Annotated in this window: 55 protein-coding genes (1 of these 55 running past the window's edge); 30 read left to right on the top strand and 25 right to left on the bottom strand. The window is 35.1% G+C overall.

What is annotated here, in order from left to right; all coding sequences use genetic code 11:
* The 5 genes in view from ribD to ACLHG9_RS11595 are tightly spaced (at most 41 nt apart) and all read left to right on the top strand, a layout consistent with a single transcriptional unit that may run on beyond the window.
* A protein-coding gene (gene ribD, locus ACLHG9_RS11575) for a bifunctional diaminohydroxyphosphoribosylaminopyrimidine deaminase/5-amino-6-(5-phosphoribosylamino)uracil reductase RibD (RefSeq protein ID WP_410221645.1) crosses the window boundary here: on the top strand, positions 1-177 show its end. It extends 876 nt beyond the left edge of the window; only the last 177 of its 1,053 coding nucleotides appear in the window; its start codon lies beyond the left edge, outside the window; it ends in the stop codon at positions 175-177.
* Positions 174-1,040 (top strand): EamA/RhaT family transporter, encoded by an 867-nt coding sequence (locus tag ACLHG9_RS11580; RefSeq protein ID WP_410221646.1) that lies wholly within the window; start codon positions 174-176, stop codon positions 1,038-1,040. Before ribD ends, ACLHG9_RS11580 begins: the two co-directional genes overlap by 4 nt.
* On the top strand, positions 1,030-1,644 hold the full coding sequence (locus ACLHG9_RS11585) for a YigZ family protein (protein ID WP_410221647.1): 615 nt from the start codon (positions 1,030-1,032) through the stop codon (positions 1,642-1,644). The genes ACLHG9_RS11580 and ACLHG9_RS11585 overlap by 11 nt, the downstream gene beginning before the upstream one ends.
* Positions 1,645-1,685: 41 nt before the next feature.
* A complete protein-coding gene (locus tag ACLHG9_RS11590; protein ID WP_410221648.1) occupies positions 1,686-2,549 on the top strand; it encodes a nucleoside phosphorylase in 864 nt (287 codons plus the stop codon).
* Positions 2,550-2,558: 9 nt separating this feature from the next.
* Positions 2,559-3,050 carry a GtrA family protein gene (locus ACLHG9_RS11595; RefSeq protein ID WP_410221649.1) on the top strand — a complete coding sequence of 164 codons (492 nt, stop codon included), beginning with the start codon at positions 2,559-2,561 and terminating at the stop codon, positions 3,048-3,050.
* Here the strand turns inward: ACLHG9_RS11595 and ACLHG9_RS11600 are convergent.
* The 4 genes from ACLHG9_RS11600 to ACLHG9_RS11615 are packed head-to-tail and all read right to left on the bottom strand — an operon-like array spanning position 3,043 to position 7,001.
* Complete coding sequence (locus tag ACLHG9_RS11600) at positions 3,043-3,819, bottom strand: polysaccharide deacetylase family protein (RefSeq protein WP_410221650.1); 777 nt, start codon at positions 3,817-3,819, stop codon at positions 3,043-3,045. The genes ACLHG9_RS11595 and ACLHG9_RS11600 overlap by 8 nt on opposite strands.
* Before the next feature lie 3 nt (positions 3,820-3,822).
* Positions 3,823-4,746 (bottom strand): glycosyltransferase family 2 protein, encoded by a 924-nt coding sequence (locus ACLHG9_RS11605; RefSeq protein WP_410221651.1) that lies wholly within the window; start codon positions 4,744-4,746, stop codon positions 3,823-3,825.
* Complete coding sequence (locus ACLHG9_RS11610) at positions 4,739-5,929, bottom strand: glycosyltransferase family 87 protein (protein WP_410221652.1); 1,191 nt, start codon at positions 5,927-5,929, stop codon at positions 4,739-4,741. Before ACLHG9_RS11610 ends, ACLHG9_RS11605 begins: the two co-directional genes overlap by 8 nt.
* 25 nt (positions 5,930-5,954) lie before the next feature.
* Positions 5,955-7,001, bottom strand: a complete 1,047-nt coding sequence (locus ACLHG9_RS11615) for an aldose epimerase family protein (protein ID WP_410221653.1) — start codon at positions 6,999-7,001, stop codon at positions 5,955-5,957.
* 62 nt (positions 7,002-7,063) lie between these two features.
* Here ACLHG9_RS11615 and ACLHG9_RS11620 point away from each other — a divergent pair, with 62 nt between their 5' ends.
* Genes ACLHG9_RS11620 through ACLHG9_RS11635 form a run of 4 tightly spaced genes read left to right on the top strand, consistent with a single transcriptional unit; the run spans position 7,064 to position 9,420 of the window.
* Positions 7,064-8,221 carry a galactokinase gene (locus ACLHG9_RS11620; protein WP_410221654.1) on the top strand — a complete coding sequence of 386 codons (1,158 nt, stop codon included), beginning with the start codon at positions 7,064-7,066 and terminating at the stop codon, positions 8,219-8,221.
* Between the two features lie 6 nt (positions 8,222-8,227).
* On the top strand, positions 8,228-8,758 hold the full coding sequence (locus ACLHG9_RS11625) for an RNA methyltransferase (protein ID WP_410221655.1): 531 nt from the start codon (positions 8,228-8,230) through the stop codon (positions 8,756-8,758).
* Between the two features lie 4 nt (positions 8,759-8,762).
* Positions 8,763-9,164: a hypothetical protein gene (locus ACLHG9_RS11630; RefSeq protein WP_410221656.1), complete on the top strand. Its 402-nt coding sequence runs from the start codon at positions 8,763-8,765 to the stop codon at positions 9,162-9,164.
* Positions 9,157-9,420, top strand: a complete 264-nt coding sequence (locus ACLHG9_RS11635; RefSeq protein WP_410221657.1) for a YdeI/OmpD-associated family protein — start codon at positions 9,157-9,159, stop codon at positions 9,418-9,420. The genes ACLHG9_RS11630 and ACLHG9_RS11635 overlap by 8 nt, the downstream gene beginning before the upstream one ends.
* Before the next feature lie 8 nt (positions 9,421-9,428).
* On the opposite strand, the gene ACLHG9_RS11640 is transcribed toward ACLHG9_RS11635, so the two are convergent.
* The gene (locus ACLHG9_RS11640) at positions 9,429-10,253 is read right to left on the bottom strand and encodes a cysteine peptidase family C39 domain-containing protein (protein WP_410221658.1); all 825 of its coding nucleotides are present in this window, start codon (positions 10,251-10,253) and stop codon (positions 9,429-9,431) included.
* A 134-nt stretch (positions 10,254-10,387) separates the two neighbouring features.
* Here ACLHG9_RS11640 and ACLHG9_RS11645 point away from each other — a divergent pair, with 134 nt between their 5' ends.
* Positions 10,388-10,672, top strand: a complete 285-nt coding sequence (locus tag ACLHG9_RS11645; protein ID WP_243362337.1) for a helix-turn-helix domain-containing protein — start codon at positions 10,388-10,390, stop codon at positions 10,670-10,672.
* A gap of 24 nt (positions 10,673-10,696) precedes the next feature.
* Here the strand turns inward: ACLHG9_RS11645 and ACLHG9_RS11650 are convergent, their stop codons facing one another.
* On the bottom strand, positions 10,697-11,215 hold the full coding sequence (locus tag ACLHG9_RS11650; protein ID WP_410221659.1) for a glutathione peroxidase: 519 nt from the start codon (positions 11,213-11,215) through the stop codon (positions 10,697-10,699).
* 200 nt (positions 11,216-11,415) lie between these two features.
* On the opposite strand from ACLHG9_RS11650, the gene ACLHG9_RS11655 reads away from it, so the two are divergent.
* The 5 genes from ACLHG9_RS11655 (at position 11,416) to ACLHG9_RS11675 (ending at position 18,088) form a co-directional block, all read left to right on the top strand.
* A complete protein-coding gene (locus ACLHG9_RS11655; RefSeq protein ID WP_410221660.1) occupies positions 11,416-12,033 on the top strand; it encodes a PAS domain S-box protein in 618 nt (205 codons plus the stop codon).
* Between the two features lie 19 nt (positions 12,034-12,052).
* A complete protein-coding gene (locus ACLHG9_RS11660; RefSeq protein ID WP_410221661.1) occupies positions 12,053-12,739 on the top strand; it encodes a hypothetical protein in 687 nt (228 codons plus the stop codon).
* A gap of 76 nt (positions 12,740-12,815) precedes the next feature.
* On the top strand, positions 12,816-15,359 hold the full coding sequence (gene topA, locus ACLHG9_RS11665; RefSeq protein ID WP_410221662.1) for a type I DNA topoisomerase: 2,544 nt from the start codon (positions 12,816-12,818) through the stop codon (positions 15,357-15,359).
* Between the two features lie 48 nt (positions 15,360-15,407).
* Positions 15,408-15,812, top strand: a complete 405-nt coding sequence (locus ACLHG9_RS11670) for a hypothetical protein (RefSeq protein ID WP_410221663.1) — start codon at positions 15,408-15,410, stop codon at positions 15,810-15,812.
* A gap of 101 nt (positions 15,813-15,913) precedes the next feature.
* Positions 15,914-18,088 (top strand): TonB-dependent receptor domain-containing protein, encoded by a 2,175-nt coding sequence (locus ACLHG9_RS11675; protein WP_410221664.1) that lies wholly within the window; start codon positions 15,914-15,916, stop codon positions 18,086-18,088.
* A gap of 148 nt (positions 18,089-18,236) precedes the next feature.
* Here the strand turns inward: ACLHG9_RS11675 and ACLHG9_RS11680 are convergent, their stop codons facing one another.
* The 3 genes from ACLHG9_RS11680 to ACLHG9_RS11690 form a co-directional block, all read right to left on the bottom strand.
* A complete protein-coding gene (locus ACLHG9_RS11680) occupies positions 18,237-18,647 on the bottom strand; it encodes a PepSY-like domain-containing protein (protein ID WP_410221665.1) in 411 nt (136 codons plus the stop codon).
* A gap of 61 nt (positions 18,648-18,708) precedes the next feature.
* Positions 18,709-19,965: a sensor histidine kinase gene (locus ACLHG9_RS11685; RefSeq protein ID WP_410221666.1), complete on the bottom strand. Its 1,257-nt coding sequence runs from the start codon at positions 19,963-19,965 to the stop codon at positions 18,709-18,711.
* Positions 19,962-20,639: a response regulator transcription factor gene (locus tag ACLHG9_RS11690; protein WP_410221667.1), complete on the bottom strand. Its 678-nt coding sequence runs from the start codon at positions 20,637-20,639 to the stop codon at positions 19,962-19,964. Before ACLHG9_RS11690 ends, ACLHG9_RS11685 begins: the two co-directional genes overlap by 4 nt.
* Positions 20,640-20,770: 131 nt before the next feature.
* Here ACLHG9_RS11690 and lepA point away from each other — a divergent pair, with 131 nt between their 5' ends.
* The 4 genes from lepA (at position 20,771) to ACLHG9_RS11710 (ending at position 24,317) form a co-directional block, all read left to right on the top strand.
* Positions 20,771-22,558, top strand: a complete 1,788-nt coding sequence (gene lepA, locus ACLHG9_RS11695) for a translation elongation factor 4 (RefSeq protein ID WP_410221668.1) — start codon at positions 20,771-20,773, stop codon at positions 22,556-22,558.
* 48 nt (positions 22,559-22,606) lie between these two features.
* The gene (locus tag ACLHG9_RS11700; RefSeq protein ID WP_410221669.1) at positions 22,607-23,485 is read left to right on the top strand and encodes a bifunctional 5,10-methylenetetrahydrofolate dehydrogenase/5,10-methenyltetrahydrofolate cyclohydrolase; all 879 of its coding nucleotides are present in this window, start codon (positions 22,607-22,609) and stop codon (positions 23,483-23,485) included.
* 146 nt (positions 23,486-23,631) lie between these two features.
* Positions 23,632-23,898 (top strand): DUF6364 family protein, encoded by a 267-nt coding sequence (locus ACLHG9_RS11705; RefSeq protein WP_410221670.1) that lies wholly within the window; start codon positions 23,632-23,634, stop codon positions 23,896-23,898.
* Complete coding sequence (locus tag ACLHG9_RS11710) at positions 23,898-24,317, top strand: type II toxin-antitoxin system VapC family toxin (RefSeq protein WP_410221671.1); 420 nt, start codon at positions 23,898-23,900, stop codon at positions 24,315-24,317. The genes ACLHG9_RS11705 and ACLHG9_RS11710 overlap by 1 nt, the downstream gene beginning before the upstream one ends.
* On the opposite strand, the gene ACLHG9_RS11715 is transcribed toward ACLHG9_RS11710, so the two are convergent.
* The gene (locus tag ACLHG9_RS11715) at positions 24,310-24,645 is read right to left on the bottom strand and encodes a Rieske (2Fe-2S) protein (protein WP_410221672.1); all 336 of its coding nucleotides are present in this window, start codon (positions 24,643-24,645) and stop codon (positions 24,310-24,312) included. The genes ACLHG9_RS11710 and ACLHG9_RS11715 overlap by 8 nt on opposite strands.
* 46 nt (positions 24,646-24,691) lie before the next feature.
* Here ACLHG9_RS11715 and ACLHG9_RS11720 point away from each other — a divergent pair, with 46 nt between their 5' ends.
* Positions 24,692-25,315: a 7-carboxy-7-deazaguanine synthase QueE gene (locus ACLHG9_RS11720; RefSeq protein WP_410221673.1), complete on the top strand. Its 624-nt coding sequence runs from the start codon at positions 24,692-24,694 to the stop codon at positions 25,313-25,315.
* Positions 25,316-25,350: 35 nt separating this feature from the next.
* A complete protein-coding gene (locus ACLHG9_RS11725; RefSeq protein ID WP_410221674.1) occupies positions 25,351-27,237 on the top strand; it encodes an OmpA family protein in 1,887 nt (628 codons plus the stop codon).
* A gap of 38 nt (positions 27,238-27,275) precedes the next feature.
* On the opposite strand, the gene kdsA is transcribed toward ACLHG9_RS11725, so the two are convergent.
* Together kdsA and recQ are read right to left on the bottom strand one after the other, a co-directional pair.
* The gene (gene kdsA, locus ACLHG9_RS11730; RefSeq protein WP_410221711.1) at positions 27,276-28,085 is read right to left on the bottom strand and encodes a 3-deoxy-8-phosphooctulonate synthase; all 810 of its coding nucleotides are present in this window, start codon (positions 28,083-28,085) and stop codon (positions 27,276-27,278) included.
* A gap of 29 nt (positions 28,086-28,114) precedes the next feature.
* On the bottom strand, positions 28,115-30,304 hold the full coding sequence (gene recQ, locus ACLHG9_RS11735) for a DNA helicase RecQ (protein WP_410221675.1): 2,190 nt from the start codon (positions 30,302-30,304) through the stop codon (positions 28,115-28,117).
* An 87-nt stretch (positions 30,305-30,391) separates the two neighbouring features.
* On the opposite strand from recQ, the gene ACLHG9_RS11740 reads away from it, so the two are divergent.
* Entirely contained in the window at positions 30,392-31,357 is a 966-nt protein-coding gene (locus ACLHG9_RS11740) for an SIS domain-containing protein (protein WP_410221676.1), read from the top strand.
* A gap of 22 nt (positions 31,358-31,379) precedes the next feature.
* Complete coding sequence (locus tag ACLHG9_RS11745; protein ID WP_410221677.1) at positions 31,380-32,471, top strand: mannose-1-phosphate guanylyltransferase; 1,092 nt, start codon at positions 31,380-31,382, stop codon at positions 32,469-32,471.
* A gap of 3 nt (positions 32,472-32,474) precedes the next feature.
* Here the strand turns inward: ACLHG9_RS11745 and rlmB are convergent, their stop codons facing one another.
* Positions 32,475-33,242, bottom strand: coding sequence for a 23S rRNA (guanosine(2251)-2'-O)-methyltransferase RlmB (gene rlmB / locus ACLHG9_RS11750; RefSeq protein ID WP_410221678.1), 768 nt, complete (start codon positions 33,240-33,242; stop codon positions 32,475-32,477).
* A 191-nt stretch (positions 33,243-33,433) separates the two neighbouring features.
* Here rlmB and dnaB point away from each other — a divergent pair, with 191 nt between their 5' ends.
* Positions 33,434-34,984 carry a replicative DNA helicase gene (gene dnaB, locus ACLHG9_RS11755; RefSeq protein WP_410221679.1) on the top strand — a complete coding sequence of 517 codons (1,551 nt, stop codon included), beginning with the start codon at positions 33,434-33,436 and terminating at the stop codon, positions 34,982-34,984.
* Between the two features lie 4 nt (positions 34,985-34,988).
* Here dnaB and ACLHG9_RS11760 read toward each other — a convergent pair whose 3' ends face one another.
* The 3 genes from ACLHG9_RS11760 to ACLHG9_RS11770 are packed head-to-tail and all read right to left on the bottom strand — an operon-like array spanning position 34,989 to position 37,295.
* Positions 34,989-35,735, bottom strand: a complete 747-nt coding sequence (locus ACLHG9_RS11760; protein ID WP_410221680.1) for a TIGR00730 family Rossman fold protein — start codon at positions 35,733-35,735, stop codon at positions 34,989-34,991.
* Positions 35,736-35,737: 2 nt separating this feature from the next.
* Positions 35,738-36,937, bottom strand: coding sequence for a chromate efflux transporter (chrA, locus tag ACLHG9_RS11765; RefSeq protein ID WP_410221681.1), 1,200 nt, complete (start codon positions 36,935-36,937; stop codon positions 35,738-35,740).
* Between the two features lie 22 nt (positions 36,938-36,959).
* Entirely contained in the window at positions 36,960-37,295 is a 336-nt protein-coding gene (locus tag ACLHG9_RS11770) for a tetratricopeptide repeat protein (protein WP_410221682.1), read from the bottom strand.
* Between the two features lie 106 nt (positions 37,296-37,401).
* Between ACLHG9_RS11770 and ACLHG9_RS11775 the strand changes: the two genes are divergently transcribed.
* From ACLHG9_RS11775 to ACLHG9_RS11795, 5 genes are all read left to right on the top strand, one after another.
* Entirely contained in the window at positions 37,402-38,139 is a 738-nt protein-coding gene (locus ACLHG9_RS11775) for an electron transfer flavoprotein subunit beta/FixA family protein (protein ID WP_410221683.1), read from the top strand.
* 68 nt (positions 38,140-38,207) lie between these two features.
* The gene (locus ACLHG9_RS11780; protein WP_410221684.1) at positions 38,208-39,176 is read left to right on the top strand and encodes an electron transfer flavoprotein subunit alpha/FixB family protein; all 969 of its coding nucleotides are present in this window, start codon (positions 38,208-38,210) and stop codon (positions 39,174-39,176) included.
* Between the two features lie 61 nt (positions 39,177-39,237).
* Positions 39,238-39,855 carry a bifunctional nuclease family protein gene (locus tag ACLHG9_RS11785; protein ID WP_410221685.1) on the top strand — a complete coding sequence of 206 codons (618 nt, stop codon included), beginning with the start codon at positions 39,238-39,240 and terminating at the stop codon, positions 39,853-39,855.
* 106 nt (positions 39,856-39,961) lie between these two features.
* Complete coding sequence (locus ACLHG9_RS11790; protein WP_410221686.1) at positions 39,962-41,347, top strand: nucleoside permease; 1,386 nt, start codon at positions 39,962-39,964, stop codon at positions 41,345-41,347.
* A 21-nt stretch (positions 41,348-41,368) separates the two neighbouring features.
* Positions 41,369-42,451, top strand: coding sequence for a DUF3667 domain-containing protein (locus ACLHG9_RS11795; RefSeq protein WP_410221687.1), 1,083 nt, complete (start codon positions 41,369-41,371; stop codon positions 42,449-42,451).
* Between the two features lie 70 nt (positions 42,452-42,521).
* Here the strand turns inward: ACLHG9_RS11795 and ACLHG9_RS11800 are convergent, their stop codons facing one another.
* The 7 genes from ACLHG9_RS11800 to ACLHG9_RS11830 form a co-directional block, all read right to left on the bottom strand.
* Positions 42,522-43,796 carry a citrate synthase gene (locus tag ACLHG9_RS11800; protein WP_410221688.1) on the bottom strand — a complete coding sequence of 425 codons (1,275 nt, stop codon included), beginning with the start codon at positions 43,794-43,796 and terminating at the stop codon, positions 42,522-42,524.
* A 72-nt stretch (positions 43,797-43,868) separates the two neighbouring features.
* Positions 43,869-44,393, bottom strand: coding sequence for a DUF3347 domain-containing protein (locus ACLHG9_RS11805; RefSeq protein ID WP_410221689.1), 525 nt, complete (start codon positions 44,391-44,393; stop codon positions 43,869-43,871).
* A gap of 161 nt (positions 44,394-44,554) precedes the next feature.
* Complete coding sequence (locus ACLHG9_RS11810; RefSeq protein ID WP_410221690.1) at positions 44,555-45,067, bottom strand: hypothetical protein; 513 nt, start codon at positions 45,065-45,067, stop codon at positions 44,555-44,557.
* Positions 45,068-45,259: 192 nt separating this feature from the next.
* Complete coding sequence (locus ACLHG9_RS11815; protein ID WP_410221691.1) at positions 45,260-45,874, bottom strand: hypothetical protein; 615 nt, start codon at positions 45,872-45,874, stop codon at positions 45,260-45,262.
* Positions 45,875-45,878: 4 nt separating this feature from the next.
* Positions 45,879-47,006: a DNA adenine methylase gene (locus tag ACLHG9_RS11820; RefSeq protein WP_410221692.1), complete on the bottom strand. Its 1,128-nt coding sequence runs from the start codon at positions 47,004-47,006 to the stop codon at positions 45,879-45,881.
* Positions 47,003-47,947 (bottom strand): tRNA (adenosine(37)-N6)-dimethylallyltransferase MiaA, encoded by a 945-nt coding sequence (gene miaA, locus ACLHG9_RS11825; protein WP_410221693.1) that lies wholly within the window; start codon positions 47,945-47,947, stop codon positions 47,003-47,005. The genes ACLHG9_RS11820 and miaA overlap by 4 nt, the downstream gene beginning before the upstream one ends.
* Positions 47,940-48,788, bottom strand: a complete 849-nt coding sequence (locus ACLHG9_RS11830) for a hypothetical protein (protein WP_410221694.1) — start codon at positions 48,786-48,788, stop codon at positions 47,940-47,942. Before ACLHG9_RS11830 ends, miaA begins: the two co-directional genes overlap by 8 nt.
* Before the next feature lie 158 nt (positions 48,789-48,946).
* Here ACLHG9_RS11830 and ACLHG9_RS11835 point away from each other — a divergent pair, with 158 nt between their 5' ends.
* A complete protein-coding gene (locus ACLHG9_RS11835; RefSeq protein WP_410221695.1) occupies positions 48,947-50,326 on the top strand; it encodes an MBL fold metallo-hydrolase in 1,380 nt (459 codons plus the stop codon).
* Here the strand turns inward: ACLHG9_RS11835 and ACLHG9_RS11840 are convergent, their stop codons facing one another.
* Entirely contained in the window at positions 50,327-51,307 is a 981-nt protein-coding gene (locus ACLHG9_RS11840; RefSeq protein WP_410221696.1) for a type IX secretion system membrane protein PorP/SprF, read from the bottom strand. It lies immediately after the preceding gene.
* Between the two features lie 4 nt (positions 51,308-51,311).
* The coding region (locus tag ACLHG9_RS11845; protein WP_410221697.1) for a gliding motility-associated C-terminal domain-containing protein at positions 51,312-55,281 on the bottom strand (3,970 nt) is incomplete at its 5' end.

Here is a 55,281-nt window from a genome sequence, read left to right on the forward strand (position 1 = left end):
GGTGTTAACTTACTGAACCAGTTTATTACAGCCGGATTATGGGATGAGGCCCGTATTTTTACAGGAAACCAGATTTGGCATGAAGGAATTGAAGCACCGCAGATCAAAGGTACTTTGCTTGAAAGACTACAATTAGAACATGATGAACTTACTATCCTAAGACCTAACCGTATATGATCTATCTCTTTACCAGTATAACATGTAGCGTAATCGTAGGAGTTTTGCTAAAACTGGCAAAACGATATGAAATCAGTATCACTCAGGCCGTAACCTGGAATTATCTGTTTGCCATTTTCTTAAGCCTTTTCTTTTTTAAACCAGATGTAAGTAGTTTTAACATTGCCCAGATTAGCCCTGTTTACATTGCTTTGGGCTTTTTACTACCCGGTATCTTCATTATTTTAGGCTTATCTGTAAAAACAGCCGGACTGGCCCGTACAGATATTGCTCAACGTTTATCCTTAATCATTTCGCTATCTGCAGCTTATTTCTTATTTAATGAAAAGTTCGATACTTTTAAGGAAATTGGATTAATATTTGGTTTTATAGCCATTTTTTTAATTCTGTACCGTAAAAACGAACAAGCTGCTAACATAAAAAGCTGGCTCTATTTGTTGTTAGTCTTTGGTGGTTTTGGCGTAATAGACATACTGTTTAAAATGGTAAGCCAAATTACCGCCATACTCTACACCACTTCTCTGTTTTACATCTATAGCTTAGCTTTTGTTCTATCGCTCATTTATACTTTATATTTAGCTGCGAAAAAACAGGAAAAACTACAGTTGGTTAATTTTATTTGCGGCTGTATTTTGGGCTTCTTCAATTTTGGGAATATTTTGTTTTATCTCAAAGCGCACAAAGCCATGGCCGGTAATCCTTCTACTGTGTTTGCTGCTATGAACTTTGGGGTAATCATTGCCGGAACTCTTGTAGGCGTTATCATTTTTAAAGAAAAATTAAGCAAGATCAATTACTTAGGTCTTATTGCTGCACTTATCGCTATTTTGCTGATCACTTTATCTAAAATTTATGCTGTTTAACGATACCTATCAAACCATTAGCCACATAAGCGAAGGCATTTTCAGAGATAAAGGCAGCAAATTTATAGGTTATGCCTATCCCATTAAAAGCGAGAATGAAATCAAAGAAATTATTAGCAAATTAAAAATTGAACATCCCAAAGCCCGACATCATTGCTGGGCAATTAGATTAACGCCCGATCGAAGTGTTTTTAAAGTCAATGACGATGGAGAACCTTCGGGCACAGCCGGGCGGCCAATATTAAATACCTTATTATCTGCAGACGTAACCAATATTCTAGTGGTAGTAGTGAGGTATTTTGGTGGTACCTTATTGGGCGTGCCCGGACTAATCAATGCTTATAAGAATGCTACACAAGAAGCGCTTAACAACAATGAAATCGTAACACGCACCGTAAATGATGTTTACAAGATTGAATTTGATTACCTGGATATGAATGCCGTAATGCGCATTGTTAAAGAAGAGGATTTAAGTGTTTTAAATCAGCATTTCGACATACAATGTGTTTTGGAATTCGAAGTAAGAAAGACTAATCTAAATAGTGTGATTGGTAAATTTGAGAAGATTGATCAGATTAAAATATCTTATCTCAGGACAGTTTAATCCTCTTTTTTTGATAAGTTTGTTATTCTAATTTTAAATCTATGCAAAAATTATCAGAAGCCGACTTGGTTATTAACCCAGATGGAAGCATTTATCATCTGAATCTTCTGCCTGAAGATATAGCCGATACTGTTATTACAGTAGGTGATTTAGATCGTGTACCCGAGGTCAGCAAATATTTCGATAAAATTGAGGTAAAGAAAGGTAAGCGCGAGTTTATTACACATACAGGTTATTTAGGTAAAAAACGCATTAGCGTAATTTCTACCGGTATTGGTACAGACAATATTGATATTGTTTTTAATGAATTAGATGCTTTGGTAAATATTGATTTTGGAACTCGCACCGTTAAACCAGCACTAAAATCATTAGACATTATCAGGATTGGAACTTCAGGTGCTGTGCAGGGAGATATACCAATGGGTACTATTTTAGCTTCTACTTATGGTTTAGGTTTAGATGCTTTAATGCATTATTATAAACAAAATAACAGCGCAGAAGAAAAAAATCTGCTAATACAAATTAATAATCATTTTAGCAGAATTGAGGGCATAAGTCCTTACCTTACTGCTGCCAGCAATAAGTTATTAGAAAACATAGCTTATGATATGGCCAAAGGAATCACGGTTACTGCACCAGGCTTTTATGCACCACAAGGCAGGCAGGTTAGAGCAAAAAATGCTGTAAATAATTTCATCGAACAAATAAACAGTTTTAAATACGGAAATAACCGAATTACCAATCTCGAAATGGAAACCGCTGGTATTTATGCTTTAGCCAAAACATTAGGGCATAACGCACTTTCTGTTAATGCTATTTTAGCCAGCAGAGTAAAGTTTGAATTTAGCAGCAATCCTAACCAGATTGTAGAAAAAGCGATTAAAACTGTTTTAGAGCGATTATAATACCTTATAATGGGATTTGCGCAAACACTACGAAGCATTCTGCTGCCTGCAATAGATTTCTTTTATCCTCCTTTTAAAAGGGTGATGAATTTGCAAACTTTCAGGTATGCGGTTTGTGGAGGTAGCAATGCTTTATTGAACTTGATTATTTTCTTCTTGGCTTATAATTTTATTTTTAAGCAGGAGTTTATCCATATTGCAGGTTTTGAGGTTACCCGTTACATTGCTGCATATATTATAGCTTTATCTATCAGTTTCCCTATTGGTTTTATTCTCAATAAATTTATAGTCTTTCAACAATCTAATCTAGAAAGTCGTATACAGCTTTTCAGGTACGGTTTTGTAACGGCAACCAGTATATTATTCGATTACCTCCTTTTGCACCTATTAGTAGGTTATTTTCAGTTCTGGGCCACTCCTTCTCAGGCTTTCATCATTGTAATATTGTCTTTATACAGCTATTTGTGCCAGACCTATTTTACGTTTAAGACCATTAAGTAAGGGTTTTGACAAACTTTGATATTGTAGTTGTGGGATAGCCTTTCTTACTGATCCAACTCATAAGCGTATCCATTCTTTCTTTCATTCTAATTCCCGAATTTCTGCTTACATAGAATGGAAAACCATATTTTTCTTTCTGTTTCAGGTCCGTAAATTCCCATGGATGAAAATAAATATTCACATATCCATCTTTTTGATAAGCTAAATGAAACAGATGTTTATAATACCATAAAGGAAAATTATGGAAAGACAACCAAAATAAAGGTATTCTGAATTTAGGGCTTACTGTAGCCGGCAACTGCCATACTTTTCCCTGCTTAAAATAAGTACGTGGAATATGCAGATTGTTGTATCTTCCTGGTAAATATGTAGGGTTTAAGGAACTGTTATAAACATAACCTGCTTTTTCTATTTCTTCATCGCTTACAGGCATCATCCTGGGCATTCTGAAACCTTCTACTTTCATCCCTGAAAGTTCTTCTAGCACCTGCTTAGATTTGAGCAGATCTTCATTCTCGAACTTAGAATGGTAATAAGTATGCGAGGCCAGTTCATGCCCCTCATTTTTTATACGTTCTATAATTTCGGGAGCATTTAAGGCAAAAACAGCAGTAGAGAAAAACGTGGCCTTAAATTGGTATTTCGCCAATAAATCGAGTATAATTTCGCAACCTTTAATAGATAAGCTAATCTGATCTTCAAAGGCTATGCTCTTATTATATTCAAAGGGCATATCGAATTCTTCGATATCAAAACTCAATAATACCATAGCTTATTTAATATTTGTAGATCGGATAATATAGGTTGGCCTGTTTTTACTTTGCATGAACATCTTACCAATGTAAATTCCCAAAATCCCTAAAATAATGAGTTGCAAACCTCCAAAAAAAGCAATGGTTACAATAAGCGATGCCCAACCGCTTACATGTGTATGAAAATATGCATAGATTGCATATGGCAGATACAACAAAGACAAACCCGATATGAGGAACCCAAGATATACAGCCATATGCAAAGGTTTTACGCTTAAAGAAGTTACACCCTGCATGGCCAATTTACGCATCCTCTTAATGTTATATTTACTGGACCCGGCAAAGCGTGCGTTTGGAATATAGTCTATAGCATATTGTTTAAAACCCAACCATTTAACCATTCCACGTACAAAGAGGTCATTCTCTTTAAAATCTTTGAATACATTGATCACACTTCTGTCCATTAACCTAAAATCGGCAGTTCCAGGTTCCAGTTCCACATCAGATAAACTGTTCATTAATTTATAAAACAAACGTGAGGTTTTTCTTTTCTTATAAGGAAGATTTTTATCTTCTTGTCTGCGAGTATAAACAACATCATAACCCTCCTCCCATTTTTCTAACATCTCTACAAGTAACCGTGGCGGATGTTGCAAATCGGCATCTAAGGAAATTACACAATCTCCTTTTGCACTATCTAAACCCGCTTTTAATGCCGGTTGGTGTCCAAAGTTTCGAGACAATTCTATATAAAAAACCCTGCTATCTTTCTGTGCTGCTTCTTTTACTAAATCTAAAGTGCGGTCTGCACAACCATCGTCAACGATGATGAGTTCATAATCATAGTTTAACTTTTTAAAAACATCTTCTATATGGTCTATAACCACCAAGATATTTTCTTCTTCGTTATATGCCGGTATTACAACCGAAACCAGTTTACTCATGAATAAGGTTTTCTTTATTAAATTTCTTAAATAAAAGCTGGTATATAATTACCAGCCAGATGATTATACACGGCAATGCTTTTAATGAATAAGGTTGTACATAGGTTTCACGTACAAATCTCGGAAATAAATCTGATGGAGAAAAACTGGTTAACAGCAAAGCAAAGATAAAAAGTGTAATACTCCAGCCGGAAACGGGTTTTTCTTGAACTAAAAACCACAGAGCTACACCAACAAAAGCAATAATATAAGTAGGTGATTCTGATGAATTACTGAAAATAACCGCAAAAATTAATGTTGAAGCCAAATAAAGCAATCTAAAGTTAATGGACTTATATTGTTTGATACGTAGGTAAGGCAAGAAGAATAATACAACACCCACAGCTAAAAATGGAAGATTAGGGATATGAATATTACCCGTTATACGTCTCACCATCCCCATTACAGAAATATCCTGCATTGAGGTTAAGCTCGCATTTAACGCCTGCTTTTCTGAAAGTGAAACGTACCAATCATGGTAACATTGCAATATGTATGATGCTCCAAAAAACAACATAGGCAGCACTAAGAATATTACCGCACAAATAATGCAACTTATAACAAATTGCATTTTATTGCGCACAAAAAAGAAAAAGGCTAAGCCCATAATTCCATATAATTTTACAAAAGTGCCTAACATGATCAAAAAAGCTGCCCAAAAATTCTTTTGCTTTTCAATCATGACAAAGGTTAAAATAATAATGGCTGCTATTGAAATGTTAAATTGGAAACTGAACAAAGCCGTCAGCATTTCATGTGCAACAATCCAATAAACTGCATTTACCTTACGATAAGTAAGCGGTAACTGGCTTACGGCAAAATACAGAAATAAAACATTGGCTAATTGCCAAAACATAGTACCTAAATAATCGGGAAGTATGGCAAAAGGTGCTATCAAGAGGGAAAAAAATGGTCCGTAATGATTGGTATCTAAATACTGCTGAGGATATGCAACATATAAATTCAGCTTATCCAAGGCATGTACATAAACATGCTTAAAAATGAGATAATTGTTGTACGACCCCTTATGGTATTGCTTGTAACCAGCTATTAAAGCCAGTAATACCCAGATTAGCAGTATAAATTTCCGGTTGTTAACCAAGTTGAGCAGTTTACTGGTTAAGTTTGTTTGGTTAGATTTCAAAATAGTTGTTTGTATTTTTAATTCGTTATGAAGTTATAACAATTTTGTATATGGTTATCTGGTTATATGGGTAACTGGGATATAAAATTGTATTCGGAAAATCAGGAATATTAACCGCGTTTGGATGATGCTGTGTTTCTATGCAAAAAGCGCTAAATTCATCATAATCCTTATTATTTTTACCTTTTTTTACATCTAGGTATTTAGCGGTGTATAAATGAACAACTGGCTCTGTAGTATATACTTGTAACTTTAAACCACTGGTTTCGCAAGTGGTTTCGGTTGCTAAAGTTAAATCTCCATAATTTTTATCTAAAATATAGCTTTGATCGTAACCTAAATCCCTGTCCCAGTTTTCAGAAAAATATTTCCCCTGTCTAAAATCATGTCTAGTTCTTTCAACTGATCTCAAATTACCAGTAACCACATAATTGCTGTCTTGTTCTAGCCAATTTGAGGCATACATTTGATGAAAGTGTTTTTTAATATCATTACCATCTGCACATAAGTTAAAATAACTATGATGGGTTAAGTTTACCGGAGTAGCTTTATCAGTAAGAGCATGATAACTTAAAATAAGCTCATTATCATCTGTAAGTCTGAATTCCAGTTGTATAACCAAATTACCCGGAAAACCTTCTTCTCCATCTATGCTCTTATATTGAAAAGTTACAGCATTCTTTTCTTCATTTACAGATAGTATATCCCACGCTTTTTTATCAAAACCTTCCTTCCCCCCATGCAAGGTATCTTCTCCTTTGTTCTGGGTTACCTGAAAGAATTGTCCATCTATCTTAAATCTGCCCGCTTTTATGCGATTGGCATAACGACCAATTATAGCGCCTAAATAAGGATAACTGTCTAAATATTGCTTGCTTATATATCCCTCAAAATCATCAAAACCTAAAACAATATCCTGACTTTCTCCATGTTTATTAAATACAATAAATTTGTTAATGATCAGACCATAATTAAATAATGTAACAGCTGTACCTTTAGTATTGGTTAATAGAATGGACATAACGTCTTTTCCATCAACCATAAAACCTGTTCTATGCTGCTTTATTTTCATTAATTGTATCTTAGTAGCTAAACTGTAAAAATACATTTTTAACATTACACCTGTCTTAAAAAATGATTAATGATTTAAAGAGAGCATTTTTTAATATTTTTCAACAGGAACCAGAAGCCTGTTACTTTGCACCTGGAAGAGTAAACTTAATTGGCGAACATATTGATTACAACGGAGGTTGGGTTATGCCCTGTGCAATCCATGCCGGAACATGGTTACTTATTCGGTTCAATAACGAATCTCTGATACGCTTACACAGCCATAATTTTTCAGCAAATGCAGCTGTTCCCATCAATAATAATTATTCAAAAAATGGGAATGAATGGTTCTATTATTCATTAGGTGTAATTAAAGCTTTACAGCAAGAATTTAACTTAAACATAAGTGGATTAGATCTTTATTACTTTGGCAATATTCCCATAGGTGCCGGCTTATCTTCTTCTGCTTCAATAGAAGTTCTAACTGCTTATGCCATCAGTGATCTTTACAAATTAGATATTCCACCTTTAGATATGGTTAAAATGACACAGCGTGTAGAGAATTTATATATAGGTGTCCAATCTGGCATAATGGACCAATTTGCAGTTACCTATGGTCAAAAAAATAAAGCTATGCTACTAAATTGTTCTTCTCTCTATCATCAAGAAATAGATTGTAATTTAGGAGATTATAACTTGGTTATCATTAATACCAATAAAACTAGAAAGCTGGAAGATTCAAAATATAATGAAAGGGTACAAGAATGTAATTCTGTTCTTAAAATCCTGCAAACCCAAATCAATATTCAATATCTTTGCGATCTTAGCTTTACAGAATGGTTACAATATCAGCATTTAGTTAAAGACAAAACTTTACAGAAAAGGGCTAGCCATGTAATCACAGAAAATGAGAGGGTTAAAAATGCTGCGGAAGCGTTAAAAAAAGCAGATTTAAATTATTTTGGAGAACTGATGTTCCAATCGCATTTATCTCTGAAAGAATATTATGAAGTTACAGGGGTAGAACTGGATACCATCGTTGATTTTTGTAGTAATTATTATGATGTAATTGGCGCGCGTATGACTGGGGCTGGCTTTGGGGGTTGCGCTATAGCGCTATTAAAAAAAGGAAAAGAAAAAGACTTTACCCAAAAACTCGTCAGCTTTTACAAAGAAAAAATAGGCTACCATCCTGATGTTTATATACAGGAAATTGGAGGCGGCCCAACAAAGATATTTTAAATCAGTATGAAGAAACTAAAATTAAATGAGCTTAATCGAGTTAATATTGAGGAATTCAAAAAACAGGATAAATTACCTATCGTTGTTATTTTGGACAATGTGCGTAGTATGCACAATGTAGGCTCTATATTTAGAACGGCTGATGGATTTTCTATAGAAAAAGTAATCTTATGTGGAATTACAGCTCAACCTCCGCATAGAGAAATTGAAAAAACTGCATTAGGTGCTACACAATCTATGGATTGGCAGCATTATGAGAATACATTAGATGCTATTAATGATCTTCGTAAAGAGGGTTATGAAATTATAGCCGTTGAGCAGGCACAAAATAGTATAATGCTCAATACTTTTAGGCCAGATCATGCCCGTAAATACGCCCTGATATTTGGCAACGAGGTAAACGGCGTAGCGGATGAAGTAATGCAACAGATTGACGGGTGTATAGAAATTCCTCAATTTGGCACCAAGCATTCTTTTAATATTGTAATATCTGCAGGGATTGTATTATGGGACTTTTTTGCGAAAATAAAATTATAGGCTAATGGAAAATAAACTACTGAAAAAATTACAGATCAAACCAGGGTTTTGTGTTTCTGTTATTAACGAACAACATTCTGTAAACTTTGGAGTGGTTCCAACAGATATAAGTTTTAAAAATCAATTTATTTCATCAGCAGATGCTTTCTTTATTTTTGCCAAAAACCGCAAAGAGCTCTATTTGCAATTGGAAAAAGTTGCTTCTTCTATTAATGATAAGACCATTTGCTGGCTAATCTATCCTAAAAGTAAGGGTAGTATTCCTACAGATTTGAATTTAATGCAAAATTTGGAAGACTTAAAAAATTATAAAGTTGAACCCTGTGCTTCTGCCGCAATTGATGAAACCTGGACTGCACTACGCATAAAAAAAAGAAGGGCAAAGCAAAAAATCGGGTTTGGCTAATGAGGATATCCAGAAAAGTGAATATGGCGATTATATTGATATTGCCAACAGGACTGTAAAACTACCTCCTTACCTCACGGAGGTTCTAAAACTGCATCCTATGGCTATTTCATTTTTTGAAAGCTTATCTTATAGCAATAAAAAAGAATACGTGCTTTGGGTTTTAAGCGCCAAGCAGGAAAAAACAAGGAATGAAAGAGTAAGTAAAACAGTAGAAAAACTACTTTCAGGTAAGAAAAATCCCAGTGAAAAGTAAAAATTCAGCTACTTCGCATGAAGCAGCTTTTGTTTTGAATATGACTCTTCTAAAGTTGAAAATCTATAGGGCATTAATGAAGGATTAAAATATAAAGCCAGAAATGATCCCATAAAATAAAAGAAACCTACCTCACTCCAGCTCAACCATTCGTTTATTTTGGCTGCATCAGATTTTAGTATAGCATTACAATTATTTTTACTACCTAAACCACAAAGATTTCTAACAAATGGATTATTCGCATCAATACTATGTGCAAGCAATAAAACACATATGCCAACTCCTAATAGTTTTACCAATAACAGGATATAATACCCTGGAACTAAAATTTGTAAATTTAATCCAAGAAATAAGGTAGATAAGAGCGTTAAGATGAACAGGGGTTTACCAAGCGTTTTTAAATTAGCGAGAAATTGTTTTTCATAATATCTTGTCTCACCACTATTAGGAGTTACTCTGGCATATAAGGCAATTCCAGACCATTGCTGTATAAAATCCTTTTCAGGTATAATTGATTTTTTCGATTTTTCGTTACTAAATGTCACTTTCCCATCGTTAATATGATGTACCAACATAAATACTCCTCCTTTGCTGTTCACATGTGCAATAAAAGGGAAAAGCATATCTTCCGCTTTATACTCTTCTTTTTTAATCTGGTAGGCTTCATTATGGATATGATATTCATTCAAAACATCACTAATGGCTAATAAACTAGGGTATTCAGGATGGTCGTATAAAGCTTTCTTTAAAGAATCATAACTAATCTTGGCATCTATATTCTTTAGAAGAAGTTGCGTTACCGCCAAAGCGTTTTCTTTAGGACGTAGTAACATAAATTTAAGTTTGGTTAGTTAGGTATAACCTAAACTATAAATTAAGTTATGACAAACAAAGATTTGTGATTTTTTTTCACAATTTTGGTTTTTTCAATATATTTAATATATTAAAGCAGCTAAATTAACTCATCATGGATATAGGAAAAACGTTAAGAATATTCAGAAACATCAAGAAAGTCTCTCAAAGTAATGTAGCTAAAGCACTTAACATGGAACGTTCAACCTACGCAAAACTTGAACAGAACTTAACTATGTTACGAATGGATGTGGCTCAACAGATCGCAGAATTCTATGGAATGGAACTATACTATTTCGCACGTTGTTTGGAATACGAACGTTTTATTTCCGATCCTACAACCTCTCGGTTAATACTCATCAGAAAAGATCAAGAAGAAAAAGAGTTGAAAATTATTTAGAATTCTCAACTCTCTATCATAACTTTAAAAGTTCTTCGTAATCTGCTCATCTAAAGGTTTTACAGCAGATCGGTATCTGTGAATAAGCTGCCCTTTTTCATCTATTAAAAATTTTTCAAAATTCCATTTAATATCTCCTGTAAAATCAGGATTAGACTGGGTAGTTAAATATTGAAACAAAGGAGAAATACGTTCGCCCTTTACCTCGCCTTTTTCTGCTATCAAGAACGTAGTATTATACTTTCCTGTACAAAACTCTTTAATTTCTGCATTAGTACCTAACTCCTGACCTCCAAAATCAGCAGAAGGGAAACCGATCAGCACCACCTTATTACCATATTGTTTATGTAGTTTTTCAAGATCTTCATATTGTGGAGTGTAACCACATTTAGAAGCCGTATTTACGATCAGTATCTTTTTTCCTTTAAACTTTGAAAGTTTGATCTCTTTTCCATCTAATGTTTTGAAAGAAAAGTCATAAATACTTTTAGGTGGATTAGGATTAAGCATTAATCCTAATAAGATTAACAATGTGTTTATCATAATGCATCTTTTTAATTATATATAAAGATAAACGTTTTATATGTTTTTTAGTTCATCATTTTTTTTACAAAAAAAGAATCTTGATTCGACACTGAATATCAATACATTATACAAAAATTGGTTTTTCTTTAAATAGAAGATCTCTTCTTTGCTAACGCAGTAACAAAGCTTTCCTTATTTTTAACCTCGAAATGCTAAGTGTGAAAAATTTAGAACTGCTATTAGACAGATCAACAGACGATACTGGAGACCAAAATGTTATTTGTTCAATAACAGATTTAAAAGGTATCATTACTTATGCGAATAAGAAATTTTGTGAAATATCTGGTTATCATGAAAATGAGTTAATCGGCTCTAATCACAATATTATTAATTCTTCTTACCATAACCGCGATTTTTTTAAGCACATGTGGCGCACTATCGGTAATGGTAAAATATGGCAAGGGGAAGTAAGAAATAAAAGTAAAGATGGCACTTATTACTGGGTAGATACCATTATTATCCCCATTATCAATGATAAGGGAAAAACTCATCACTACTTTTCTATAAGAACACTTATTAATGAAAAGAAAGAAGCTGAGGCTAAAAAAGAAAGACAGGCACAAGAATTAAGCCTATTGTTACATCAAGTATCACATCAATTAAGGCAACCCATTACGCAAATATTAAGTATTACCAATTTATTACACGAAAAACCAGCTAACAAAGAAGATTTTGAAAAGTTAATTACCTACCTGAAATCTTCTGCTAGTCTTTTGGATAATTACAGTAGAATTTTAACCCGAGATTTAGAAATTATAAAAAATAATTATAACTAATTAGTTTATATTTGAAATAATGACTGTTCAAAAGCCATTTTTTAAATATATCTGTTTATATGCTTTAGCTGTTGCAATACTTTTATCATGTAACAAGCATGAAAATGCACCGGCTTTAGATATGGATTTACAGTACTATCCCTTAAAAGAAAATAGTGTAAATATTTATAATGTAGACTCAACGGTATATAATGACTTTAACAATTCCATCACTAAATATCAGTTTTTAATAAAAGATACAGTTACCAATAAATACATTGATGCAACTGGTAATACGGCTTATCGTATTGAACGGTATAAAAAATCAGGAACTACAGACTGGTCTTTCCAAAAAGTTATTTCCCGTAAAGTAACGAGTAACAGAGCTGAAGAATTTTTAGATAACCGAAGATATATAAGATTGGTCTTCCCCCCTGTTTTAAATTTAAAATGGAACGGAAATTTATATAATGATCTTGAACATTGGGATTATACTATTACGCAATTAGATGAAAAACAGTCTGTGAATTCCTTAAATTTTAACCATACCCTTACGGTTGAACAAATTAATGAGGTAAACTTTATACGTGAAGATATTTATATAGAAAAGTACGCTAAGGAAGTAGGCCTGATCTCCAAAGAAGTTAGAGCTATTGATAAAGAGATTTCTTCAGGTAAAATAAAAAAGGGTTTTATTTATAAAATGCAATTAAATACTTATAAATAACTTTTTTCAGCAAAAATGCAGGTTCAGTTTTTGAATTTGGTCTATTTTATCCTTTATTTGCAGAAAAAGTTCTTGAATGGCAAAAAATTTACTAATTGTTGAGTCTCCGGCGAAAGCCAAAACCATAGAAGGTTATTTAGGTAAAGATTTCTTAGTTAAATCGAGCTATGGCCACATACGTGATTTGGTTAAAGATGACATGGGGATTGATATTGATAATAATTTTGCCCAAACCTATGAAGTTCCGGCCGATAAAAAACAAGTGGTTGCCGAACTTAAGAAATTAGCTAAAACTGCCGAAACAGTTTGGTTAGCATCCGATGAAGACCGTGAAGGAGAAGCTATTTCATGGCACTTATTCGAAACTTTAGGCTTAAAAGAACAAAATACAAAACGTATTGTATTTCATGAGATTACCAAACCGGCTATACTCAAAGCAATAGAAACACCCCGTAATATAGACTATAATTTAGTTTACGCACAACAAGCACGTAGGGTATTAGATCGTTTAGTAGGTTTTGAGCTTTCTCCTGTACTATGGAAAAAGGTAAAACCTTCTTTATCTGCCGGACGCGTACAATCTGTTGCCGTGCGTTTAATTGTAGACAGAGAACGTGAAATCAATCATTTCAAATCTACTGCCGATTTTAAGGTAACCGCACAGTTTAGCACTGAAAAAGGTAAAGAACTGATAAAAGCTGAATTACCTCAGCGTTTTGCCAAAGCCGAGGATGCAGAAAAATTCCTCAACGATTGTATTCATGCTGTCTTTAACGTAACCAGTCTTGAGGTAAAACCGGCAAAACGTAACCCTGCTGCTCCCTTCACTACTTCAACTTTACAACAGGAAGCATCCCGAAAATTAGGTTTTTCGGTAGCACGTACCATGCAAATTGCTCAGCGTTTGTATGAAAACGGTAAGATTACTTATATGCGTACCGATTCAGTAAACTTATCTGAAACGGCAATTGCAGCAGCAGCAGCAGAAATCAAGTCATCATACGGTGAAAAATATCACCAGCCACGTGTATATAAAACCAAAACAGCAGGTGCGCAAGAAGCCCATGAAGCCATTCGGCCTACCTATTTTGATCAGCATACCATTAATGGAGATAATGCTGAAAAACGCCTCTACGAGCTGATCTGGAAACGAGCGATTGCTTCTCAAATGAGCGAAGCAATTTTTGAAAAAACAAGCATAAATATAGGTGTAAACACACGAAAAGAAGAATTTGTAGCTGAAGGAGAAGTGTTAAAATTTGAGGGTTTCCTTAAAGTTTACCTGGAATCTACTGACGATGAGGATGAGGATAATGAAAATAACAATCTTTTACCCCCATTAGCTAAGAACCAGCCTTTAATGTTAAACGAAATGGCTGCTACAGAGCGTTTCTCTCGTCCACCGGCACGTTATACAGAGGCCAGCTTAGTAAAAAAATTAGAAGAACTAGGCATTGGTCGTCCATCAACCTACGCACCTACCATATCTACCATTCAAAATCGTGGATATGTGGTTAAGGAAGACAGGGAAGGTAAAAAAAGAGATTATACTGCATTTATTTTAAGTAAAAATCAGGTTAGCAAACATAAAAAATCTGAAATCACAGGTGCAGAAAAAGCTAAACTATTTCCTACAGACATAGGAGAAGTAGTAAATGACTTTCTTGTAGAGCACTTTAAAGGAATTGTTGATTTCAACTTTACTGCTAAAGTTGAAAAACAATTTGATGAAATAGCTCAGGGATTACAAAATTGGACCAAGATGCTACATGCTTTTTATGGTCCTTTTCATGATGAAGTTGAAAATACCATTGAAAATGCTGACAGGGCTACCGGCGAGCGTTTATTGGGTATAGACCCCGAAACCGGTAAAAACGTATACACTAAAGTAGGACGTTTTGGTCCCCTTGTACAGATTGGGGAAATAAGCGATAATGAAAACGATAAACCTCGTTATGCAAGTTTAACTAAAACACAATCAATTGGTACAATAACACTTGAAGAAGCTTTAGACTTATTTAAGTTACCTTTTCAACTAGAAGATTACCAAGGCAAAGAAGTTTCAGTTGGAATAGGGCGATTTGGACCTTATGTAAAATGGGGCGATACTTTTATCTCAGCTCCAAAAAACATTGATCCTTTAAGTATTGATAATGAAAAAGCAAGAGCAATTATCAATGAAAAAATTGATGCTGATGCACCTATTGGCTCTTATCAAAATATGCCTGTAACAAAAGGCACAGGTCGCTTCGGACCGTTTATTAAATGGAACGATTTGTTTATCAATGTACCTAAAGCTTATAATTTCAACAATCTCTCTCAAAATGAGATAGAAGAGCTGATCAGCAAAAAAATAGAAAAAGAAAACAACAGGTTCATTCAGCAATGGCCAAGTGACAAAATCGCATTAGAAAATGGCCGTTGGGGACCTTTCATTCGTTTTGGCAAGGAAATGCTAAAATTAGGAAATAATCCTGTTACTAAACAGAAGTTTACCGCTGAAGAACTTTCATCTATCTCTCTGGAAGAGGTAAAAAAACTTATTATTGCACAAAAACCCGATGCTTTTGAACCGAAAAAGAAAGCAACGGCCAAAAAAACTGCTGCAAAGAAAAAATAAATTAAATCGTCATGTTAACACAAATCCAGCATGACGAATAAATATAAAATGAAAAAAGATTTACCTGAGAATATTGTTGAAGACGTTGCCATAGCCATTGTATTGATGGAAGAAAGCCCTGAAGTAAAAAACTGGACAGTTTATCTCCTTAATTTAAAAAATGAGCCTATAGCTAATGTTCTGATCAGTTCCAAAGGATATGGAGAAAAAGATGGCAGACAGGTAAAAACCTCTACCCTACGCCATTTCATTGGCGATGTGAATGCTAAAAGCTATGCTGGTGTTGAGGCCATCGATACCGCTGTTTTTGGATTAACAAATGAATACTGGTTAAGTTATTACATTAACGGTACCATCTATGATAAAAAATTTATTTTCCTACCGGAAAGCATCGTAGATACCAATTTAATTCGTATCCCTTTGATTAACAAACCAGGTGTAATGATCAAATAGAAAATAATAGTTCTTACTAGAATTTCTAACCTCAGTTCTTTATTCAGCTACAGAATTCAACCAGATTCTTGTGATTTATTTGCGTTATAAATTTCAAGAAAATGAAAAGAATAGCCTTACTGATTTATTTTTCCATTATTTCAATTTCAGTTTTTGCGCAAAGCAGGACTAAAATTGTAGTTAAAGATGCCGAAAATAGTACTCCTATAGTTGGCGCTACTATAGTTAGTAGAATCAATCGTCAAAATGCCGTACAAACCGATAAAAATGGCTTAGCAGTTTTCAACACCAAAATCTCTACAGACACATTAGAAATTAGTTATATAGGTTATCAAAATCAGCTGCTGTTCATTAAACAAGCCGATACAAGTACACATACAGTTTTACTAAAAATAGATCACACAATCTTAAATGAGGTAACCATTGTTTCTTCTACCAGAAGTAACGAACGCATTGAAAACGCTACTACAAAAGTTGAGGTACTGGGTTCAGAAGAGATGAATGAGGAAAGCAGTGTTAAGCCAGCAAATGTAGCCAGTATATTAGGCGATATTAGTGGTGTCCAAATTCAACAATCGTCAGCTACATCGGGCAATGTTAATATCAGGATATTGGGTTTAGATGGAAAGTATACACAAATGCTTAGAGATGGAATGCCTTTATTTGATGGCTTTTCAGGTGGGTTTGGGGTATTATCTATTCCTCCTCTCGATTTGAAACAACTAGAATTGATTAAAGGATCTTCTTCTACTCTATATGGCGGCGGCGCAATTGGTGGTTTGGTAAATTTTATTTCTAAAAAGCCCAGTTTTAAACCGGATGCCTCATTCGTTTTAAATGGTTCTACCCTCAAAGAGTTCAATTTAAACGCTTATTATGGTCAACGTTGGAAAAATATGGGTTTAACTCTATTTGCAGGACAAACTTTACAACATGAAGTTGATGTAGATAAAGATGGTTTAAGTGACGTACCAAAGCTAAAAAGTACTTTAATACATCCGGTATTGTTTTTCTATCCATCAGAACAAAGTAGCATTTCTTTAGGTTGGTCTGGTAATTTTGAAAAACGTTTTGGCGGAGACATGATTGCAATTAAACACCAGGGCAATGCTGACCACCCTTATTTTGAAGAGAACAAGCTTTCAAGAAACACTTTTACTTTAATGGCCGATGACCGATTGGGTACAAACCTAACGGCCAACGTCAAAGCTTCTTTAAGCAATTTTAATCGTAACATCTATACCAACATTTATAGTTTTAACGGGTCTCAACTTGATTATTATGCCGAAGCATCTCTTTCCGCTGCACTGGGTAAACATTTTCTAATTGTTGGCATAAATGCCGTTGGCAATAATTTTAAACCTTCTGTAAATACGCCTGTACCTATTGGAAATTTCAAAAACAATACCATAGGTATTTTTGCGCAAGACAACTGGAGAATATTAGAGAGTACTAAACTGGAAACTGGTTTAAGGTTAGATCATAATGATTATGGTACTTACCTATTACCAAGGATTGCTTTATTTCATCAACTAAATAAATTATGGGGATTTAGGGCAGGTTTAGGTACAGGTTACAAAACACCAAACCCGCTTACGCCACAGAATAAAGATTTTGACATCATCAATATCGATGCACTTAATGCCAATGCTGGAACAGAGAAATCATTAGGCGCAAATATTGAAGGCAATTTTAAATTAGAATGGGATAATGAGCATAGCCTCTTTATTAACCAGGCATTCTTTATCACCAGCATCAGGCATCCTTTTATTGGTTATGAACAGCTTAATGGTAATTTAGGTTTTTTCAATGCAACAAAACCTATAGTTACCAAAGGATTTGATACCTATGTACAGTTTAAATTAGAAGATTGGGAAATCTATTTCGGTTACACCTTTACAGATGCCAAGCGTACTTATTTAAGCTCGAATCGGTTTATGCCTTACACTCCTAAAAACAGGGCTGCGACTACACTAGTTTATGAAGTAGAAAATGAATGGAGATTTGGAATAGAAGCATCGTACAATGGAATTCAATACCGAGATGATTATAGCAAAACACATGATTATGTTTTTATGGCCGGAATGATAGAAAGAAAATTCGGTCCTAAATTCAGTGTTGTTTTAAATGGAGAGAATTTATTGGATAAACGTCAGAGCAAATATGAACCCGTTTATACTGGAAATATTAAAAATCCTGATTATAAAGTATTATGGGCACCTATTGACGGAAGAGTAATCAATTTAGCCCTTAAATTTACTCCTTTTGCTAAGTAACGGGCAACAAAAAAGGCCTATCTCAAAAAGGGATCGCCACCCTGAATTTATCTTAGAGCATCTTTGCAGTATCTCTGCAAAATATTTAATATTCTGAAACAAGTTCAGAATGACGATTCTTAAGAATTTGAGATAGGCCCCTTTTAGGTTAAGGTTTTATTAGATTGCCTTTTTCATCAAAAAGCAAATCTTTACCTTTTACTTCTGCTTCAAATACCACTTGTCCGTTAGCTTTGGTAATCTTTGCTGTTTCAGTTACTTTTAAACCTTTTAATTTGGCTCTTACCGCTTCGGGTAGATCATTAAACCTTAAGGCTACTTCTGTTTCCTGAAGCTGACCTTTAGCATTGTAAACTTCAGAAGTTTTAACATCATTTGCTGTAAAGGCTGCCTCATAATTATCTTTTTCCATTTCCCATTTTACCCCTGTTACACCTGGATGAGCTTTCTGAAATGCAGATTTAACATTTGCAGGAACTTTACTTTCATTTACTTTTTGTGCATTTGCACCTATAGCCATAATTCCTAAGGCTAACATTAATTGAATTCCTTTTTTCATAATTTAATTTCTAAACTTTATCCTAAGTTAATCCACAATTATGAAGCAATTCTGTAGCTACTTATTTTTTAAAAAAGATGTTGAATTGATGTTGTTTTTCTTCAAAACTATAGCTAAAATCAAAATGGTAGAGGTTACAGATTTGAAAAACAATGGCTAATCCTAGCCCTGTTCCAGTTGAATTGGAAGATTTCTCAAATCGTTTGAAATACCTGGTGTCCAACGCACCTTCAGCTGCAGTATTCATTAAGGAAAAACCATGAGCTTGTAATACTACAAAAATATCTCCGCCCATAGGGCTATATTTAATGGCATTTACCAATAAGTTATTTAACAGTATTTCTGCCAGATACTTACTCATCATAACTTTACAGGAAGCTTGCTGCATATAAAAACGAAGACCTGCTTTCAATATCAATTCGCTAAATTGTTTCGATTTCTCAACAAACAATTCTTCAATATCTATTTCTTGAACATCTGGTAAAAGGTTATGCTCTATTTGGGTTAATAATAATAATGATTGATTCAATTTGGTTAAACGCGCTATAGCATCATAAATATCAGTTATGATGAGTACGTGCTGTTCTGTCAATTTTTCTGTTTGTAATAAACTATCTAATTTCGAGTTAACAATAGCAAGAGGAGTCATCATTTCATGTGATGCATTGTCTGTAAAGTTTTTGAGTTCTTTATAATCCTGATTTACCTGATTTGCCATCATTATGGCTGAACGATTTAACTCGTTGAATTCATTTATATTGGTTTCTATATAATTGATCTCAGCATTTTGTTTAATGCTAAAGGCTTTCATCTGGTTTAATACACCATAGAACGGTTGCCACAACCTGTTCAACAAAAAACGATGAATAATCCACAATGCCAGTAATAATAAACCTGTAATGCAAACTGTAACCAAAAGAATTAGCCTCACCAAATCTTCTGCTTCTACCCTTGATTTTATAATTGTAACCTCGTAAAAAGTATCATTTACCGGTATAATCGTAGTCAAGCTTCTTCCAGGTTCGGTTTCTTTTTCCCGTTTATCATAAAATATCGTATTTCTGAATACTCTTTCTGTTGAAGGTGGCAGCGTTGTAATTTTATACAAAACCTCCTGATCTATAAAACTGGTTAGCAAGGGTAAGCTATGATAATTAGCTACATATTGTCGTATCTCATCTTCTTCTGTCATAAGGTCTCTATCCAGTTTTTTAGTTAAAATAAAGTGTATAAGAAGATAATATACAATGCCCGTTAAGAGCAATATAAGTATAGAAACCAATAAATTAACCTTATTATATTGATTGGCCAGTTTCATATAACGCCAAATTTGTAACCTATACCATAAACCGATTTTAAATAGTCTTTTGAGCCTGCTTCCAAAAGTTTTTTGCGTAGATTCTTAATATGTGTGTAGATAAAATCAAAATCATCTGCAATATCTATTTCATCTCCCCATAAATGTTCTGCTATGGCATTTTTAGAAACGACTTTAGCCTTATTGGCAAGAAAATAAACTAATAGATCAAATTCCTTTTTAGTTAAAGCTACCTGTGTTTCATTTACCAGAACATTAAATGAAGAAAGGTCAACCTCAATCTCGTTAAAGTGAATAATCTTGTTGCCGTTAAAATTCTTACGTCTTACAATAGCAGCTACTCTGGCTTTCAGCTCTGAAAGATGGAAAGGTTTAACCAAATAATCATCTGCACCTATTTCTAAGCCAATCAACCTATCATCCAAAGAATTCTTTGCAGAAATAATCAGTACTCCATCAGGCTTGCTTTGCCGTTTGATTTCTTTTAAAAGACTTAACCCATCACCGTCTGGTAAACCTAAATCAAGTATGATACAGTCGTAATCGTATAAAGCTATTTTTTCAGATGCAGATAAAAAATCAGCTGCTGTTTCACATAAAGTACCATCATCGGTAAAATAAGTTAAAATACTATCTAACAATGCTTTTTCATCTTCAATGATTAAAACTTTCATCTTTATAAAACTACGTTCTCTATAACAGTACCAATTTACAGTTTCCTTTTTAAATCTCTTCAAGGATTTTTTGCTTCGCAAGATAGATTGAAGCATAATTATTAAGCTAAAAAAATTATCTTTGCACAAAGATGAAAAATATACGTAATTTCTGCATTATAGCACATATAGACCATGGTAAAAGTACCTTGGCCGACCGTTTATTAGAATTTACAAACACCATAAGTCAGCGGGAAGCGCAAGCTCAATTATTAGATAATATGGATCTTGAGCGTGAGCGTGGTATAACTATAAAAAGCCATGCCATACAAATGAACTATAAACTTAATGGTGAAGAGTACATTTTTAATTTAATTGATACTCCCGGTCACGTAGATTTTTCTTATGAAGTTTCACGTTCTATCGCAGCTTGTGAGGGTGCATTATTGATTGTTGATGCATCTCAAGGTATTCAAGCTCAAACCATTTCCAATTTATACCTGGCCTTAGAACATGATTTAGAGATTATTCCTATTCTAAATAAAATGGATCTTCCGGGTGCAATGCCCGAAGAAGTAAAAGATCAGATTATAGATTTAATTGGGTGCAAACGCGAAGATATCATACCTGCTTCCGGTAAAACAGGAATGGGTATCTCTGATATTCTACAAGCCATTGTAGAACGTGTTCCCGCTCCAAAGGGTAATCCTGATGGTGAATTACAAGCGTTAATTTTTGATAGCGTTTTTAACTCATTTAGAGGTATTATAGCTTACTATAAGGTAGTTAACGGCAAAATCAAAAAAGGAGATAAAGTAAAATTTATCAATACGGGCAAGCAATACATTGCTGATGAGGTTGGTGTCTTAAAATTAGATATGGCCCCAAGAGATGTCATTAAAACCGGTGATGTAGGCTATATTATTTCAGGTATAAAAGAAGCCCGTGAAGTAAAAGTTGGTGATACCATTACCACTGTAGAAAATGGATCAAATGAAGGCATACAAGGTTTTGAAGAGGTAAAACCAATGGTTTTTGCAGGTATTTACCCTGTAGATACAGAAGATTATGAAGAGCTGAGAGAGAGTATGCACAAGCTGCAGCTCAACGATGCTTCCATTGTTTTCGAACCTGAAAGTTCAGCGGCATTAGGTTTCGGTTTCCGTTGTGGTTTCTTGGGTATGCTCCATATGGAAATTATTCAAGAACGTTTGGAACGTGAATTTAATATGACGGTAATTACTACCGTGCCAAACGTATCGTATAATGCATACACTTCAAAAGGTGAGCTTGTTATTGTTAATAACCCCTCAGATCTACCTGATCCTAGCAAGATAGATTATGTAGAAGAGCCTTTTATCAAAGCGAATATTATTACCAAAGCAGAATTTGTAGGCCCTGTATTAAGTTTATGTATTCAAAAGCGTGGTATTATTGTAAATCAATCATATTTAACTGCAGACAGGGTTGAACTGGTTTTTGAAATGCCTATGGGCGAAATTGTTTTTGATTTCTATGATAAATTAAAAACAATTTCAAAAGGATATGCTTCTTTTGATTACCATCCTATCGGCTACCGTAAATCAGATTTGGTTCGTTTAGATATACGTTTAAATGATGAACCTGTTGATGCCTTATCATCATTGATTCACCGCAGTAATGCTTATGATTTTGGTAAAAAGATTTGTGAAAAATTAAAAGAACTTTTACCTCGCCAGCAATTTGAGATTAAGATTCAGGCATCTATTGGTGCTAAGGTCATAGCTCGTGAAACTATTAGTGCTTTACGTAAAGACGTTACAGCCAAATGTTATGGTGGTGATATTTCGCGTAAGCGTAAACTATTGGAAAAACAGAAAAAAGGTAAAAAACGTATGCGTCAGGTAGGTAACGTAGAGATACCTCAATCTGCATTTATGGCAGTATTAAAATTAGATTAAACCAGATTTGAGACTTAAATAGTCAATCACATCTTACATCTCAAAAATATGCAATTATTAGACGGAAAATACGTATCTGAAAAAATAAAGCTTCAAATAGCTGATGAGGCTGTTCGTTTTTTAAACGATACTGGAAGAAAACCTCATTTAGCAGCTATTTTGGTTGGTAACGATGGTGGTAGCGAGACCTACGTTGCCAGTAAAATGAAAAATTGTGAAAAAGTGGGATTTAAATCTTCATTATACAGATACGATACTACCGTTAGTGAAACCGAACTTTTAGATAAAATTACTGAAATCAATAACGACTCTGATGTTGATGGACTGATTGTACAACTTCCTCTTCCTAAGCACATAGATCCTGAAAAAATTACAGAAGCCATTGATTATAAAAAAGATGTAGATGGTTTTCACCCCATTAACTTAGGCAGAATGATGCGCAATCTTCCTTGTTTTATTCCTGCTACACCTTATGGCATTTTGTTAATGTTGCAAGAATATGGAATAAATACAAGTGGTATGCACTGTGTTGTGGTTGGGCGTAGTAATATTGTAGGAAGTCCCATGAGTATTTTGATGGCACGTAATACCAATCCGGGTAATTGCACCGTAACTTTAACGCACTCCAAAACCAAAGATTTAAAAGAACAGGTATTACAAGCCGACATCATTATAGCAGCTATAGGTAAAAAGAATTTCATTACTGTTGATATGGTAAAACCGGGCGCTATTGTTATAGATGTTGGCATAAACCGCGAAACTTCTAATGAAACCAAATCAGGTTTTAAACTTTACGGCGACGTGGATTTCGATAATGTTGCCCCAGCAACATCATACATTACTCCTGTTCCGGGCGGAGTAGGTTTAATGACCATTGTAGGTTTATTAAAAAATACTTTAGCCTCAGCTAAAAAAACAATTTATTAACTTAATAGATTCTAAAAGAGGTCAATAAAACAGAATATCATAATCTGTTTTATTGGCTTTTCTTTTTCTCTAATTTCATATACGTGTTAAAATTTAAATTAATACGTAAATTATTTATATTTGTTTATGATAACAACAAAGTAAATATGGATACCAAACTAACTTTAAGTTTTGATAAAAATGTAATAGAAAGAGCTAAAAAATATGCGGATGAACATAACATCAGTTTATCACGTTTAATTGAGCACTTGCTTACACAAGTTACTTCCAATCAATATAAATCTTTAGAAGATTTTCCAATCAGTGATTGGGTAAATATGGTTGCCGAGGGCGAAGTAGAATATAAGCGTAATGCAAAATCATCAAGAAAAGATTTAAAAGATGAGTTTTTCTCTTCTAAAAAACCTAAATAATGATACGTATCTTTTTAGATGCCAGTGTCTTGATTTCTGTGCTGAATAAAGAATACCCGCTCTTTACTTATTCATCAAGAATACTAAGTTTGGCCAATCATATTAAATTTGAAGTGTATACCTCTCCTCTTTGTCTGGCTATTGCTTTTTATTTCGCTCAAAAGAAAAATAAGGCTAATGCCAAACAAAAAATAGATATTCTGTGCAGGCATATCAAAATAACCAATCACAACAGCGATGATGTATTTTCTACATTAAATAATAAAAAAATCAATGATTTTGAAGATGGGCTAGAATATTATGCTGCCTTATCTGTTAACTGCAATTATATTATCACAGAAGATATAGATGATTTTTATTTCTCTGAAATAACCGTTCTTTCCTGTAAAGATTTTTTTGACAGGTGCCTGATCAGCTAAACCATTTTTTCCAGATACTTTCTTTTAATCCTATATACAACCCATCTGCTCTTTCTTCTAAAGGATAAACATCAATATAATCTCCTTGCCCTTCTGCCCCTCTGCCTGTTGTTAAGTTATATCCATACCTGTGCACAGGACAGATCAAATATCCATTTTTACACCATCCTCCACTTAAAATGCCACCAGCATGCGGACATGTATTCTGTGTAGCATAAAATTTATTTTCATGCTTTATTAAACATATCTTTTTGCCATCTGCTTTAACCATTCTGATAAAATCAGCCCCCATAAGTTCCTGTTTTGACAAAACCTTTACCCAATTCATACCGAGAAAATTAACGATTGCGTATATTTGCCCTCTAATTTACAAAATGACACATCAAATTCCAGAAGACGGCACTTTACTTCCTTTAATGGAAGAATTTTACACCATACAAGGCGAAGGATTTAATACCGGAAAAGCTGCATATTTTATTCGTTTAGGAGGTTGTGATGTAGGTTGTCATTGGTGCGATGTGAAAGAGAGCTGGGATGCTGAACTACATCCGCTTACTTCTGCAGATGCCATTGTGAATAATGCTGTACAACATCCCGGTAAAGCAGTGGTTGTAACAGGAGGCGAACCCTTAATCTATAATTTAGATTATTTAACTTCGCAGCTACAAAACAAGGGCATTCTTACTTTTATCGAAACATCAGGTGCTTATCCTTTAAGTGGCAAGTGGGATTGGATCTGTTTATCTCCAAAAAAATTCAAAGCCCCCCGCCCCGATATAACTCCTTTTGCTAATGAATTAAAAGTAATCGTTTTTAATAAAAGTGATTTTGAATGGGCAGAAAAATATGCTGAAACCGTATCTGAAAGCTGTAAATTGTATTTACAACCTGAATGGTCTAAAGCAAAGGAAATAACACCTTTAATTGTAGAATATGTAAAGAACAATCCCAAATGGGAAATTTCCTTACAAACACATAAATTCCTGAATATCCCTTAAAATATATACATTAGCATAGCTTATTTGTCAATCCTATGCGTAATTATCTCCTTATATTTTTAAGCCTCCTGGCTTTACATGTAAATGCTCAATCACCAATAAGGAAAGCTCAGAACAGCTTTGATGATGCCCAGCAATTTGTAAGACAAAATATTTTTGATGAGGCTCTTAAAAATCTTGATGCTGCAGTTAAAGCCGATCCAAAGTTTCAACTTGCCTACATACAATTAGGCGTGCTTTATAAACGTTTAAAGAATAATGAAAAAGCAAAAGAGAATTTTAGACAGGCTGTAAATGTTGCTCCTGTGAGCGATCATGTTCTATATTTCACCTTAGGCGAATTAGAGCTACAAACAGGAGATTATGCGGCTGCTAAAAAAACACTCTCTGTTTTTTTAGAGAAAGAAAATAAAACAACAGAATTTACAGAGAAAGCAAAAAAATACCAGGCAGATTGTGATTTTGCTATTGAGGCCATTAATAAACCTGTTCCTTATAAACCCCTTAACATGGGGTTCTATATAAACAGCGAATACCGCGATTATTTTCCTGCCTTAACCGCTGATGGGCAAACCTTAATTTTTACACGTAATGTTAGAGGTAATGAAGATTTTTATGTATCTGAAAAGAAAAATAATGAATGGCAGCAGGCTCAGCCATTAAGCGACAACATTAACACTCCCAATTTTAATGAAGGTGCGCAGTCTTTATCTCCCGATGGTAAATATTTGTTCTTTACAGGTTGTAACCGACCTGATGGACTTGGCAGGTGCGATATTTATATCTCAAAAAAAACTGGTAACGGTTGGAGCAAACCCTTAAATCTAGGAAAACCTATCAATTCTGAGCACTGGGAATCACAGCCAGCAATTAGCCCAGATGGAAATACCTTATATTTTGTGAGTAACAGACCTGGGGGATTTGGAGGTTACGATATCTGGAGAAGCACTTTGCAAGACGATGGAAACTGGACAGAACCTACTAATTTAGGTCCAAACATCAATACACCTTACGATGAGGTTACCCCTTTTATGCATGTTGATGGGAGAACACTTTATTTCTCATCAGATGGCTGGCCTGGATTTGGGCAAAAAGATATTTATTACAGCAGATTGCAGGATGATGGAAATTTCGGTAAGCCAGTAAACCTTGGTTATCCTATTAACACTTTCAATGATGAAACAGGCTTTATTGTATCTGCTGATGGCAAAGAAGGTTATTTTTCAGCAGATTTGGGCGGAGGATTTGGTAACGTAGATATTTATAAACTCGAATTACCTCAAAATATAAAACCTTTACCTGTTACCTACGTTAAAGGTGTGGTTAAAGACAAACAAACTCTGAAGATGCTTGAGGCATCTGTACTTATTGTAAATCTAAAAACAAACAATGCTGTTTATAACGAGTATACAAATGCAGAGACCGGAGATTTCATAGCCGTTATGCCCGTAAATCAAGAATACGCATTTAATATTTTGGCTGATGGTTATCTTATGTATTCACATCACTTTAACATTAGAAATGATGATGCCAACAAACCTGTAAATTTTGAAATCCTGTTAGACAAAATTACAGTTGGTGCTGATGTAACACTCAACAACATTTTTTTCGATACCAATAAATACGAATTGCTACCTGCTTCATTAGTAGAACTTAACCTTTTGGCTGAAGTCTTAAAATCTAATCCCACACTTTTAATTGAAATACAAGGACACACCGACAATGTAGGCGACCTTAAAGCAAATCAAAAATTATCAGAAAACAGGGCTAAAGCAGTATATGATTATTTAATTAGCAACGGAATTAGTAGTAAACAGCTTAGCTATAAAGGTTATGGAGAGAATATGCCTAAATCCAATAATGATACTGAAGAAGGCCGTAGCAGAAATCGCAGAACTGAATTTAAAGTAATCAAAATATAAACATAAAACCCCCAGAAAATCCCAGGGGTTTTATGTTTTTAAATAACTGCTTCTCTTATCCTAACGAGTTTAACCAGTAAATCTTCAAGTAAAGCCAGATTTAACATATTTGCTCCATCAGATTTGGCATTTGCAGGGTCAGGATGGGTTTCTATAAACAATCCATCGGCACCTACAGCAATTGCAGCTTTTGCAATAGTAGTAATAAGTTCAGGTTTACCACCTGTAATTCCACTACTTTGATTAGGTTGTTGTAATGAATGGGTACAATCCATCACTACCGGAACACCAAAACCTTGCATTTCAGGTAATCCTCTGTAATCAACAATTAAATCCTGGTAGCCAAAAGTATTACCTCTGTCTGTTAAAATAACATTAGAATTACCAGCTTCTACAATTTTTTCTACAGCAAATTTCATTGAACCAGCTGATAAAAACTGGCCTTTTTTCACATTAACAACTTTACCAGTATTAGCAGCTGCAATCAACAAATCTGTTTGTCGGCATAAAAATGCAGGGATTTGCAATACATCTACATAAGCTGCAGCCATAGCTGCTTCTGCACTTTCATGTATATCAGTTACAGTTGGAACATCAAAAGTCTTCCCTACTTTTTCCAGTATTTTTAAAGCTTTTTCATCACCTATACCTGTAAAGGAGCTTCCTTTACTTCTGTTTGCCTTTCTATAAGAACCTTTAAAAATATAAGGGATATTTAATTTATCGGTTATCGCAACAATCTTCTCTGCAATACGTAAGGCAATATCTTCTCCTTCTATAGCACATGGACCTGCCATCAGGAAAAAGTTATTACCATCCTGATGCTTCAATTTATCTATATTTAACATGTTATCTTTATATATTAAAATTTCGGGCATTAATTTCCCAGTTCAGACATAAACTTAATTCTCATTAATTGAATTTCTTCTCTGGTATAATCAGCTTCTCCTAAATCTTTCAAAGCTGCATCTATAGAATCTGTTTCTGCCGATTGGAAATAATCAAAAACTTCGTCCTGACGATCTTCATCAATTACTTCGTCAACATAATAAGTTAAGTTTAACTTGGTTCCCGAGTTTACAATTGCTTCTACTTCCTTTAAAATATCTGTGTAGGTTATACCTTTTGAGCGAGCTATGTCTTCCAGGCCAATCTGTCTGTCTATATTCTGAATGATAGAGACTTTAAGTGCCGATTTGTTTGCCTGGGTTTTGATTACCATATCTACAGGACGTTCAATATCATTGTCTTCTACATATTTCTTAATCAGTTCGATAAAAGGCGAACCAAATTTAATGGCCTTACCATTACCCACACCCGAGATTTGTTTCAACTCTTCGGTAGTGATAGGATAATGTGTACACATTTCTTCCAAAGAAGGATCTTGAAAAACCACAAATGGCGGCACACCTTTTTGTTTAGCTATCTTCTTACGCAGATCTTTCAATAATTGTAACAACTGACTGTCTAAGGCGCCACCTCCTTGTTTTACTTCTTCATCATCTTCTTCTGCAGTAGCATCTATAATTTCGTTAAGTACAAATTTTAAGCTGTAAGGATTTTCTATAAAATCCTTACCTATTTTGGTTAATTTTAGTAAACCATAATTATCAATATCCTTAGCTAAAAAATTATTCAGCACAGCTTGCCTGATCAATGATTTCCAAAGATTTTCACCATCAGCTTTTCCATAACCAAATTCAGCAAGTTTACTATGCTCATATGCCAGAGTTTGAGCAGTTTCTAAACCTAAAAAGATGTTCAATAAGTGTACATCATCAAACTTCTCACCTGTTTTCTCAATGACTTTCAGTAGGGTTGAAAGTTTTTCCTCAGCTTCAAAATACTGTTTGCTTTTTTTACAATTATCGCACATGCTATTGCAACCAGTTTCGTTAAAATTCTCTCCGAAATAATGTAAAATCTGCTTTCTTCTACATACAGAAGATTCTGCGTAATCGATCACTTCTTTAAGAATCTGGGTACCTATTTCACGTTCAGAAACAGGCTTATCTTTCATAAATTTAGCTAATTTCTCTACGTCCTTTTCAGAGTAAAAGGCAATACAAACCCCTTCGCCTCCATCACGACCAGCTCTACCCGTCTCCTGATAGTAGCCTTCCATACTCTTAGGTACATCATGGTGTATTACAAAACGTACATCAGGTTTGTCTATTCCCATTCCAAAAGCGATTGTAGCTACAATTACTTCAACATCTTCCATTAAAAATTTATCCTGGGTTTCAGCTCTGACCTTAGGCTCTAAACCTGCGTGATATGGCAGTGCTTTAACACCGTTAATATTCAATGTTTCAGCAACTTCTTCTACCTTTTTCCTACTTAAGCAATAAATAATACCCGATTTGCCCGGATTATACTTTACATAGCGAATAATTTCCTTGATGATATTACGCTTAGGCCTGATCTCATAGTACAGATTAGGTCTGTTAAATGAAGATTTGAACAGTGTAGCATCTGTCATACCTAAATTCTTGATAATATCTTGCTGAACTTTAGGTGTTGCAGTAGCCGTAAGCGCAATGATTGGGATATCATTCCCTAAACCCGCTATTACCTGTCTTATTTTTCTGTATTCGGGTCTAAAATCGTGACCCCATTCAGAGATGCAGTGAGCTTCGTCAACAGCAACAAAAGAAATTTTAAGTAAACGCAGAAACTCTACATTCTCTGCCTTAGCCAGTGATTCTGGTGCAACATATAATAATTTTGTTTGCCCTGACATTAAATCAGATTTTACCTGATTGATTTCTGTCTTGGTTAAAGATGAATTTAAAAAATGGGCAATGCTATCGTTACCTCCAAATGCCCTGATTTGATCTACCTGATTTTTCATCAATGCGATGAGGGGTGAAATAACGATTGCTGTTCCCTCGCTCATTAATGCAGGCAGTTGATAACAAATTGATTTACCTCCTCCTGTAGGCATTATTACGAAAGTGTTTTTTCTTTCCAAAATATTCGTAATAATTGCTTCCTGATCTCCTTTAAAGTTATCGAAACCAAAAAAAGTTTGCAGATTATCAAATAACGACTTTTTAACGTCCATTTGTGTATTTAATATTGTGTGCTATTTATTATTCAAAATAACATAATTTTGCATTAATTAAAGCATTAATTTACTAAATATTTCTCTTTGGAAAGTAAAAAATCTATCATAGAATTAGCGGCCAATACTTTTAAGTTAGAATCCGAAGCTATTTATAACTTAACAAACTATTTAAACGATGATTTTGTTGCCGTTGTTAACGAAATTTTAAATTGTGAGGGTCGTGTAATTGTTACCGGAATAGGCAAAAGTGCAATTATTGCACAAAAAATTGTTGCCACATTCAATTCTACAGGTACACCAGCAATTTTTATGCATGCTGCAGATGCCGTACATGGTGATTTAGGCATTATACAATACAATGACATTATTCTCTGTATATCTAAAAGCGGAAATACGCCTGAAATCAAGTTATTGGCCCCTCTGTTAAAACAACGAGGCAATAAATTGATAGGAATGCTAGGACAAATTGATTCTGATTTGGCCAAACAATCTGACTGGATTTTAAATACAACAGTAAGTAAAGAAGCTTGCCCGCTAAATTTGGCTCCTACTACAAGCACCACTGCTCAGTTGGCCATGGGCGATGCCCTCGCTGTTTGCTTATTAGAAGCGCGTAACTTTAAAGCCGACGACTTTGCCAAATATCATCCGGGTGGTGCTTTAGGTAAACGTTTGTATCTTAAAGCAGGTGACTTAGCGCTTAAAAATGAGAAACCAAGTATCAATCCTAATGCATCTGTTAAGGATATCATTATTGAAATAAGTAAAAACAGACTGGGGGCTGTTGTTGTTATTGAAAACAATAACATTGCTGGCATTATAACCGATGGTGATATCAGGAGAATGTTAGAAAAATATAACGATTGGAGCAATTTAAAAGCTTCTGACCTCATGAACAGAAACCCTAAAAAGATTGAATATGACGAACTGGCTTTATTAGCTCTTGAGATTATTAAAAACAACAATATTACCCAACTATTGGTAACAAAAAATGGCGAATACTTTGGCTTAGTGCATATGCACGACCTTTTACAGGAAGGTATTATTTAAAAGCCTATATTTGCGCTTAGCTATGAATAAAAACAATTATGCTTTGATTATGGCAGGTGGAATCGGTAGCCGATTTTGGCCTGTCAGCAGAACTGAATTCCCTAAACAATTCATAGATTTTTTTGGTGTAGGTAAAACTCTTATACAAAGTACCTACGATAGATTTCTGCAGATTTGTCCTGCAGAAAATATTTTCGTAATTACTAACGAGATTTATACAGATTTGGTAAGAGAACAATTGCCTGCTTTAAAAGATAATCAAATCCTTGCAGAACCTATTATGCGGAATACAGCTCCGTGTATAGCATACGGCTCCATGAAGATTGCTGAAATTAATCCCGAAGCCGTTATTGTTGTTGCTCCATCAGATCATACCATAGCCAACCAACCAGCCTTTTTAAAAGCCATAGAGCAAAGCATGAAAGCGGCCTCTGGCAGCAATACGCTAATTACTTTAGGTATAAAACCTAACAGGCCTGATACAGGCTATGGTTACATACAATATGTAGATGATACCTTAGAAAACGACACAGAAATTCATAAGGTAAAGATTTTTACAGAAAAACCCAATTTGGAATTAGCCAAATCTTTTATTCAAAGTGGCGATTTCTTATGGAATGCAGGTATTTTTATCTGGTCGGCACAAGCTGTTATCAATGCTTTTGAAAAGCATTTGCCAGATATGTTTGATATCTTTAAAAATGGAAAACCGCATTATAACACTTTAAAAGAGAGAGAATTTATTGCTCAGGCTTATCAGTTATGCACTAACATTTCAATTGATTTTGCCATTATGGAAAAAGCGGAAAATGTATATGTTCTTCCTGCAGATTTTGGCTGGTCTGATTTAGGAACCTGGGCCTCTATATATGAAATGGCTGAGAAAGATTATGTAGGTAATGCTGTAATGCCTTCAGAGCACGTTATGATGTATAATTCTGCCAACTGTATGGTAAATGTACCCAAAGATAAACTGGTAATTTTACAGGGGCTACACGATTATATTGTTGTTGAATCTAATAACACATTGCTCATCTGCCCCAGAGCAGAAGAACAAAATGTAAAGAACATTGTAGCGGATGTAAAGACTAAATTTGGAGGTAAATTTAATTAAAGGTTACAAAGATCTTTGTCTGACTGCTTCATAAAGTATTACTCCTGCTGCTACAGAAACATTTAGTGATTCTATGGTGCCCATCATAGGTATTTTTGCAAGATGATCTGCTACCCTAAGCAGTTCATTTGATATACCTTCATCTTCAGATCCCATAATAATTGCGGTTGGCAAGCTATAGTCGGGCTTATAGATTAAATCGTCCGTTTTTTCCGTACATGCCACAAGCTGCAGCCCACTTTCTTGCAAAAACAAGCAGGTTTTATGCAAATTAGCATGCCTACATACCGGTATATTAAACAAGGCCCCTGCAGAAGTTTTAATCGCATCGGCATTTACTTGGGCAGCACCTTTTAACGGTACTACAATAGCATGTACGCCAACACAAGCAGCCGTACGTGCTATGGCTCCCATATTTCTTACATCGGTAACACTATCTAATACTAATATTAAAGGTGTTTCTCCCTGCTCATAGATTGTGGGTATAATATCTTCTATGTTTTGGTATGTAATGGGCGACATTACCGCAATAACTCCCTGATGGTTTTTCTGTGTCATGCGGTTGAGTTTCTCTATTGGCACCACACTTAGAGGTATTAAACCACCAAACAATAAAGATTTTAGTTCTATAAACAAATCCCCAGATAAACCTCTTTGTACATAGATGGTTTCTACATCCTTACCTGCTTTAATTGCTTCTATTACGGCTCTTATACCAAAAACAAATTCATTGTTCTCTTTATTGCGCTGAGGTTTTCTAAACTTATCCATCTCAAAATTATTAGTGTGCAAAAGTAAGGATTAAAATCTGTGAAGTTATTAGCTTATCCACACAAAATTGTTTACAAACATATAGTCTTGAGATTTAGCCATAAAAATTAATTGATTTCACAATCAAGTTGTTGACAACCTGAGCAAAACTTCTTAAAACAAAACGGGTAACTTTTAGCTACATTTGTACTATGGCAACCGATAACGAACAGGGCAAACTGAATATATCTGCGAGAAAGAGCAGGCTTGCAAATACAGTAAATATGGTAGGTAAATTACCCCCACAGGCTGTAGATCTGGAAGAAGCTGTATTAGGAGCTCTAATGCTAGAAAAAGATGCACTTTCTTCGGTTATCGATATATTAAAACCCGAAATTTTTTATCAGGAAGCCCACAAAAAGATTTTTGAAGCCATACAAAACCTTTTTCAGAAATCTAAACCCGTAGATATTCTTACCGTAACTTCAGAAATGAGGCAAAACGGCACCTTGGAGATGATTGGTGGAGCTTATTATATTACCAATCTTACCAATCGTGTTGCTTCGGCTGCCAACATAGAATATCATGCCCGTATCATTTCTCAAAAATACATACAGCGTGAATTGATTAGAATTTCTACAGAGATCATCAATAACGCTTATGAGGATACCACAGATATTTTCGACCTCTTGGATCATGCTGAAAAAAATCTGTTTGATATAGCCCAAAATAACCTTCGTCGAGATACACAAAAGATGGACGAGATTATGAAACAATCTTTGGCCACTTTAGAAATGTTGCGCACAAAGACCGATGGTTTGACAGGTGTACCATCTGGTTTTACAGATTTAGACAGAATTACCGGAGGATGGCAAAAATCTGACTTGGTAATTATTGCCGCACGTCCTGCTATGGGTAAAACAGCTTTTGTTTTAAGCTGTGCACGCAATGCCTGTGTAGATTTCCAAAAACCCGTTGTGGTTTTTTCCTTAGAGATGTCATCTGTTCAGTTGGTTAACCGTCTCATATCCGGAGAAGCCGAAATTGAACAGGAAAAAATCAGAAAAGGAAATCTGGCAGAATGGGAATGGCAACAATTACATAGTAAAATAGGTCGTTTAACTGAGGCCCCCCTTTTAATTGACGATACCCCCGCGTTAAATATTTTCGAGTTCAGAGCTAAATGCCGTCGCTTAAAATCTCAGTATGATATACAAATGATCATTATTGATTATTTGCAATTAATGCATGGTAAAGGCGAAGGCGGTGGTAATCGTGAGCAGGAAATAGGTAGTATCTCGAGAGCCTTAAAATCTGTAGCCAAAGAACTGGATGTTCCTGTTTTAGCCCTTTCACAGTTAAGCCGTGCGGTTGAAAGCAGACCAGGGCAAAATGGCAAAAGACCTATGCTATCTGATTTACGTGAGTCTGGTTCTATTGAGCAGGATGCCGATATGGTTCTGTTCTTATACAGACCAGAATACTATGGTATTACCGAAGATGAACAGGGCAGATCTATGGCTGGCGTAGGCGAAGTAATTATTGCCAAACACCGTAATGGCGAAACCGGTATTGTTCCGCTACGTTTTATTGGTAAATATGTTAAGTTTGCTGATTTAGATGATGGCTTTATGCCACAGAGCAGTTTCTCTGAAAGCAGTAGTTTGATGCCTTCTGATAATTTTGACCGACCTCAAGGTAATATCATCATCAGGCCATCAAGTATGAACGACATGCATGATGATGAACCACCTCCATTTTAATTGATTATAAAGTCTCAGCTTTTTTAGGCTTTTGTTCGCCAAATATCCACCAAGCTTTTCTTGGTTCTCTGATTTTTTCAGGAGCGCTGTGTTTATATTTCTTGATATGTGACACAACTTCCTCTATATCATCTGTAAACAATAAAAGATCCATATCAGCTAAGCTTATGGTTTTTTCTTCTATCATTCTCTGCACATGTTCGTAAATATGCTTATGAAACTCAACTCCCATAATAATTACAGGAAACTTTTCTACTTTACCTGTTTGTATTAGAGTAAGTGTCTCAAAAAATTCATCAAGCGTTCCGAAACCACCCGGCAATACTACAAAAGCATAAGAGTATTTTCGTAAAAGCTCTTTTCTTACAAAGAAATAATCTATTGTTACAGATTTATCCAAGTAGGGATTTTCATGTTGCTCATGTGGCAACACAATATTGCATCCTAAAGACAAGCCATTAGCCTCTTTAGCTCCCCTATTGGCGGCTTCCATTACCCCTGGGCCTCCTCCTGTCATAATTGCAAAACCCTGTTTTGCGATTTCTGAAGATACTTTTCTGGCCATTTCATAGTATGGATGTCCTTCTTTAAAACGTGCAGATCCAAATACGGTTACACAGGGTCCAACAAAATGTAGTGTTCTAAAACCTTTATAAAATTGATACAATACACCAAATACATATTTAACTTCTTTTATACGGGCTCGTGCACCCTTTAAAAAATTGGCTTCTTCTCTTAAAAATTTATTCATAACTAAATTAAATACCCCATAATTATACCTACCAGTACCAAAATGGTAGGATTAATCTTAGTAAAATTTAACAACATGAAAGAACAAAACATTATCGCAATGAAAAGCACATTGGTTTTCATTGGAATAGCTAACATGATAAAAGCTGCTGCAATGAAACCCACGGTAACCGCATTTACACCTGATAATGAATATTTAATACTGGCTATCTTCTTAAGGTCATCCCAGAACGGAACAATAAATAATACCAGGATTAAACCAGGCAGGTTTATGCCCAATACTGCCAGTAAACCACCTATCAATTGCCCATTAAAGCCATAGCCCCCATGTTTCATACTTAAAGTGCCCACATAACTGGTAAAAGAAAATGTAGGTCCTGGTAACACCTGCTGAAAAGCAAAACCTGAAAGAAAGTCTGTTTGTGAAACATAATGCTTCATTTGCACAAACTCGGTGTATAACATAGGAACCAACACTTGTCCGCCGCCAAAAATAAAGATACCGTTACGGTAAAAGTTCTCAAACAGCCTAATGGGCAGACTAAAAGGAGATGTTCTGTTAATGATTCCCCCCAATATAGCCATTATGAGCAAAACGCTCACAAAATAGCCCAGTTTTTTAGGGTTTATATTTGAAAATAATTTAACCCTTACCTGAGTTTCTTCTTGAGGCGTGGCAATGGCCGAAGAAATCATTCCGCCTATTAAGATAGCTAAGGGAAATACGTAAGCTTCTCTTAAAATCAATGTACTCACTAACGCTCCAAATGCCAGAAAGAAAGTAACCTGGTCTGTAAGTACTTTTTTACCTAATTGATACGCACCATAAGCTACAATTCCTAAAGCTATTGGATGCACATATTCAAGAATATCAATAAATTTCCGCTTCTGATCTAACATTGAATAGCTAATGCCTACAAAGGTCATGATAGCTGCTGAAGGAAGTATCCATATTAAAAAGGTAAGAATAGCCAAGCTTAAACCACCTACCTTGTAAGCTATACCTACTAAAGTTTGTGTAGATGCTGGTCCGGGTAAAACCTGTGATAAAGCGTTTAGTTCAAGAAGTTCGTCTTCATTAATGAATTTTACATTCGTAACGAAATACCTTAATAATAATGCGATATGAGCCTGCGCCCCACCAAATGAAGTAAAGGTAAATAATAGAACATTTCTTAAAAACAATAACCGCTTATTTCCCATTAAGGTTAAAATAAATTAAAGATTAGTCATCTTCATAATCCAGACCTGCTGCACTATTGTAAGCTCCCTGTAATTCTGACAATGCGTGCATATCTTTCTTCTCTCTGGCCGCCTGCATTCCTTTTTGGTAAATTTCTATGGCTTTATCTTTAAAGTTAAGCTTTTCGTACAATTTCCCTAAATGGTAATAAGTACCCACATATGCCGGGTGTTTTTCTGTCAATTGTAAATAATATTTTAGGGCATTCTCATCATCGTTAATTGCATTATATTCCGTTGCAATTGCATACAGGATAAAACTATCGTTGGGATCTGTTGATAAAAATTCGAATAACTTCTCTAATCGGTTGTTTTGCATTTTAAATCACTGCTTTTTTAATTAAATTTGCAAAAAGACAATTTACGGGAAACGCTTCTTTATGCTAAAAGAAGCCTTACTCATTACCTTTAACAAATGTAAACATATGAAAATTTTAGTGTGTATTAGTAACGTTCCGGATACAACCACAAAAATAACTTTTACATCCGATAATATCCAATTCAATACTGCAGGCGTACAATACATTGTTAATCCTTATGATGAAATAGCTTTATCAAGAGCTATTGAATTATGTGAAGGTGGTAAAGGCACTGTAACGGTAATCAATGTAGGCGAAAGTACTACTGAACCTACCATAAGAAAAGCATTGGCTATTGGTGCTGATGACGCTGTAAGGGTAAATGCCGTGCCAAGGGATGCTTATTTTGTAGCCTATCAGATTGCGCAATACGCCAAAGCACATGATTACGATATGATATTATGTGGCAGAGAATCTATCGACTATAATGGTTCTCAGGTAGCTGCTATGATCGGAGAATTTATGGATATCCCTTCTATCTCAATTATAAAGAAATTAGATATTGATGGTAACAGTGCTACTATTGAACGCGAAATTGAAGGTGGAAAAGAAGTGGTAACGGTTACAGGTAAATTTGTGGCCAGTTGTGCAGAAGGTACAGCCGAACCAAAAATCCCTAATATGAGAGGTATTATGTCTGCAAGAACCAAACCTTTACAGGTTATTGAAGCAGAACAAATCGATGAATTAAGTAAGATTTCAAAATTTGAAACTCCTGCCCCTCGCGGTTCGGTAAAATTAATTCCTGCCGATAATGCCGGTGAATTGATTAATTTATTGCATACCGAAGCAAAAGTTATATAATTAAATCTCAATTAAGGAAAACATAATTTTAAAACAAATGTCTCCTTTATTGGAGATTGGAGGTAAAAATGTCAGTATTAGTATATGTAGAACAGGTTGATGGAAAATTTAAGAAATCAGTATATGAGGCTGTTTCTTACGCAAAAGCCATCGCAGATAATCAAAATACCAATTTAACAGCTATATCTATTGGCAATGTGGCCGAGAGCGAGCTAAATGAACTGGGAAAATATGGTGCTTCAAAAGTATTAAATGTAAATACAGATCAGCTTAAACAATTTGTTAACCAGGCTTATGCGGCTGTTATTGCTGAAGCGGCGAAAAAAGAAAATGCAGATATTGTAGTTTTGTCTAATTCATTTTCGGGCAAAGGTCTTGCGCCACGCATAGCTGTAAAACTAAAAGCAGGTTTAATTGATGGTGCTGTTGAACTTCCAACAGCTGAAGGAGGTTTTTCTGTAAAGAAAACTGCATTTTCAGGTAAAGCTTTCGCTATTACGACGCTTACTTCGGCTAATAAGGTTATTGCTTTAAACCCAAACGCTTTTGGTGTTAAAGAAAACCCTGTAAGTATTTCTGTAGAAGCATTTACACCAGAAGTAAAAGCTACCGATTTGAGCACTATTGTTAAAGAAATTGTAAGAGCAACCAATAAAGTTTCACTTCCTGATGCAGAGATTGTAGTTTCTGGCGGTAGAGGTTTAAAAGGCCCTGAAAACTGGGGAATGGTTGAAGAATTAGCTGATTTGCTTGGTGCGGCTACAGCATGTTCAAAACCGGTTTCTGATGCAGACTGGAGACCTCACTCTGAGCACGTTGGGCAGACAGGTATCGCTATTAGTCCTAACCTGTATATTGCTATTGGTATTTCAGGTGCAATCCAACACTTAGCAGGTGTAAGCTCTTCTAAAGTTATTGTTGTAATTAATAAAGACCCTGAAGCGCCTTTCTTTAAAGTTGCCGACTATGGAATTGTGGGAGATGCATTTGAAGTAGTGCCTAAAGTTATCGAAGCATTAAAAGCTTACAAGGCCTAGTTTTACAACATTATGTATATAGTCTTTTGGGCTGATAAACCCAAAAGACTTCATCTTTGATATGAAAAAAGTAAAACTTGATATTGTAGGTTTATCATATAGTCAGACTCAGTCAGGAGCTTATGCTTTGGTTTTGGGTGAAGTTAATGGCCGCAGAAGATTACCAATTGTAATTGGTGCTTTTGAAGCTCAGGCCATTGCCATTGAAATTGAGAAAATGACCCCTACCAGACCTTTAACTCATGATTTATTTAAATCTCTGGCAAATGCTTTTGAAATAAAAATTAACGAAGTTTTAATTTATAATTTAGTTGATGGTGTTTTCTATGCAAAGTTGATCTGCACTAACGATCATCAAACCATAGAGATTGATGCAAGAACATCTGATGCTATTGCTATAGCAGTAAGATTTAATGCAGCAATTTATACTTATGAATTTATTTTGGCTTCGGCGGGAATTTTAATTGAAGGTAACGATTTTCTTTTCCTTGAAAATATAGAAGGTGTTAACAAAGACTCTGATACACAAAATATCACTAATCCTCCTTCTGATTTTGGTTACCAGTCTTACAGTTTGGATGAATTGAAACAAAAGCTTGAAGAAGCTTTAGCTGAAGAAGCTTATGAAAAAGCAGCTAAAATAAGAGATGAAATTAACAAGCGAAATGCAGGCAAATAACCTGCATTTTTTTGTTTAACTGCTTTTCTTGTTGAAATTGCTATTTTTTTTCAAATAAATCCTATCTTCAAATCCTTAAATTTAAACTAAACAAAATTTAACCTATATGAATGTTAAGTTTCGCTTAACCGTAATGAATTTCATGCAATTCTTTGTTTGGGGTGCATGGTTATTAACAATTGCAAACTATTGGTTTGGAACTAAGCAATGGGATGGTACCCAGTTTGGAAAAATATTTGCCACAATGGGCTTTGCTTCTTTATTTATGCCTACTTTAACAGGTATCATAGCTGATAAGTGGATCAATGCCGAACGTTTATATGCTTTAATGCATATTTTATATGCGGCTGTACTTTTTTATATACCTCAAGTTCAAAATCCCAATGATTTTTTTGGCATAATGCTACTGGCCATGTGTTTTTATATGCCAACCATATCATTAGCTAATTCTATCTCTTACACTACTTTAAAATCCAACAATTTAGATGTAGTTAAAGACTTTCCTCCTATACGTGTATGGGGAACAGTAGGTTTTATCGTTGCCATGTGGGTAACTAATCTGAGCGGAAGTAAAGCTTTAGCGGCCCAGTTTTATATTGCCGGAGCAGGCGCTTTATTTTTAGGTATTTATGCACTAACACTACCTAAATGTAGACCTGCTAAACTGATTTCAGAAAAAGCTTCATTAAGTGAAACCTTAGGCTTAGGTGCATTCAAGCTGTTTGCCAATTACAAAATGGCTCTTTTCTTTATATTTTCTATGTTTTTAGGAGGAGCTTTACAACTGACCAATGCTTATGGTGATGTGTTTTTAGATGAGTTTAAGCATTTTCCCAAATATGCGAACTCATTTGTGGTAAAATACTCTACCATTATCATGTCTATTTCTCAAATATCAGAAACACTGTTTATTCTTGCTATTCCGTTCTTCTTAAAACGTTTTGGTATTAAAAGGGTAATGATTATTGCCATGATGGCTTGGGTATTCCGTTTTGGCTTATTCGCTTATGGAGATCCTGCAAGAAATCTATGGATGATCATTTTATCATGTATCGTTTATGGCATGGCCTTCGATTTTTTCAATATATCGGGTTCGTTGTTCGTAGAAACTTCTACTACACAGAAAAACCGCTCTTCTGCACAGGGTCTTTTCATGATGATGACCAATGGTTTTGGAGCTGTTTTTGGAAGTTTAGTTTCAGGATGGATGATTGATAAGTATTTTACCAAATCGTTTAGTAATGTAAATGAACTGGCAACTTTTGTAGATAGTTCTTCTTCAAACTCACATTTACTTGATTTTATAAAAGAACAAGGCGTTACTTTAATGAATGATGGTACCTTTAGTAAGGTTTTAATGATGAAAGACTGGCACCATATCTGGCTTTCGTTTACAGTTTATGCTTTGGCTATTACTGTTTTATTTGCATTAATGTTTAAACATAAACATACCCGTGCAGAGGAAGAAGCTATTGAAAGAATATCACATTAATTTTTTGCGAAGTTTTTATTCATGTCATCAAATAATCTTAGAAAAGAAAAAGACTGCTTAAACTGTGGATATATAGTTGAAGATCGATACTGCCCTCATTGTGGGCAGGAAAATATAGAGCTAAAAGAAGATGCATGGCATATGCTATCGCATACTATAGCAGATTATTTTCATTTTGAGCATAAGTTTTTTGGAACATTAAAACCTCTTCTTTTAAAACCCGGATTTCTTACTAAAGAATATGTTGCAGGTAAACGGATGTCTTATCTACATCCTGTAAAAATCTACATTTTTATCAGTATTGTTTTCTTCATTTTTATTTTAGGTGGAGAAAAAGCTGATAAAAAAAATAAGGTTACTGAAAATAATACTGTCGCAAAAACCGAAAAATCTACAGATACAGCGTCTTTTGATGATGTTTCAGAACTTAAAGAAGTACTCAGATATATACCTATAGAAAAAACGGTTAAGGACAGTATAATCAGACAGGCTGAAAATGATATTAAAACCAAGGGTAGTACCAAAGTAGATTTCAATAAAAAAATTAATGAGCATAGCTTCTTAAATAAAGTAAAATCTAAAGAAGAAACCGTTGAGGAATACGAAAAAAATCAGAAGGCATTGCCCAAAGAGCAAAGAGATGGTTTCCTGAAAAATTATTTCAAAAAGAAAAATATAGAATTTAATCAATACGAAGATCCCAGCAAAGAATTTAAAAAGAGCATCTTGCATAATGTGCCTAAAATGATGTTTGTGCTTTTGCCTCTTTTTGCTTTAATTCTTAAACTGGTCTATATCAATAAGAAAAAATATTATTACGAGCATCTGATTTACTCGTTTCATGTACATTCTGCCCTATTTTTATCTGTACTTATCTGTATGTTATTAACATGGGCAACGGGTTTCTTATTCAATATGAGTAACTGGCTTATTTTTGCCTGTATGATCTATATGACATGGTACATTTACAAATCATTACGGGTATTTTATGGAGGTAAAAGATGGACAACTATCCTCAGATTGTTTTTACTATTCTTATTATACAATATCTTATTTTCATTTTGTGCTATATTGCTGATTGGAATAAGTTTTATTCTGGTTTAATATAATAGGTACAAAAAAATCCGGTAATGATCATTACCGGATTTTTACTTTATTTGAATTTGATTTAAGCTTATTTGTTCATTGTTTTGTTTACTTCACCAGTATAAACCTGACGCGGACGTCCAATAGGTTCTTTATTCTCTTTCATTTCTTTCCATTGCGCAATCCATCCAGGTAAACGGCCTAATGCAAATAATACGGTAAAGAACTCTGAAGGGAAACCTAATGCACGGTAAATGATGCCTGAATAGAAATCTACGTTAGGGTATAATTTTCTTTCAATGAAATACGGATCGGTCAATGCTGCTTCTTCCAAACGTTTTGCAATTGCCAGTACCGGATCATTAATACCTAAACTTTCTAAGATATCATCGCAAGCTTTTTTAATGATTTTTGCTCTTGGATCAAAGTTTTTGTAAACTCTGTGTCCAAACCCCATCATACGGAAAGGATCATTCTTATCTTTAGCTTTAGCAATCCATTTATCAGTATCTCCACCATCCTCTTTAATACGCTCAAGCATTTCAATTACAGCCTGATTTGCTCCGCCATGTAAAGGCCCCCATAAAGCAGCTATACCCGCCGAAACAGAAGCATACAAATTACAATCTGAAGAGCCCACCATACGCACGGTGGATGTAGAACAATTCTGCTCATGATCTGCATGCAGGATCAAAAGCTTATTCATTGCACTTACAATCTTAGGATTTACTTCATAATCTTCTGTACGTTGACCAAAAGTCATCCATAAATAATTGGTTACGTAATCGTATTTATTCTTTGGATAGATAAGTGGGTGACCTAAAGATTTTTTATAGATAAAAGCTACAATAGTAGGCAGCTTAGCCAATAATTTAATAATGGTCAGATTCAGCTCTTCGTAAGTTTGGTTTTGTTTAAAGCTTTCAGGATAAAAAGTAGCTAAAGAAAAAACCAATGAGCCTAATTGTGCCATAGGATGTGATTTTGATGGGAATCCATCAAAAAATTTCTTCATATCCTCATGTATCAGCGTATGCTTACTAATTGTATTCTGAAAGTTTTCTAATTCCTGGGTACTTGGTAATACACCATATATTAAAAGATAAGCTACCTCTAAAAATGAAGCTTTTTCAGCCAGTTCTTCAATAGGATATCCCCTGTATTTTAAAACACCCTCTTCCCCATCTAAAAAAGTTATAGCACTTTTAGTAGAACCTGTGTTCTTATATCCTGGATCTAGTGTGATATGACCTGTAAGGTCTCGTAATTTTGAAATATCAATGGCCTTTTCATTCTCGGTTCCGGTTATAATCGGAAATTCATAACTCTTGCCATCTATTTTAATTTCTGCGTTAGCTGACATATATTGTTTATTTTATGTGTTATTATAATTCGTTCTAAATACTTAAGGTAATAACGCTTTATTAAGTTAATGTTATTTTGTCTTTATCTCTTCTGTTACAGCACCACACTCAAGCATTTCATCTCCGTAATAAGGATTTTGTATTTTTTTCTCTGATGACAACCAATCTCCCCCGTCTCCTTTATTTGCCATCGGACAATGCTGTACATAAATAGTACCTGCTATCAATTCTGTATGTTTAAACATTGGGATAAGTTCAATGTTTAACGCTGTAAACTGGTTTCGTTGTTCTTTTAGGTCTATAGAATTGCTTATCAAAGCTGCGATTTGCGCTGCGTTCTCACATCCGTTAAAGTTTGTTAGTTCTCCTGATAATGCAAGTGCAGCCTTTTTTGCATCTTCTGCATTACTTTTTACAAGATTATCTTTTAATTTAAGATAAGCTGTATATATATTTTTCAGCTTTTCATCCTTAAAGGCTACAGTTGTCTGTTGAACCGTTTCTTTCTCTGTATGAGTGTTGCTCTTGGTATTATTACAGGCCGTTATGAAGGCTGCTAATGCAATAACACTCATATATTTTTTTATAGATATCATGCGGTTTTAAATTGGTGTTTCAGAGGTTAAGAAGCAAATTTTATTGCTTGTTTTTAAACCTGCTCAAAATAACATTTATATTTCTAAAATAATAGAAAAAGCCCCGATAAATTATCGGGGCCCTAATAAAATTATATTGCAATTATATTTTAACGTTCATTTTACAATTTAAAACCGTATGCTAAGCGTAAGCCTACGTAACCTGCAGTTCCGTTTTTAGAATAGCCTTCGTATTTAGCAGCTAAATCAACACCACTACTCCATGCATATCCAATAGCAGGTGAAAATACAAAAGCTGTTCCCATACCATCGCTGGTACCAAAACCAGCTCCTACTTCTGCCAAACCATAAGCACCTGCTCCTGAAGGGTTAAAAAAGTATTTTAAACCTGCCTTTACAGGGATAAAACCTATACTTCCACCTCCAAATTTATCTTTTATAGAAAAATTAGTATATCCAGCAGTAATTGGAACAGAAAGTTGTTTATCTACATCTAACTGGTAACGTAAGTCTCCACCTATAGCAAAACTATACGCATCATCTGTGGGTGCTCCCAGATTTAAGCCTATACCTAATTTAGAACCTGTTGTCTGTGCATGCGCGATATTTGAAAAAGTAAATAACATAGCCAGGGCAGCTACTGCCACAACTATAATTTTTGGGTTTCTTTTCATAGTTTTTATTATTTCGTTAATTGATTTATTAGTTTAACTTAATTGATTACGTATATCATTACCCAAACTATATGCCACACTATACAAAGTAAAACATAAAACACTGAAAAACAAATAATTAAATACAAAAAAGCACCATAAAGAGTGTATATTTTTTATAGAAATGTATATCAAAGTAAACAATCTTACTTTCTAAAGTACTTTCTGCCAGTTTTTTAATTCGTTTAAACTGAAATGGTAATTAACGGTTACGCCCAAATGTTTGCCATTAACTTCGTCGCCTTCTCCACTTTTTCTTTTAAACTTTCTCTTGTCCCTTTCTTTTTCCCAGATAGGTTTTAATTCTGAAACCAAACGGTAATAGTATTTCTCTTCACGCTCTTTAAGTACACATGGTCTGCTTAACAGAACCCAAAATAAAAAGATCGGTTCCTTTATTTTTTCACCTATTTCAAAATATCTCAACAGGTCACTTTCGTTTAGGGCAATTGTTTCAGACGGTTTAAGATTACTTTGCGGCAGATATTTTTGTACAGCCATAAATGTACGACGCTGAACTTTTACTTCGATATAAAAAACCACCTTATTCTGAGAAAGGACCCGTACATCGGGATAACTTTTGTCAGTAGTTTTTTCTGCTTTGAAGTTCGTATTTTGATTAATATAATTGATTAATTTCTGTTCATAAAGAGATGAGAATTCAGCATCTTCATCAAAAATGTAAGCATTTTTACTGGTGCCCTCACATTTAGTACAGCAGGTTTCGCAGTTAAATATAAAAGGATTATGCTGCGAAACATTTTTCATACATTTAATAATTGGTTATAATGAGGTGAATTACAGCCCGGTCATTGCGTCCACGCACGTTATAGGTGTAATTTTTATTAAAAGTTACAATTTTTATTTCAGGATGTGTATAGATCTTTCTGATAAATGCAGTTTCTTTAATAACCAGCATCCATTTGGCTTTGGTATGCTTCAAAAAATCTGCCAATCGTAGCTGATCTTTTTGAGTAAAAGAATTTTGGTCATATTCAGAAAACTCACTATCATAAGGTGGATCCAAGAATATAAAATCAGATTCTTTCAGCTTGATTTTTTTTAAAAATGCTTCAAAATCGAGGTTGTGCACCTGCACTGTTCTGAAAAGTGTTTCAATTTCGTTAGAGAAAAGACGATCTGCTTTCTGCCTGAAATTTTTGCGGTTATATGCGATACCTCCATACGGTATGTTAAAATTACCTTTACTATTATACCTAAACATAGAGCCATAACAGAACTCTCGTACAAAAAACCAGTTCGCAACTGCTTTTTCATCTGTGAGCTGAATTTTTCCGTTATATTTCTGATTAAGTAAATTTCTGAAAAACAGATAAAAACCACTTTTAACACCTGTTTCGAAATGATCTTTTAATTCTAAGGAAGTAAAAATTCTATCCTCCTTTTTTACAATCCGTTTAATCCGTCTCGCTTTGTCGGTTATGCTATTAACAATATATTTTATAAAAAGTTCTTCATCAATAATGAACTCAGCAGCTCTTAATGTTGTTGTTTGTTTAAATTGAGTAAACAAATCATTCATTATCCTTTCAGAAAACAGGGGAAGTTCCTTATCAGAAAAAATACAGCCAGAAAAATAGGTCTGGTGTACAAGCCAAAATTCTTGTATTATGGCTGTAATTTCATCCCATGCATCTGCATATTTATAGACAGCATTTTTAAATTGCTCACTCCCAATGTTCCTATAGAAAGAAATCAGGTCTGTACTTTTATCGTTAATTAAAACAGGAGTTTTAGGCTGTAGGGCAAAAAACACCCCTCCTCCTCCAAAAAATGGTTCTATGTATCTTTTAAAATCAGGAATATATTTTTCAAATAAAGCAAATTCATTGTATTTTCCTCCTGTCCATTTGATAATGGGCTTTACTTTATTCCTCATTTTTGCTCTTGTAAGTATGATGTGTTAAAATGATTTCTAACAAGTTCTGTTACCTGTTCTTTTATATTGCTACTGTTTGTATTAATCCAATTAATTTTAACTCCGTCCTTCTCCATTTTTCTAAAAAATGTCATTTGTCTTTTGGCAAACTGGCAAATTGCTGTACCTAAACGTTCTTTTAGTTGTTCAAAACTAAGTTCTCCATCTAAATAAGCAACAACAAATTTATATTCAAGACCATAAAAAACAAGCATTTCTTTACTTACACCTACATTAATTAAATTTTGTACTTCTTCTATCAAGCCATTATGCAGCCTGTAATCTAAACGTTCTAAAATTCTTTTTCTACGGGTTTCTACCTCTGAATACAATCCTACTACTAAATAATCAAGTTCTGGCCTTTTAATGAAACCAGTTTTATTATTTTTCAAGTAATCTGCTATTTCTATGGCTCTTAATAAACGTTTTCCAGAACTAAAATCAACATGCTTGTATAGTTCTTCTGGATAAGTCTTGAGGTATTTTCTAAGTTCTTCTTTATTTAATGACCCTAACTGTTCTCTTAATTGGTGATTTACCGGTATTGCAGTATAATCATGGTTTTGCAATAAACTATGAATATACATACCTGTTCCTCCACATATGATAGGCAACTTGTGCTTATTTGTTATTTGACGTAAGGCTTCATAAAAATCTTCTTTAAACAGGTGTACATTATAAGTTTGTCCGGCATCTATAATATCAATTAAATGATGGGGTATTTTAACACCATTGATCTCATATTCATTGATATCTTTTCCTGTTCCAATATCCATACCTCTATACACCTGCCTGCTATCTGCACTGATAATCTCACCTTTTAATTGCCATGCAATTTGTGTGGCAAGAGCTGTTTTACCCGAAGCCGTTGGTCCTAAAATAATAAGTAAATGATCAGCCATTATATAAAAGATACTTGATATTACCTGTATTAAAAACCCTTATAAAGCCGCTTTGTAAAAGTTGGGCTTTTAATTCTTCTTTATTTATGCTTAAAAATTTAGATGTGATACTCTTTGGCAATTTATCCTCAAGATAACGTTTTCCGGTATTTAAATCTACAAGCATATAAAGTGGTAGAGTGTACAGTACCTTATTAAAGCCTAATTTTTCATAGCCATTGCCTACAGACCAATCTCTGTCTGCATAAGTCATGATATCATTTACTTTGGTTTCTTCCAAAAAATACTTGATTAATTTACTTAGTCCCCCTGTAATGGTATGCCCTGCTTGTGTGGCAAAACGTACTAATTCTGAGGAATAATAATTTTCGCCTCTGTTCTTCATCAATCTTATGGCTCCAAAACAGGCTACAGAAATCAATCTATCCTGATAATAAAGTCCGTAGTTGTGTTCTGTTTTTATATATCCCTGTAAATGATTCTCATCTAAAAACTTTTTAATCAAGCCGATCTCTTTAATTTCTTTTATTTGTACAGAACGGGCATATATAATCTTATTTAAGTTTAAAAAAGAATAAACCCTGCTTAAAACCTGAGCAGGTTTATTACTCCAAACATCTTCCCATAAATGAATTAAAGTTTTTTGTTGTTTATGGTATTTATCTTGTAATTCGATAAGCTGAGCCGCGGTTATCTGTTCATTCAGGCTAACAAAATTAATAAACAACTTATCGTTAAAACCAATTACATCAAAAGGAAACTCTCTTTCAACTTCTATTTTAGAACAACAATGTCCTATTTCTGTAATAAAATCTTCTATCCACCAGTGATGTATCTCCATTCCTTACCAACAGGCATTTAATAACAAAAATCAAAATTGGTAAAATTTTACCACTATTTACCTAACTAAGTAAATTACCTTAAAAGGCATCTCTATATAAAATATGCGTTTTTTGCTTCTAAAGGTTTATATTGGCAGGCGTTAATAAATTTAACTCTATGAAACTTACCGTATGGGGTGCAGCGCAGCAGGTTACTGGAAGCATGTATCTACTGCAGACCCAAAACTATAATATTTTAATTGACTGTGGTTTAGATTATGAAAAAGGTACTTATCAAGAGGAGAATTTAAATTTTCCATTTGATCCTGAAGATATTGATGTAGTTATTTTAACCCATGCTCATATTGATCATTCTGGCAATCTACCTACATTAATAAGGATGGGTTATAAGGGGCAGATTTTATGCACAGCTCCTACAGCTGAGCTTGCAGAAATATTAATGCTCGATTCTGTGAACCTTTTTCTCAACAAGCAAAATAAGAAACATAAATGGCAAAAAAACAAATCAACGCCAAAACCACTTTATTTGCAAAAACATGTTGCAGATACTACCGAGCGATTTGTTACACTTAATTTCAATAAGTCTTTTAAAATAAACCATAATATTGAACTTACATTTATACCTGTTGGCCATTTGCTGGGAGCTGCTGCTGTTTCATTAAAAATAACTGAAGATGGGATTGAAAAAAAAATTGCTTTTACCGGCGATATTGGCAGAAGCAATTATCCTATTTTAAATGATCCGCAACCTTTGCCACAAGTTGACTATTTAGTATGCGAGGCCACTTATGGAGGTAGGCTGCATGGTACAGATGAGACTTTAGAACATAAACTAACTGAAGTAATCAAGGAAACTTGCATAAAAAATCCTGGCAGATTGATTATTCCGGCTTTTAGTATAGGCAGAACCCAATCTTTGATTTTTAAGTTGAACCAAATATTTAGTAAGGGTTTACTCCCACCAATAAAGGTTTTTGTAGATAGCCCTTTAGCTCATTTGGCTACCGATATTTATAGGAAATACGCTGATATAACCAACAAAGAGGCCAAAGAATTTTATAAAGAAAATGGGGATAATTATGATCTTGAGAATTTCAGCTTTTTATATACACAAAAGGAAAGCCTTTCAGCAATTAATTACCTCGATCCCTGTATAATTATTTCTTCTGCAGGTATGTTAGAAGGAGGTCGTATCCAGGATCACCTCTACTATAATATACAAAACTACTATTGTACCATTCTTTTTATAGGTTATTGCGCTAAAGGTACATTAGGCGATAGATTATTAAGAGGCGATCCTATTGTTCGTTTACGGGGCAGAGACCTGATGGTATATGCCGGCATACAAAAAACCGATTTATTGAGCGGCCATGCAGATCACAACGGGCTGATGGAAGTAATCAGGAATCAAAAATCTCTGAAACGATTATTTTTTGTTCATGGTGATGTAAGTGGTATAAATGCGCTTGAAAAAAGTGCAAGGGATGAAGGATACAATGTGAGTATTCCTAAACGGGGAGAGTGTTTTGTACTGTAGCTAAAAGTAGCAGAAATTAATACGTCTTTCTCTTAGGGTTGAGAAGTACCAGCTTACCGAGATTTCATGTGTAGAGCCGCTATAACCATTCAGGCGGCTCGTACTGTAATCATAAGAATAGCCCAGTCTTAATTTTTCTCCTAAAAACATTTCGGCCATACCTATTAAACCATTACTACTTTTTATTTCAGTATTTAAGTTAGGTTTATTATATAGCTTTATTCCTGTACGATAACCACCTCCAATCCATAATTTCTTATTTAACAAGATAAAGGCGTTGATGTCCAATACTGTGGGGCCACCTATATCATCTTTTATTAAAAATAAAGGTTTCAATTCTATTTGATCTTCTACAATAGGTGTAACAAAACCTCCCGTAAAATAAAAATGTGGTTTAGGTACAGGGTAATTGAAATTTGGCGCTTTTTTATCCATAAAATATTTACCCACAAGGTTTGTTGCCGATAGGCCTAAATACCATTTCTCTGCCGATAAGAAGACTCCTGTTTTAACGTCGGGTCCAATTTCTCTTATGGTTCCGTTAGGAATATAATTGTCTCCCGGATCGGTACCTTCCAACATTTCGCCAAACAAACCAGATTGCTGGAGACCTATTCCCAAACCTAAAGCCAAAGTTGTGGTTTCGTCATAACCTATTAATTTTCTATATGCATAATTAGCATATACAGACAAATTACTTTGTGCCCCAAGTTTATCATTGGTTATTTGTAGTGCCAGACCTACTTTACCATCATCAGCTACAGCATCCACAGCAAAAGCCATAGTTCTTGGTCCACCATTAATTCCTACCCACTGTGCTCTGTAATTCGCACTTAAATTAAAGCGCTCTTTGTAGCCCGCATAAGCTGGATTGATATAGATGGAATTAAAAACATACTGGCTATATTGCGCATCTTGTTGCCCTGATACGCGAAGGCCAAGACAGCAAATAATCATCAATATGTATGTTTTTAAACGCATTTTTTTAATTTCTCAATAACATAATATAACCCGTAACGCTTTGCTTTGTGCCATTTTCAAGATTATAAGTAAGCACATAATAATAAGTTCCTTCGCTTAGCCCTCGTCCGTCCCAATCATTTTTATAGCCTTTGCTTCTATAAACTTCATTGCCCCATCTGTTAAAAATAGATAATGTGTTTTCCTTATATAGCTCGATCCCCACTATTTTTAAAACATCGTTTTTACCATCGCCATTAGGTGTAATCACATTAGGAACCTTAAGAACTACTGAATTCTTAATTGCAGTAGAACTGTTATTTAAAAGATTAAGATCAGGCTCGCTACCTTTTACACTAGCTGTATTAGAAATTAAGCCTAAACTTTCTGTTCTTACCTTAAGTGTAACTACTTCCTTATTTCCGGCATTTAGCACTCCTATTTTCCATGTTAATGTTCTCGTCTTATCATCATATTCTATACGTCTATCCTGCAAATCAGGTATATAAGTTACCTGATTAGGAATAACATCTGTTGCAACTACATCATGGGCAACAAACAAACTGTTGTTTTTTACCTCAAGTTTATATTCGAATTCTGTACCTACTGTAATCGGTGTCAAATCTGCTATTTTTAATATAGATAGATCTACTGTAATGTAAGGATCCAATGGTGGAGATTTTACACACTCGGCACAGCCAGGCTCTGCATCAGGATTTGGATTAGGATCTGGTGTAGGGCTGGTTACTTTAGCCATATTTACAATACGTTGAGTATGATCTGGCGGGGTTTGCAGAACGGCTTCAATTGCGATAGAAGATCCATTTGGTAACAAAGGAATGGTTTCATCTATATTTCCATTTCCAGAGATACGGGCTAATGGGGGATTACCTGAAAGAACGATAATCTTCCAGCTTTTTATAGTTGTACCTGAAGGTGGCACATCTACTATCCTTACATTTCTTGCATCTCCCGGACCATAATTGGCAACTTTAATCAGATAGACCACATCTTCACCAGGAGTGTAAAGTTGCTGAGAAGTATTTTTAAGTGATTTGGAGAAAACCAAATCTGCTTCTGGTTCTGTAGGAATACCAGGCGTAGTACAGGCTCCGCAAGTAGGGTCTGGATCAGTGGTTGGCGAACTTACGTCAACAGTATTTTTCAAAACTCCTGTATAATTTAATGGAACTCTCAAAACCACTGTATAAGTTACTTCTGCCCCATCTGGCAAAAGTGGTATGATTTCATCCAAAGTTATGCTGCCATTATCTCTAGGTAGATTAACAGAACCTTGTACTACAGCCCACCATCTTTCTAATATTGTCTGAGCAGGAACTCTCTCTATAACATGAACTTTTTCTGCATCACTAGGGCCATTATTCTTAATTTTAATTGTATAGGTTACGGTTTCTCCCGGAACATAAAATCTTTGATTGGTACTTTTTACAGTTACAATATCTGCACTCGCAATTACGGTAATTTTAATTATATTACTTATTGAAATTGTACAACTTCCCGACCTTACTATCCTTCTAAAATAGGTTGTTTGTTTTAGTTTACCTGGTTGGTAATCCTTAGCTGTTGCTCCTGGTATATCTACATAGCTACCATTATCTCCTGTTAAAGATTGCTGCCACTGGTAAACAAAAGAATTGCTTTCTCCTGTTGGTAAGGAACCTGTTAATTTTGAAGGTACTTCATGTGCGTAAACTGTCTGGTTATCTGAAATTATATTATTACTTATTGGTAAAGGCTCATTAATTACCACTACTTTATTCGATAATAAACACCCTTTAGCATCTCTTACACTCCAGTTATATGTTCCTGCTCTTACATTAGTAAATACTCCTGTGGTATTGCTCTGAGAACCTAATGTATATTGGTAATTGCCATTACCTCCATTTGCTACCAAAGTAATCGTAGAAGTACCGCCATTGCAGTCAATTACCGTATGGCTCTCGGCCGCTGTTATAATGCTAGGCTCAGTGACCGTTACGCTGCCAGTTGCAGGCGTACAGCTCCTGCCATCGGTTACGCTCCAGTTATAGGTTCCTGCTCTTACATTAGTAAATACTCCTGTGATATTGCTCTGAGAACCTAATGTATATTGGTAATTGCCATTACCTCCATTTGCTACCAAAGTAATCGTAGAAGTACCGCCATTACAATTAATAACAGTATGGCTTTCAGTCGCTGTTATAATTGCAGGCTCAGTGATGGTTATACTACCTGTTGCAGGTGCACAGCTCCTGCCATCGGTTACACTCCAGTTATAGGTTCCGGCTGTTACATTGGCAAATATCCCTGTGGTGTTCGTTATGCCATTGAAAGTATATTGGTAGCTGCCATTTCCGCCATTTGCAGTTAAAGTCACCGTTGAACTTCCGCCGTTACAGCCGATCACCGTATGGCTCTCGGTCGCTGTTATAATCGCAGGCTCAGCGACCGTTACGCTGCCCGTTGCAGGTGCACAGTTCCTGCCATCGGTAACGCTCCAATTGTAAGTACCAGCAGGGATGTTATTAAAGATACCCGTAGAGTTCGTTACGCCATTGAAAGTATAACTGTAACTGCCGTTACCGCCACTTGCTACCAAAGTAACTGTAGAAGTACCGCCATTACAGTCGATCACCGTATGGCTCTCGGCCGCTGTTATAATTGCAGGCTCGGTGACCGTTACGCTGCCCGTTGCAGGTGCACAGCTCCTGCCGTCAGTTACACTCCAGCTGTAAGTTCCTGCTGTTACATTAGTAAATACTCCTGTGGTATTGCTCTGAGAACCTAATGTATATTGGTAGCTGCCATTTCCGCCATTTGCAGTTAAAGTCACCGTTGAACTGCCACCGTTACAGTCGATCACCGTATGGCTTTCAATCGCAGTGATCAGTGCAGGCTCGGTGACCGTTACGCTGCCCGTTGCAGGTGCACAGTTCCTGCCATCCGTTACGCTCCAATTGTAAGTACCAGCTGCGATGTTATTAAAGATACCGGTAGAGTTGGTTATGCCATTGAAAGTATATTGGTAGCTGCCATTTCCGCCATTTGCAGTTAAAGTCACCGTTGAACTTCCGCCGTTACAGCCAATCACCGTATGGCTCTCGGCCGCTGTTATAATTGCAGGCTCGGTGACCGTTACGCTGCCCGTTGCAGGTGCACAGTTCTTGCCATTCGTTACGCTCCAATTGTAAGTACCAGCTGCGATGTTATTAAAGATACCGGTAGAGTTGGTTATGCCATTGAAAGTATATTGGTAGCTGCCATTTCCGCCATTTGCAGTTAAAGTCACCGTTGAACTGCCACCGTTACAGCCAATCACCGTATGGCTCTCGGCCGCTGTTATAATGGTAGGCTCGGTGACCGTTACGCTGCCCGTTGCAGGTGCACAGCTCCTGCCATCGGTTACGCTCCAGCTATAGGTTCCGGCTGCGATGTTATTGAAGATACCGGTAGAGTTGGTAACACCGTTGAAAGTATAACTGTAACTGCCGTTACCGCCACTTGCGGTTAAAGTCACCGTTGAACTTCCGCCGTTACAGCCAATCACCGTATGGCTCTCGGCCGCTGTTATAATGGTAGGTTCGGTGACCGTTACACTGCCCGTTGCAGGTGCACAGTTCTTGCCATCCGTTACGCTCCAATTGTAGGTACCAGCTGCGATGTTATTAAAGATACCGGTAGAGTTGGTAACACCGTTGAAAGTATAACTGTAACTGCCGTTACCGCCATTTGCGGTTAAAGTTACCGTTGAACTTCCGCCGTTACAGTCGATCACCGTATGGCTTTCAGTCGCTGTTATAATTGCAGGCTCAGTGATGGTTATACTACCTGTTGCAGGTGCACAGTTCTTGCCATCGGTTACACTCCAGTTATAGGTTCCGGCTGTTACATTGGCAAATATCCCTGTGGTGTTCGTTATGCCATTGAAAGTATATTGGTAGCTGCCATTTCCGCCATTTGCTACCAGGGTTACGGTAGAAGTACCCCCGTTACAG

The sequence above is a fragment of the Pedobacter sp. genome, from assembly GCF_046462515.1.
In the GTDB taxonomy this organism is placed as follows: domain Bacteria; phylum Bacteroidota; class Bacteroidia; order Sphingobacteriales; family Sphingobacteriaceae; genus Pedobacter.

Coding starts and splice junctions, on each gene's coding strand:
- rlmB (WP_410221678.1), bottom strand. CDS start 33,242: ATGGATAAGTTTAGAAAACCTCAGCGCAATAAAGAGAACAATGAATTT.
- ACLHG9_RS11840 (WP_410221696.1), bottom strand. CDS start 51,307: ATGCGTTTAAAAACATACATATTGATGATTATTTGCTGTCTTGGCCTT.
- ACLHG9_RS11780 (WP_410221684.1), top strand. CDS start 38,208: ATGTCAGTATTAGTATATGTAGAACAGGTTGATGGAAAATTTAAGAAA.
- ACLHG9_RS11725 (WP_410221674.1), top strand. CDS start 25,351: ATGCGTAATTATCTCCTTATATTTTTAAGCCTCCTGGCTTTACATGTA.
- ACLHG9_RS11645 (WP_243362337.1), top strand. CDS start 10,388: ATGGATATAGGAAAAACGTTAAGAATATTCAGAAACATCAAGAAAGTC.
- miaA (WP_410221693.1), bottom strand. CDS start 47,947: ATGGCTGATCATTTACTTATTATTTTAGGACCAACGGCTTCGGGTAAA.
- ACLHG9_RS11600 (WP_410221650.1), bottom strand. CDS start 3,819: ATGGTATTATTGAGTTTTGATATCGAAGAATTCGATATGCCCTTTGAA.
- ACLHG9_RS11590 (WP_410221648.1), top strand. CDS start 1,686: ATGCAAAAATTATCAGAAGCCGACTTGGTTATTAACCCAGATGGAAGC.
- ACLHG9_RS11650 (WP_410221659.1), bottom strand. CDS start 11,215: ATGATAAACACATTGTTAATCTTATTAGGATTAATGCTTAATCCTAAT.
- ACLHG9_RS11830 (WP_410221694.1), bottom strand. CDS start 48,788: ATGGAGATACATCACTGGTGGATAGAAGATTTTATTACAGAAATAGGA.
- ACLHG9_RS11580 (WP_410221646.1), top strand. CDS start 174: ATGATCTATCTCTTTACCAGTATAACATGTAGCGTAATCGTAGGAGTT.
- recQ (WP_410221675.1), bottom strand. CDS start 30,304: ATGGACGTTAAAAAGTCGTTATTTGATAATCTGCAAACTTTTTTTGGT.
- ACLHG9_RS11715 (WP_410221672.1), bottom strand. CDS start 24,645: ATGAATTGGGTAAAGGTTTTGTCAAAACAGGAACTTATGGGGGCTGAT.
- chrA (WP_410221681.1), bottom strand. CDS start 36,937: ATGGGAAATAAGCGGTTATTGTTTTTAAGAAATGTTCTATTATTTACC.
- ACLHG9_RS11820 (WP_410221692.1), bottom strand. CDS start 47,006: ATGAGGAATAAAGTAAAGCCCATTATCAAATGGACAGGAGGAAAATAC.
- ACLHG9_RS11675 (WP_410221664.1), top strand. CDS start 15,914: ATGAAAAGAATAGCCTTACTGATTTATTTTTCCATTATTTCAATTTCA.
- lepA (WP_410221668.1), top strand. CDS start 20,771: ATGAAAAATATACGTAATTTCTGCATTATAGCACATATAGACCATGGT.
- ACLHG9_RS11640 (WP_410221658.1), bottom strand. CDS start 10,253: ATGTTACTACGTCCTAAAGAAAACGCTTTGGCGGTAACGCAACTTCTT.
- ACLHG9_RS11810 (WP_410221690.1), bottom strand. CDS start 45,067: ATGAAAAGAAACCCAAAAATTATAGTTGTGGCAGTAGCTGCCCTGGCT.
- ACLHG9_RS11785 (WP_410221685.1), top strand. CDS start 39,238: ATGAAAAAAGTAAAACTTGATATTGTAGGTTTATCATATAGTCAGACT.
- ACLHG9_RS11760 (WP_410221680.1), bottom strand. CDS start 35,735: ATGAATAAATTTTTAAGAGAAGAAGCCAATTTTTTAAAGGGTGCACGA.
- ACLHG9_RS11620 (WP_410221654.1), top strand. CDS start 7,064: ATGATTAATGATTTAAAGAGAGCATTTTTTAATATTTTTCAACAGGAA.
- ACLHG9_RS11680 (WP_410221665.1), bottom strand. CDS start 18,647: ATGAAAAAAGGAATTCAATTAATGTTAGCCTTAGGAATTATGGCTATA.
- ACLHG9_RS11705 (WP_410221670.1), top strand. CDS start 23,632: ATGGATACCAAACTAACTTTAAGTTTTGATAAAAATGTAATAGAAAGA.
- kdsA (WP_410221711.1), bottom strand. CDS start 28,085: ATGTTAAATATAGATAAATTGAAGCATCAGGATGGTAATAACTTTTTC.
- ACLHG9_RS11800 (WP_410221688.1), bottom strand. CDS start 43,796: ATGTCAGCTAACGCAGAAATTAAAATAGATGGCAAGAGTTATGAATTT.
- ACLHG9_RS11720 (WP_410221673.1), top strand. CDS start 24,692: ATGACACATCAAATTCCAGAAGACGGCACTTTACTTCCTTTAATGGAA.
- ACLHG9_RS11770 (WP_410221682.1), bottom strand. CDS start 37,295: ATGCAAAACAACCGATTAGAGAAGTTATTCGAATTTTTATCAACAGAT.
- ACLHG9_RS11585 (WP_410221647.1), top strand. CDS start 1,030: ATGCTGTTTAACGATACCTATCAAACCATTAGCCACATAAGCGAAGGC.
- dnaB (WP_410221679.1), top strand. CDS start 33,434: ATGGCAACCGATAACGAACAGGGCAAACTGAATATATCTGCGAGAAAG.
- ACLHG9_RS11685 (WP_410221666.1), bottom strand. CDS start 19,965: ATGAAACTGGCCAATCAATATAATAAGGTTAATTTATTGGTTTCTATA.
- ACLHG9_RS11795 (WP_410221687.1), top strand. CDS start 41,369: ATGTCATCAAATAATCTTAGAAAAGAAAAAGACTGCTTAAACTGTGGA.
- ACLHG9_RS11690 (WP_410221667.1), bottom strand. CDS start 20,639: ATGAAAGTTTTAATCATTGAAGATGAAAAAGCATTGTTAGATAGTATT.
- ACLHG9_RS11815 (WP_410221691.1), bottom strand. CDS start 45,874: ATGAAAAATGTTTCGCAGCATAATCCTTTTATATTTAACTGCGAAACC.
- ACLHG9_RS11630 (WP_410221656.1), top strand. CDS start 8,763: ATGGAAAATAAACTACTGAAAAAATTACAGATCAAACCAGGGTTTTGT.
- topA (WP_410221662.1), top strand. CDS start 12,816: ATGGCAAAAAATTTACTAATTGTTGAGTCTCCGGCGAAAGCCAAAACC.
- ACLHG9_RS11660 (WP_410221661.1), top strand. CDS start 12,053: ATGACTGTTCAAAAGCCATTTTTTAAATATATCTGTTTATATGCTTTA.
- ACLHG9_RS11835 (WP_410221695.1), top strand. CDS start 48,947: ATGAAACTTACCGTATGGGGTGCAGCGCAGCAGGTTACTGGAAGCATG.
- ACLHG9_RS11625 (WP_410221655.1), top strand. CDS start 8,228: ATGAAGAAACTAAAATTAAATGAGCTTAATCGAGTTAATATTGAGGAA.
- ACLHG9_RS11805 (WP_410221689.1), bottom strand. CDS start 44,393: ATGATATCTATAAAAAAATATATGAGTGTTATTGCATTAGCAGCCTTC.
- ACLHG9_RS11595 (WP_410221649.1), top strand. CDS start 2,559: ATGGGATTTGCGCAAACACTACGAAGCATTCTGCTGCCTGCAATAGAT.
- ACLHG9_RS11615 (WP_410221653.1), bottom strand. CDS start 7,001: ATGAAAATAAAGCAGCATAGAACAGGTTTTATGGTTGATGGAAAAGAC.
- ACLHG9_RS11745 (WP_410221677.1), top strand. CDS start 31,380: ATGAATAAAAACAATTATGCTTTGATTATGGCAGGTGGAATCGGTAGC.
- ACLHG9_RS11700 (WP_410221669.1), top strand. CDS start 22,607: ATGCAATTATTAGACGGAAAATACGTATCTGAAAAAATAAAGCTTCAA.
- ACLHG9_RS11790 (WP_410221686.1), top strand. CDS start 39,962: ATGAATGTTAAGTTTCGCTTAACCGTAATGAATTTCATGCAATTCTTT.
- ACLHG9_RS11710 (WP_410221671.1), top strand. CDS start 23,898: ATGATACGTATCTTTTTAGATGCCAGTGTCTTGATTTCTGTGCTGAAT.
- ACLHG9_RS11670 (WP_410221663.1), top strand. CDS start 15,408: ATGAAAAAAGATTTACCTGAGAATATTGTTGAAGACGTTGCCATAGCC.
- ACLHG9_RS11605 (WP_410221651.1), bottom strand. CDS start 4,746: ATGAGTAAACTGGTTTCGGTTGTAATACCGGCATATAACGAAGAAGAA.
- ACLHG9_RS11775 (WP_410221683.1), top strand. CDS start 37,402: ATGAAAATTTTAGTGTGTATTAGTAACGTTCCGGATACAACCACAAAA.